This window comes from Marivirga lumbricoides (genome assembly GCF_014636295.1).
Lineage (GTDB): Bacteria > Bacteroidota > Bacteroidia > Cytophagales > Cyclobacteriaceae > Marivirga > Marivirga lumbricoides.
Map to the genome: position 1 here is coordinate 57,672 of NZ_BMEC01000002.1, position 57,671 is coordinate 115,342.

Sequence of the window (57,671 nt, forward strand, 5' to 3'; positions counted from 1 at the left end):
ATTTCTACAGAAAGTACTTTTCACCATGATACAATGGATGTAAAACAAATGAAGATTATTTTAACAGCCATGGTGGAAAAGCTGGCTTACAAACTCCGAAGTCAGAACCGGCTGACTTGTAATATTTCTATTAAAATACGATACAGTAATTTCGACACAGAAAATAAACAGAAAAAAATCCCTTATACAGCCAATGATGAAACACTCATTCGCTACGCAAAAGAACTCTTTCAGCAGTTGTACACCCGCAGAATGATGATTCGGATGATAGGTGTACGCCTTAGCGGACTGGTTCATGGCAATTACCAGATCAACCTGTTTGACGATACACAGGAGCATATTCAGCTTTTCCAGGCAATGGATACCATCCGTAACAAGCATGGCATTGAAAGTATTGTACGTGCCAACACTTTAGGCCTGGATAAACGATTAAGAGAAAACAGAAACTTCTTTACTGGTGATTTGGGGTGAGGTAATCCCCTTATATCATACCTTTTCCTTTATATTCCTCCTCACAAAGGGTACAAAACCGGTATCAACACAGAAGCTATAATCCAAAACAGTAAGTTGAGCGGGCCACCCACTTTAAAGAAATCTTTAAATGAATAATTACCCGCGCTATATACCATGGTATTGGTCTGGTAGCCAATGGGCGTTAAAAAGCTGGCACTTCCTGCCATCATCACAGCAATTAAAAGCGGCAAAGCATTGATTTCCATTGCCTTAGACAGAGCAATCGCAATAGGTGTAATTAAAGCCACTGCAGCATTATTGGACATTACTTCAGTGAGTAAAGTGGTGATTAAATAAATAACAGCAATAATGAGTACTGGCCCCATCGAGGTATCTAAAATATCTCTAATGAGATCAGCTATTATATTAGACAACCCACTCTCTTCCATCGCTTTTCCAAAACTTAAAGAACCTACCAGTAAAAAAATTACTTTCCAGTCTATAGCTGTGTAAATATCCGGCATGGATATAATCCTGATGATTGCCAAAAACACAACAGCCGCCCACGCTGAAGCCACAATGGGAATAACATTAAAAGTAGCGAGTAAAATAGCTGCTAAAAGTGCACCTCCTACAATAAGCAAATCTCTCTTTTGAGGCACTTTGAGTGCACTTTGGCTCACCGACATGAATGGAGCACTCGCCCGGTTTTCTTCCTCCTGAATGAGCTGAAGCCCTCTTTCATTGGTTTGAAGCAACAACAAATCACCTACATTAAGCTTTATGCTATCCAGGTGGGTAAATTTTCTTTTACCTCTCTGCCTAATAGCCAAAACATTGGCCCGGTATTTCCATAAAAAGTTAACATTTTCAAGCTTTTTACCTACCAGGCGGGTGCCCGGCATAATAATGACCTCCACTAACTTAGTCTCCTCTTCCGGGAAATTCTTGTCTTTTATAGATCCTACGATGTCTAAATGACTATCAGCTATTACTTGTTTCACTTTATCAATAGCTCCTAATACTACCAAAATATCGCCTGTTTGTAAAGGGATGTCCGGCTGAGGTTTATTAATCGTCTCTTTACCTCGCTTTAGCTGGTACACATCTACTTCAATATCTTTATCTTCAAAAAGCTGCTTTAGTGTAAGCCCATTATCCTCTTCCGGTAATGTGGTAATTTCTATTTCTGTCAGATAAGATTTAATTTCCCCTTCATCCTGTAATGGCTTACCTATTTCATCCGGAAGAAACCTTCGGCCGATAAAAATCAGGTATAGCATGCCTATCACCATAAAAATCAGACCTAAAGGAGTCATCACAAACATACTGATGCCCTTCTCTCCATAATTGCTGGCAATTCCTGCCACTAGTAAGTTAGTTGAAGTACCTATTAATGTACAGGCTCCACCAAAAATAGCTGCATAGGAAAGCGGAATAAGAAATTTAGTGGGCGCCATTTTTACTTTTTTGGCAGCATCGTTTACTATAGGAATAAAAGTAGCCACCACCGGAGTATTGTTAATAAAAGCTGAGACCAGCCCTGTTCCAATCCCCATCCCGAAAATAGCAGCCGCATAAGATTTATTAAAAAGTTTTACCACCAATGGAGCTATCAATTGCACAATCCCGGTTCGTATCAGTGTATCGCTCAGGATAAACATAGCTGCTACTGTTAGGGTAGCACTATTGGCAAATCCCTGAAAACTCTCTTCAGGCTCCAGAACGCCTAATATTACCCATGCCACCATGGCTAAAATAGCTACTAAATCTATTCTTAATGCTTCAGTTACAAAAAGTATCATTGCCCCTACAATCACACAGATTGTAACAATTAATTGATAATCCATAAAAAATAGTTATTAAAACTTCGCTCTAATGTAAAGCTTACTTTTGAATAAAAAATAAGGATGATATTTTATTATTTTTGCCAATATTTTTAGTTTTTATTCTTAAATTTACTAAAAATATTAGTTAAATGTTTCTTAATTGTCATACCCATTTTAGCTTTAAATACGGAACGATTTCTCCCGCAGAACTGGTATTGGATGCACATAAAAAAAAGGTTACTGCCCTGGCTTTAACTGATATTCACAGTACAGCTGCCTATATTGAAATTTTCCGACTACTGGAAAAAGAGTATCCTGAAATTCCCCTTAAAATTATTCCCGGTATCGAGTTCCGAACTAATGAGCAATTAGCCTTTATTGGGTTGGCACGGAATAACGATGGATTTGAAGAACTTAATGCGTTTCTTTCTTACCATAACCGTAACGAACTACCTCTGCAAACAAAGCCCCGGTTTACCGACAATGTAGTGGTTATTTACCCACTACACACCCCTGTCTCTACTTTAAAAAGCAATGAATTTATTGGTGTGCGTCCGGAAGAAGTGAATCGGCTCCGTTTCTCAAAGCTTTCAGTAGCTGAAAACAAATTAGTGGCCTTAATGCCGGTTACCTTTATTGATAAAACAGGCTACAATATGCACCGACTTCTTCGGGCCATACAGCAAAATCAATTATTAAGCAGGTTGCCTGCTGAATTACAAGCTCAACCTAATGAATATTTAAGAACACCTCAGGAAGCAAAAGCTCTTTATCAGGGAGCAGAAAGCTTGGTGAAAAATGCTGAAAAGCTATTGGATGAATGTCATTTTGAAATCAGATTGGGGGTTTCCAAAAATAAAAAAACGCTATTAGGATCTGTTATTGAAGATTGGCACTTTTTTGAATCCGAAGCAAAAAAAGGCTTTAGAAATAGGTATGGAAAGAAAAACCCTGTGCTTACTGAACGCTTTGAAAGAGAGATGGAGATCATTCGGCAAAAAGATTTCACCTCTTATTATCTGATCACTCATGATATGATTCAGTTTGCCAGAAGCAAAGGCTTTCCGCATGTAGGGCGTGGTAGCGGGGCCAATAGCATGATTGCCTATTGCATGGGTATTACTAATGTAGACCCTATTGCCCTGGACTTATATTTCGAACGATTTCTGAATCCTTCCCGAAGCTCTCCTCCGGATTTTGACATTGATTTTTCCTGGCAAAATCGTGATGAGGTTATTCAGTATATGTTTGACAAGCATGGCACCCGGCATACAAGCCTGCTAGGCACTCATACTACTATGAAAGCAAGGATGATGATCCGCGAGTTGGGCAAAGTGTTCGGATTGCCTAAAGAAGAGATTGATAAACTGGCAGAAAACTCTGCTTATTACGGTCAAAAAGATCCTTATTTGCAAAAGGTACTTCACTATACCCGACATATGGTGGCAAAAGAATTCCCTGCCAACATTTCTATTCATGCAGGAGGCATACTGATCACAGAACGGCCTATTTATGCTTATACAGCAACAGAAATACCACCTAAAGGCTTTCCTGTGTCTCATTTTGAAATGCATAATGCAGAAGACATTGGCATTTATAAATTTGATGTATTGAGTCAGCGCGGTTTAGGGCATATAAAAGATAGCATTGCGCTGGTAGAGAAAAATCAGGGTAAAAAAGTAAATCCCGGAAATATCCATACCAATGTGCTTGAGAAAGACCCGAAAATCAAAGCCCTGATCAGCACCGGCAATACCATGGGATGCTTTTACGTAGAATCCCCAGCCATGAGAATGCTCTTAGGAAAGCTTCACTGCGAAGATTATCTTACTTTGGTAGCTGCCAGTTCCATCATAAGACCGGGGGTGGCTCAATCCGGAATGATGCGGGCTTACATTGAACGCCACCACAGCAATGGTAATTATGAAGCCATTCACCCGGTGATGGATGAATTGATGAAAGAAACGTATGGTGTGATGGTATATCAGGAAGATGTAATTCGGGTAGCGCATCATTTTGGCGGGCTTACTTTAACTGAATCAGATATTCTGCGCAGGGGAATGTCAGGTAAATACCGCTCCCGATCAGAATTTCAGCGAGTGGAGGATCAGTTTTTTAAAAACTGTAGAGAGAAAGGATATGATGAAAAAGTAATTCAAAGAGTATGGTATGAAATCTCAAGTTTCTCAGGTTTCTCATTTGCTAAAGGCCATTCAGCCAGTTTCGCAGTAGAAAGCTACGAAAGCTTGTACTTAAAGGCACATTTCCCGCTTGAGTTTATGGTAGGTGTGATCAATAATTTCGGAGGCTTTTACAAAACTGAATTTTACTTTCATGAAGCCCGAATGAATGGAGCACACATTTTGCCCCCCTGTGTAAATACCAGCCATTATCTTACTGATATTACTGGTAATGAAATTCATATTGGTTTTATTCATATTAAAGAACTGGAGACTAAAATAGCTCAATTAATCCCACAGGAGCGCCAAAAATGGGGTACTTTTAAAGGCCTAACTGATTTTGTAGAGAGAATCCCCATTAAGCAAGAGCAATTGCTCATTCTGATTCGGGTGGGTGCTTTTAGATGGATCGATAAACCTAAAAAACAACTATTGTGGGAAGCACATGCACATTTTAACAGGCATACTAAACGAACTTATAGTGGGCAGTTATTTGAAGAAGTAAGAGATTATCAATTTCCCGCTTTGGAAAGTGAGCCACTGGAACAGGCATTTGATGAACTGGATATATTGGGATTTCCACTTTGCAACCCTTTTTTATTAATGGATAGTGATGTAAAACCTCAGGTATATGCAAAGGAGCTGCCTCAGTTTTTAGGTAAAAAAGTAAAAGTAATTGGCTATGTAGTTACTACAAAAAACACCTCTACTGCTAATAAGCAATTAATGCACTTCGGAACATTTTATGATGAAAAAGGAGAAGTATTTGATACTGTGCACTTCCCGTTGGAAGCTAAGAAGTATCCTTTTAAAGGTAAGGGTTTTTATTTGATTGAAGGCAAAGTAGTAGAAGACCATGGTTATCCTATGCTTGAAGTAAATTACATGCAAAAATTGGGATGGAAAGTACCCGAAGCAATGAAAGCACATTGATAATGGTAAATAAATTATAAGGTTTTAAGCTTATAAAATAACATTATAAGGTTTTAAGCTTATATATTGTAATTATAAGGAAATAACCTTATAATTGTAGCGAATGGAAGCAGTTATTACAGGTGATATCATTAATTCCTCCTCTGTAGAAAACAGAGATGCACTTCTTAAGAGGCTAAAACAGGAGTTCTCACAATTTGAGAGAAACTCCTCCAACAGCTTTTCCTTGTATAGAGGTGACGCATTTCAGGGAATATGCAATGCACTGGAGGCATTTAATATCTACTTAAAAATAAAATCATTACTGATTTTTGAAAAATCAGATGTGAGAATTGCCATTGGAATAGGTCCGATAGAATACATGAAAAAAAACCTTGCTGAATCTGATGGTACGGCATTCAGGCTTTCGGGCAGAACATTAGACTCTTTGAAACCTGCCAACAAAAAATTTATGATTAAAACGGTATCGGATGAAACCAACAAAGAACTGGAGCTATCCTGTAGTATGTTGGATGTCATTTTAAGCAACTGGACTGTAAAATCCACTGAAGTAATTTACTATATTTTGGAAGGCAAAACACAGTCGGAAATTGCAGAATTACTCAATATCTCCCAGTCGGCTGTACACCAAAGACTCCAAACTGCCAACTGGCCAGTTATTGAACTTTTTATGAAAAGATATGAAGAAATAGTAAATCAATTTTAAAATGGAAATATTAACCAAACTCCTTCTAAGTCATTTAATTACAGATTTTATCCTTCAGCCCAAAAAGTGGGTGAACCATAAATTCAAACATAAGGGTAAATCAGTATTTCTGTACTTGCATGGCCTGATTACAGGCTTATTTGTACTGCTCATTTTTTGGGACATTCAAATTTGGCCGATAGCTGCTTTTGTTGCACTCACCCACACATTAATTGATTGGACAAAGATGCAATTTACTGACTCCCCAAAAGCATTCTTTATTGACCAGGCAGCTCATTTGCTAATTCTGGTTATGTGTACACTTTATTTACTTGATTTTTCCTTTATCCCTGAAAAGCTGGAAATCAGTACAGAAGCTTTAAAAATAACTACTGCCTATATCTTCATTACAGCACCAGCAGGAATCATCATTGGAAAACTAACGGAAAGGTGGAAAAACCACACTGTACCTAGTTTGAAAAATGCCGGGCAATGGATTGGTATTACCGAGCGCTTATTGGTTCTCACCCTGGTTTTATTGCAGCAATATACAGCAATAGGTTTCATTATAGCCGCCAAATCTATACTTAGAACGGCAACTTCAAGAGAAGAAAAGCAATTTGCTCAATCTGAATATATTCTGATCGGTACGCTTCTAAGTTTTGCATTTGCTATTTTCACAGGTCTTTTAATCAGATAGCAGTGCTGTCTCTTTTTTTTAACCCTTTAAAAATCAGTGAGAAAATAAAAACAATCTCTACCCTCCAATATTTTTAATCCCCTCGGTACGAAACTATGGTAGCAATCAAGGTGAAGAGGTTAAAATCCCTTAGGGGTGACATTTTATAAAGAAGTTGCTTAATGAATATTATAGGTATATAATGTCGTCCCTACAGGACTTTAAAGTATGGTAAGTTCATTATTACCATAACACCACCTCTACGAGGTTTTGAATCTCCCTCCCTCCTTCCCTCTCAGCCATGAGGTTTATCTCAAAAGTAAGACAGCCTTTTCCATTATAAGGTAATATTTGGGCAAAAAAGAAGAGACTACCCTTTTGAGACAGTCTCTTCTTTATGATTTTTTATAACATTAATTAACTTCTTACTCTTTGATACACTAAATTTTTACGATAAATTTTATCGTTTAAACGGTTTGCCAGCGAAGGCGAAAAAATAGCTAACACTATTAAAGAATAATTGAGAAGGGTTTCTTTATTTATTTTTTTCATATCTATCGTTTTATACTTCTTTTTTAAAACGCTAAAAGATGATGAAGGTTTCTAGCCTATTTTAGCTCCTCTTATTAAACATATTTTCTACCTACCAACCATACTTCTTTCAGCATTTGCAAAAAGCCTTCCATTTCAGCCAAAGGGATCATATTAGGCCCATCACTTTTAGCTACTGAAGGATCAGGGTGCGTTTCAATGAAAAAGCCATCTATGCCGGCAGCCGCTGCAGCTCTCGCTAAAAATGGAGCAAATTCACGCTGGCCTCCTGAAGTACCTCCGGCAGCACCTGGTTGTTGCACGCTATGAGTAGTGTCGAAAATGACAGGTGCAAACTGGCGCATAATAGGCAAAGCTCGCATATCAACCACTAAATTATGGTAACCAAAAGAAGCTCCTCTTTCTGTTAAACACACATTATTATTACCGCTTTCCTGTACCTTAGTTACTGCGTATTGCATATCTTCAGGAGCCATATACTGGCCTCTTTTTACTTTTATGCACTTTCCTGTTTCAGCAGCAGCCACCAGTAAATCCGTTTGGCGACATAAGAACGCAGGAATTTGAAGTACATCCACTACCTCCGCCACTCTCTCTATCTGGGCTGTTTCATGAATATCGGTAACCAAGGGCAGGTTATATTTTGATTTTATTTCAGCTAACATTTCCATTCCTTTCTCAAGCCCTGGTCCTCTGTAAGATTTTAAAGAAGTACGGTTAGCTTTATCAAAAGAGGATTTGAATACCAAATCAATTTCCAGCTTAGAACAAATATTTTTCAACTCAGAGGCCGTCTCAGATAATATAGAAGTACTTTCAGCTGCACAAGGGCCTGCAAAAACCACTAATTTATCTCCGCCTAATTGAATATTATCAGTTACCTGAATAGGTTGTTTAAATTTTTCCATTATTATTTTTAAATGCGTTTTATCTTAAATATTGATGTAGTACTTTTTCCAGCTTACCCTGAGCAGCCAAAACCAGATCCCCCGCTTCACGCAATACACCCCTTCCTCCCTCTTTTTCGCTTATAAAGTCGGCATATTCTTTTACATAACTGAGTGCATCTTTGGGACAAATACCTAATCCCGCGGCCTTTAAGCAAGGCATATCCGTTAAATCATCACCCAGATAGCATATTTCTTCGGGCTGTAGTTCAAAAACCTTAAGAATTTCCTCAAAATAATTGATCTTATCTAATTTCCCATGTACGTGAAAGTCAAACCTGAGCTCCTCCAGCCTTCTTTTCACTACCTGGGAATTTCTACCTGTAATAGCGGCTATTATTATTCCATTTTCTCTTAATGGTCTTATAATTTGTCCATCCTTTACATTAAATTTCTTCCACTCTTCATTTCCTCCATCATAAATGATTCCACCATCTGTTAAAACGCCATCTACATCTGTTACAATTGCTTTAATCTTTTGTGCTTTTTGTACAATTTCTTCAGGAAATTTTTTAATTACTTGTTGCATATTCTTACAAAGATACAGATTCGTTAATATTTATTGGGCTTCGTTATCATACAAAACCTTTTTTTTATACATTAGGCAATCATTTCATAAAATACAATTTTTGAAATGTCTTTGCTGTTACCTATTTTCAACCAACATGAAATAGTCCAAAAAGAGATTTTCAAAAAAAATTGAAATGAATAAGTCATCCTGCCTAATATTAAAAGCAGGTATTGATCACTAAAATATTTAAGTATACTAGAAATGTCTACAGACTCATTACATCATCTGAAAAAAATATTGGAAGAGGTTCTCAGATGGAAGAACGAGTATGTTATAGACATTTTGTGCGACCATTAAAAAACCAATATACACACATGAAATTTATAAAATTCCTTTTTTCATTTATCATTGCGGTAGCGTTAGTTGTTGGTTTAAATGAAAAGTGGGGACAAATTCCTCCGTTAGGAAAATTTTTAGACCCTTACCATGGTTTTTGGGCCAATTCTCATAATAAAGACATCGCTTTTAATGAAAATGTAACTATCAGAGGCTTAAAAGATGCGGTCTCAGTGTATTATGACTCTTTATTAATCCCTCACGTTTTTGCCAAAAATGATGCTGACCTCTACAGGGCTCAGGGTTATGTTACGGCAACAAACAGGCTATGGCAAATGGAATTTCAGACCCATGCTGCGGCCGGAAGAGTTTCAGAAATTATAGGACCCGATGCTTTAAGCTTTGATCGTTATCAAAGAAGGAATGGCCTGCTCTATGGGGCAGAAAATGGATTAAAAGTAATGGAAGAGGACTCTATTATTGGCCCTATGCTTTTTGCTTATACTGAAGGAATCAATAGCTACATTGAATCTTTAACTTACGAAAACCTGCCTTTGGAATATAAACTATTAGACTATAAACCTGAACCCTGGACTAACATGAAGTCCGCTTTGTTACTTAAATACATGGCAAACGATTTAGCCGGCAGTGATTATGACATTGAAAACACTGAATTACTTAAAGTTTTAGGAAAAGATAGATTTGACTTTCTATTTCCAGACCGATACTCGAAAATGGATCCTGTAATTCCTTCCTCAAAAAAATGGGAGTTTGAACCTCTTCCTGTTTCCCGACCTGATTCTATTACTTTTCCGTTAGTATTTCCTGAAGGAGAAGGCCAACAACCAAACCCGGCTAATGGAAGCAATAACTGGGTAGTTGCGGGAAGCAAAACAAGCACAGGACAACCCATTTTAGCAAATGACCCACACTTAGGTTTGAACTTACCCTCTATATGGTATGTAATGCATCTCAATGCTCCAGGCGTTAATACTTATGGTGGCACTTTGCCAGGCGCAATGGGTATTATAATAGGATTTAATGACAGCATAGCCTGGGGCGAAACCAACGCCACAAGAGATGTGCGAGACTGGTATCATATTCAGTTTAAAGATGATGACAGAACAGAATATCTGTATAATAATAAATGGTTAAAAACTCAGAAAGTTGTTCAAACCTTTAAAATAAGAGGCGCTGAAGAATTTACTGACACTATCTATTACACTCATCATGGCCCTATTGTTTATGACAAGAACTTTAAAGCAGAAGATTCAAAAGCCAATTTTGCCTTAAGATGGACAGCTCATGATCCTTCTAATGAACAATTAACTTTTCATTTACTCAATAGGGCAAAAAACTATGAAGATTATAAAAAAGCTTTATCTTACTACGATTGTCCTGCTCAGAATTTTGCTTTCGCAAGTGTACAGGGTGACATTGCCTTATGGGTAAATGGCAAATTTCCATTAAGATGGGAGGAACAGGGGAAATTTATTATGGATGGTTCCAGAGCAGATATGGACTGGAAGGACTTTATCCCCCATCAACATAATGCATTTATGAAAAATCCTCAACAGGGATTTTTAAGTTCTGCCAACCAAATTCCTGTTGACAGCACCTACCCTTACTATCATTACGACAAAGGTTATGAACATTATAGGAACAGGAGGATTAATTCCCAGCTTTCTACTTTGGAAAACATTACTGTTGAAGACATGAAGCGCTTGCAAACTGACAACTACAGCCTCTTTGCATTTGAGATTTTACCCACTATGCTTGACAGCCTGGACAGAAACAGCTTGACTGACGTACAGAAACAAGCTTTTGATGTTTTATCAAATTGGAATTTCATTAGTGATAAAGACGCTGTAGCACCTGCTTACTTCGAAATCTGGTGGGATGAAGTGTATAAAAACCTCTGGGATGAGTTTTTGAACACAGAAGAAAAATTAAGAAAACCGGAACTTCCAAGAACCATAGAAATATTAAAAGGCTTTCCAAATGATCCGTACATTGACAATCAAAATACAAATAAAAAAGAATCAATCACTGATTTATATACGGCCGGTTTCATAGAAGCTGTAGATTCTGTAGAGAATTGGAAAAGCATAACAGGAATGGAGCTTAAATGGAGTAATTTTAAGAACACTACTGTTCAACATTTAGCGCGACTACCTGCCTTTAGTACAGAACGGGTTCCAATAGGTGGAAACAAACATATCATCAATGCTACTTCCGGCAGACATGGTGCATCGTGGAGAATGATTGTTTCATTAGAGAATCCGGTAAGAGCTTATGGCGTGTATCCTGGTGGGCAATCCGGCAACCCTGGCAGCTTCTATTACAACAATATGATTGATACCTGGGCCAAAGGTGAATACTATGAGCTGGATCATAACAGTAATCAGCAGGCACTTAAAAATATTATCTTCACTCAAACATTAACACCAAACGAAGAAGAAGAATGAAATTTCTATTCAGAACAATAATTATTGCAGTTGTAGCCCATTTTGCCCTTCTATATTTCCCATGGTGGTCTATTGCTGTATGTGGCTTTTTTGCCGGAGCACTATTTAGTGGATCTAATACAAGCTCCTTTTTCAGTGGCTTTTTAGGAATTGGGTTTCTTTGGCTTATTCAGGCTTTTATTATACATCAATCGTCAGAAGGGCTTTTATCAGATAAAATAGCAGCGCTTTTTACTTTGTCCAATGGCGTTTACATGATTATTATAACAGCTCTGATAGGTGCTTTAGTAGGAGGATTTAGCACATTAAGCGGTTTAAGATTCCGAAAATTGTTTAAAAAAGAAAGAAACAGAGGACTATACAGATAGTCCTCTGTTTTATTTAGTCAACTAATTTAACACCTGTAGCTACAAAATTATAGCTTTGTTCAGGTTCAGTAATGGCTAACACTTCCTCTTCCGTTTGCCCTTCGTCTTTAGCGTAATGCCTCAATGTTTCAACATCAGTTTCTGTATATTTTACCTGGCCAGTAAATATCACTTCTTTACCGGCAATATCTTTAGGAACAAAAAAACCATAATCTTTAAAAGTTACCCTCATTGATTCTTCATTTCCTAAATCAATAGTCATCCAACACCCTTTCGCCTTACACACTTCTTTTACAGTTCCTCTGATAGTTGCGTTGAGGGAATCCTGCGGCTGAAGATTCGCTAAAACCATTTCAGGTTGTTTCGCCTGTCCGATATCGAAAGATTCTCCGAACACTGTACTATCTTTCTCCTCAATGGCAGAAGTTTCCATTTCAGGTTCAGCAGTAGTCTCTTCTTGTTTTTTCTCAGGAGAATTGCATGCTACCCCTGCCCCAAACAGGAATAATGCTGCTATTAATTTTGCTTTCATGTGCCTTTTATTTGTTTTGAAATTTTTTAAGGTTTTGTAATACGAAGATATCTAAATTATCGTTTAAAATAAAATGAAGAAATGATGCAACCTTTTCACATTTGGCACAATCATTGTTGTGTAACTAAATAGATAAAAAAGAAATGAAAAAGAATTTATCGAAAAGGAATAAGAGAGGTTTAATACTTCTGATCGGAATACTGGTAGGGATATTCCTCTTTTTTGGCGGATTCAGTTTCAATAAAAATATTACACATAAAATTAAAAAGAAAGTAGAAACAGAATCCAAATCTGAATCTACTCCTATTTTATACCACTTTTTTAGTTAGTTTATAGTTTAGTGATTAGTTGGTTAATGAAAGAAGGGTGTCGAAAGACACCTTTTTTTTATGAAAAGATTGTAAATTTTACCCTATCCATTCACAAAAGCCTTATTTTTGCTGGTTCTAGTAAAAATAAATTTTAATAAAAGTTATTACCTGATAATACTTAGTAAGAATGGCAGAATATCAATTTCGAGCAACAGAAAAAAAGTGGCAAGCCTTTTGGGAAAAAAATCAAACGTTTAATGCTAAGGATGATTTTCAGAAACCTAAATATTATGCATTAGATATGTTCCCCTACCCTTCAGGAGCAGGTTTGCACGTTGGGCACCCGCTAGGTTATATTGCTTCTGATATAGTTGCACGCTTTAAAAAGCAACAGGGATTTAATGTTTTACACCCAATGGGCTTTGATTCTTTCGGACTTCCTGCCGAACAGTATGCCATTCAGACCGGACAGCATCCTGCCATTACTACAGAGCAAAATATAAAAAGATATATAGAGCAGCTTAAAAATATTGGTTTCGCTTATGACTGGAAACGGGAAGTGAGAACCAGCGAGCCTTCTTTCTATAAATGGACCCAGTGGATCTTTATGCAGCTTTTCAACAGCTGGTATGACTTTACCGATAATAAAGCCCGCCCTATCAGTGTATTGATTGAGCATTTTGAAAAAGCCGGTAATCAATTAATTAAAGCTGCGTGCGATGAAGACACCGAAAGTTTTAAAGCCAATGACTGGCTACATTTCTCTGATGAAGAAAAGCAAAAAATACTTTTAAAATATAGAATTGCTTATCTCTCTGAAGCAATAGTGAACTGGTGTCCGGCATTAGGTACAGTACTTTCTAATGATGAAGTGAAAGATGGATACAGTGAAAGAGGTGGCCATCCGGTAGAACGAAAGAAAATGATGCAATGGAGCATGCGAATTAGTGCTTTTGCAGAAAGACTCCTTGAAGGTCTTAATCGCTTAGATTGGCCAGAACCCGTTAAAGAAATGCAGCGTAACTGGATAGGTAAATCAGTAGGTGCAGAACTAAGTTTTGAGGTAGCAGACTATCAGAATCAAGAAATCAAAGTATTCACCACACGTGTAGACACTATTTATGGTGTAACTTTCATGGTGCTGGCTCCTGAACATGAATTAGTAGCTCAAATAACCACTGCTGAACAAAAAGAAGCAGTGGAAGAGTATGTAAAGGTGGCTAAGAACCGCTCAGAGCGAGAAAGAATGACTGAAGTAAAACGTGTTTCAGGTGTTTTTACGGGTGCCTATGCTATACATCCTTTTACAGGCGAAAAAATTCAGGTATGGATTGGGGATTATGTATTAGCAGGTTATGGAACAGGAGCTGTTATGGCAGTACCTTCAGATGATGAACGCGATTTAGCCTTTGCTCAGCATTTCAACTTGCCGGTGAGAGAGGTAGTTGAAAATGATAAAATTGTTAATTCCGACTTCCTTACAGGATTACCCATTAAAGAAGCAATTGCAAAAGCGGTGAGCTACATCGAAGAAAAAGGAATTGGTAAAGGGAAAGTTAACTATAGAATGCGTGATGCCATTTTCAGCAGGCAGCGCTATTGGGGAGAACCTGTTCCTGTGTATTTTAAAAATGATATTCCATATTTACTGGAAGAAGACCAACTTCCATTGGAGCTTCCTGAAGTGGATAAATACTTACCCACTGAAGATGGAGAACCACCTTTGGCCAGGGCTAAAAACTGGAAAACTGAGGAAGGTTATGAACTGGAAAAAAGTACAATGCCTGGCTGGGCAGGTTCCAGCTGGTATATGTTCCGCTATATGGATCCCCATAATTCAGGAGCGTTTGTTGACCAAAATAAGCAAGAATACTGGAAAAATGTAGACTTATACATCGGAGGCTCTGAACATGCTACAGGCCATTTATTGTATTCCCGCTTCTGGACAAAATTTTTGTTTGATTTAGGCTACATCACTGTAGATGAACCTTTTCAGAAAATGATCAACCAGGGAATGATTCAGGGAAGAAGTAATTTCGTTTACAGAGTGGAAGGCAAAAACACTTATGTGTCGAAAAATCTTAAGGATGACTATACTACCCAAATGCTTCATGTAGATGTAAATATCGTTTTTAATGATGAATTAGATATTGAAAAATTCAGAAGATGGAGACCTGAAAATGCTGATGCAGAATTTATCCTGGAAGATGGAAAATACATCTGTGGTACTGAAATAGAAAAGATGTCTAAATCCAAACATAATGTTGTGAATCCAGACGATGTAATTGAGCAATACGGAGCAGACACCTTACGCTTGTACGAGATGTTTTTAGGTCCTTTAGAGCAATTTAAGCCATGGAATACCAATGGAATTGACGGTACTTCCAAGTTCTTAAAAAAGCTATGGCGTTTATTCCATAATGAAAAAGGAGAATTTGAGGTTGCAGAAGGTGAAGTAGATAAAAAGGCGTTGAAGGCGCTTCACCTGGCTATTCAGAAAGTAGAGTACGATATTGAACATTTTTCATTCAATACCTCTGTTTCCACTTTCATGATATGCGTGAACACCTTAACTGACCTGAAATGTAATAATAAAGCTATTCTTTCCGACTTAGTAAGGATTATAGCTCCTTACGCTCCGCATATTTGTGAAGAATTATGGGAGCTTTTAGGTAATAAGGGAAGCATCTCTGAAGCTGGCTGGCCGGCTTTCAACCCGGAATTTATCAAGGAAAATGACTTCACTTATCCTGTTTCCGTTAATGGTAAGCATCGGGACAACATGACTTTTGCTGTTAATTCCCCTAAAGAGGAAATAGAAAAGGCTGTATTGGCTAATCCTGTTATTCAGAAATGGATAGAAGGTAAGCCAATCAAAAAAATGATTATTGTGCCTAATAAAATCGTAAACATTGTAGTTTAAGTTTAAATAGAGCTTATTAGGCAATTACGCGAGTAATCAATCATATGTATCTGAAATTCAGTAACAAATGATTACGCATTGTGTAACCTAATTTTAATAAATCAAGCAATATGAAAAGTAGTTTAATAGTACATGAATACTACAAACGCCAATTTGATGATTATATGGTACTTGTACAGGTAAACCCTATTGACTACAGTGGACTGGAGTTAATCATTCATCCGGACGGGGCAATAGAAAAAACTAAAATGAAGTTTGATGAAGACATTCAGCAAGATTTAGAAGTTGATGAATTTAAGAAATCCAATGCTCTGGAATTCAACTTATACCTGAAAGGACTACATAAATAAAAGCAAAAGCTATATTGAAAGGCCTGTTAAAATCAGGCCTTTCTTGTTTAAGCATCCCGCTGTTTATAGGATGATAATTAAACAAAATACTGGTGTAAGAGTTGATATATATTAAATTAACTTATAAATCAGATTTTTTTATTATGACTATTTTTGAAGCCTTAAAGGCAGATCATGAAACACAAAGAACTTTAGCTACACAGTTAACAAATACTTCAGGGGATACAGCCAGGCGAAAAGCCGTTTTTGACCAGCTCAAAAAGGAGTTAGCCGTACACGCAGATGCAGAAGAACGCTTTTTTTACAAACCATTAATCAGCAATGATATGAGCCAGGATTTATCCAGGCATGGAATAGCCGAACATCATGAAATGGATGAATTGGTAGAGGATTTAGAAGAAACAGATATGAGTTCTGCAGGCTGGTTAGTTACTGCCAAAAAATTAGAAGAAAAAATCTTTCACCATTTAGAGGATGAAGAGCAACAATTTTTTCAGATTGCAGGCAAGGTTTTCAATAATAACCAAAAGGAAGACTTATCTACAAAATACCTCGCTTACGTAAAAGAAAACAGGTAAATAAACCTACCTATTCCCTAAATAGTAGGGTTATTAACCTGAGTTGATCAATAAAAATACCTGCCCCGTTAAGGCGGGGCAGGCTATGCTGCAAAATTAAGATTTACTTTTTCAAAAAGTCTTCATTTAAGCTACCTGTGTCAACCAATCGGTATATCTCCTGTTATAATACAATGATTGTCCTGCTTAATTTGGAATGTTGTAACGAAATTTAAAAGCAAGTTGATAATCGAACCCGGTTATTAATTACCTATCAATTCAACTATTGAGATGGTATTATTTTGATGGATTGAATAAAGTAGTAAATCAAAAACAAACAGGAAAATCCCTTGAAGGATGACAGACTTACCATAACCTTTTAACCTAAGAGGTTTCTTGGATATATTTTTAGCCTTTTCCAGGAGATAAATTCCACCCATTATATAAGCTATATCCAAACCGCAATTGAAGAGTAAAATCTTTTGAAATTCAATTTGACCTGAAAGCTGTTCTGCTCCAGTGGCAGGAACAGCTCCAGTGATTGTAAAATAGTAACCTGCTCCGGCTATAACAAGGTTTATGATGTTCCAAAAAACGTTCATTTCATGGAAATAAGCCTTTTCGCCTTCTAGCCTATTTCTAACCATGCTGCCGATTACAATATTGCCAAGTGCCCATACCCCTAAAATAGCCATGCCCACTTTACGAATCTCAATGTCAATATGGTAAACCTCCAATAGATCAAAAGAACGGGCAAAAGCAGTACTGCTTAAAAAGTAAAAGCAAAGAAAGGCAGTCGGTAAAAGAATATACTTCTTCATATAACAATTACCAGAATTTAATGATAATGTTCAAATGCGAAATAGAATAACCTGAGAGAGAAAAGTATAAGTGCTACTCCCACAATTTTATTCATCCAATTAAGGCGGTAATCGGTGATCCATGACCTAAGCTTATGTGCTAAAAAAACCTTTGTAGTATCAGTAATCAGTAATGTTGTGATCAATGAAACGAAAAATGCAACAATTTCAGAACCTTCATATTTATAGTTAACTGTAACCATTGTCATTACACCTAACCAATATAGAAGAACAAATGGATTGATTCCGTTGAGCGCAAAACCTTTTAGAAATTGGCGAATAAACCCCTTCTTCACAGTTTTAACCTGTTCTTCAGTAGTGTGAGCCTTTTTTAAAAGACTCATAATACCTGTTACCAGGATAATGGCACCTCCAACTATACCTAAAATGACAGAGATAGTATCATTGTTTTTGAAAAGCCTTACACTGAAGTACATTAAAAAAATATAGGAGATATCAGCTATCGTTATGCCTAAAGCCATATAAAAGCCTGCTCTTAGGCCTTTTACAATACTATTTTGAATAAGTGCGAAAAAGACCGGCCCTAACATTACTGCCAAAAGCAGTCCGAACAAGATTCCGTTAATTATTACTGAACCCATTTACCTATATTAACCCTCTATTTCTTAAGTAATTAAGCCAGCTTTCCAGTTTTTCTCCTTTCATTACCCTTGGGAATTTATTTTGTCCACCTACTTTACCATTTTCTTCCATATATTCAATAAAAACATTAGTAGGCAAGACCTTAACTTTTACATCTTTTAAAGCAGCAATCCTCTCTACTTTGTAATCATCATTGAGTAATTTTAAATGATGATCCAGCTTGTCTCTCAACGCTATTTCATCTACAGGTTCATCTATTCCAATATACCAATGGTGAGCAAATAAGGAATCATGAGATACCCCAGCCACTGTGAACTCTTTGATACTGAAGCCCATCGCATCTGAAACTTCAATTAATGCCTTGTTCATATTATCTACTGATAGATGCTCTCCGCAGAGGCTTAGGAAGTGTTTGGTACGTCCGGTTATAACAATTTCACTATCTGCTTTAGAGACAAACCTTATTGTATCTCCTATCAAATACCTCCATGCACCGGAAAATGTGGTAATCAGAAGTGCGTAATCCACATCTTCCTCTACCTCATCAATCATTATCGCTTTTGCACTTTCAAGGAGATTACCATCTTCATCAAAGTTTTGCTCATTAAATGGAATAAATTCATAAAAAATACCATTGTTTAGCACCAACCTCATGGAATTAACTCCTTGGTTGGCCTGAAAAGCAATAAAACCTTCAGAGGCAAGATATGTGTTGATATAGTTTATTTTTCTACCCAACAGCTTCTCGAAACTCTTATGGTAAGGCTCAAAAGCCACACCACCATGAACATAAATCTCGAAATTAGGCCAGATATCATGAATATTATTCAAATTGTAATGCTTAATAATCTTCTCCATTAAAATCTGAATCCAGGCAGGCACCCCAGCAATGATGGTAATATTCCAGTCTTTAGCCTTCAGTGTCATTTGCTCCAGTTTTTCTTCCCAATCCTTTTTTCTGGAAATTGCTTTTCCCGGTTTATAAAACCGCTGAAACCAGTAAGGAATCCGTGAGGTAGTAATACCGCTTAAATCACCTTCAGCATAATTACCATTATCATTTAAATCGGTGCTACCTCCTACCATAAGTGTGCCCCCTTCAAAAACTTCTGCGGGAAGTCCTTTATAGCGGGAAAGGGATAAGATCTGGCGAACACTGGTTTTTTGAATAGCTTTAACCATTTGTAACGACACCGGAATATGCTTGGAAGAAGCACCGGAAGTGCCTGAACTGAGTGCAAAATATTTTATTTTACCCGGCCAGGTTACATCCTTTTGGCCTTCTAAAAGCTTATGCCACCAATCGTTGTACATTTTATCATAATTATGAATAGGGATATTCTGACTGAAATCCTGATAAAAAGCTTTACTATCACTACTCTTAAGCTTAGGTAGAATGTCTTCAAAGTTATAATGCTTGCCAAATTGCGTGTTACGCGCAGCAATAAGCATTTTTCTTAATTCAGATTTTTGTAAATCGAATGGAGGCGTAAAATCCTGATCCAAACCCTCTCTAATTCGTATTCCTCTTTTAATAAGGTTACCTAAAAGTGCCATTTGTACAATTGAAATAAATAAAAATCAAATTATTTAATTATAGTCGGTTTTTAAACCTTTACTTTAGAATTTAATTACCTAATAATAGCGAAAATTAACAAAATATATTCAATGAGTATCATATCAAATATAAATGAGGTCAAAAAAAAATTAGATGGATGCCAACTAATTGCTGTTAGCAAGACTAAACCCAAAGAAGATATTTTAGCTGCTTACGAGGGAGGGCAAAGGGCTTTTGGTGAAAATAAAGTGCAGGAAATGGCAGACAAAGCAGATGCTTTACCTAAAGATATCCAATGGCACATGATAGGCCATTTGCAAAGAAATAAAGTAAAATATATTGTTCCGTTTGTTCATTTGATACATTCTGTGGATAGCGTAAGACTTTTAAAAGAAATTAATAAGCAGGGTGAAAAAATAGAAAGAGTGGTTCCGGTTTTACTACAAATGCACATTGCAGAGGAAGATACTAAATTTGGACTGGACGAAAATGAGCTTCATGAACTACTCACTTCTGAAGAATTTAAAAACATGAATTTTATAGAAGTGCAAGGATTAATGGGTATGGCCACTTTTACAGAAGATAAAGAAAAAATAAGAAGAGAGTTCAAGTTTTTGAAGAAGATTTTTGATAAAGTTAACAGTCAATTCAATGACGAAAAACTCAATCTTAAAGAACTCTCAATGGGCATGAGTGGTGATTACCCTATTGCTATTGAAGAAGGTAGTACCATGGTTAGGGTAGGAAGTGCTATCTTTGGGGAGAGAAACAGCCATTAATCAGATGATTAGATAGTATGCATAAATTATTTATCATTATTGGAGCTATATCAGGTGCCATTTCAGTAATTCTGGGTGCTTTTGGCGCACATGCATTACAGGAAGCTTTAACTGCTACAGGACGGCTAGATACTTACGAAACCGCTGTTAAATACCAAATGTACCATAGTCTGGCATTAATCCTTCTCGGGATATTATTTGCTCAATTCGACCATAAACTTCTTACTTACTCAGGTTATTCTTTTCTAGCCGGCATAGTGATCTTCTCGGGAAGTTTGTACCTTTTATGTGCTACAGGAGTAACAAAGCTGGGGGCTATTACTCCGATTGGCGGTTTGTTTTTAATAGCTGCCTGGGTGCTGATGGCAATAGGTATTGGAAAGAGTATATAATTTTCTAAAACTGAAAAACTTTATCAGCATTGAATTAGTTGTACTAAAAAATATTTAGAATATGGCCAGAGCAAATTTTAAATTAATAAAAGCAATTAAAGTAGCTGCTGAGAAAATTAAATCAGGTACAGACTATCAATGGGGACATATGGGAGGCTGTAACTGTGGACACCTGGCTCAAGAGCTTACAAACTATTCCAAACGTGAAATCCATGAGTATGCCATGAGAAAATCAGGTGACTGGACAGATCAGGTACAGGATTATTGTAGTACAAGCCAAATGCCAATGGATGAAATCATTTCATCTATGATGGAATCAGGGCTGGAAAGAAAGGATATGATAGAACTTGAGAGGCTTGGCAACCATGATGTAAGAGTTTACATGGGCGAGCATGGCAAATCTCTTTCCCACAACAAAAAGGAGGATGTAGTAGCATATATGCTTTCCTGGGCTGAAATGCTGGAAAATGAACTTGTAGAATCAATTAAGCTACCAGCGAATTTATTGAAGGAGACAAAGAAGCATAGCTCCGCTGCTCCAACTTCTAAGGAATTAATAAATTAAAACAAAAAACATTCGGAAACCAGAAAATAAAAAGGGGCTGTCATAAAAGTAAAATTTTATGACAGCCCCTTTTTTTAATCCTTTAAAATTAGCGGGGAAATAAATATAATCTCTACCCTCCAATATTTCCAGTCCCATCGGGCCGAAACCATGGTAGCAACCAAGCTGAATGGTTTACAAAATCCCGTAGGGATGATATTTCATAATAACGTAGCTTAATGAATATTACAGGTGTATAATGTCGTCCTTACAGGACTGTATAGCATGGTAAGTTTATATTTACCATAATACCACCTCTACGAGGTTTTAGAAGGCATTTCACGTTAGCCATGTCGTGTCTCACGAAACATTATTTAAGCCATCTCAGCCATTTTTCTTGTCTCACGATGCATTTCAGCTGCTCTTAGCTTGCTTACATATGAGGTCAAAGAATTTAACCATAGTGTATCAGAGCGACCAGTCCCAGCGGGACGAAACTATGGTAGCAATTAATGTGATAGAATTTCTAAATCCCAGCACGATGACAGTTGAAGTTGGAAGGAGAAAAGTGTAAGTATAATATCGTCCTTACAGGACTTTAAATTATTGTAAGTTTATATTACCATCATGCCACCTCTACGAGGTTTTGGACCATAGGCATTTCACGTTAGCCATGTTTCGTGTCACACGAAACATTATTTAAGCCATCTCAGCCATGCTTCGTGTCTCACGAAGCATTTCAGCTGCTCTTAGCTTGCTTACATATGAGGTCACAGAATTTAACCATGGTGTATCAGAGCTATCAGTCCCAGCGGGACGAAACTATGGTAGCAACCAAGTTGAATAAGGTTAAATCCCGTAGGGATGACATTTCATAAGAACGTAGCTTAATAAATATTGAGGAGATATAATGTCCTCCCTACAGGACTGTAAAGCATGGTAAGTTCATATTACCATAATACCACCTCTACGAGGTTTTAGACCATGGGCATTTCACGTTAGCCATGTTTCGTGTCTCACGAAACATTATTTAAGCCATCTCAGCCATTTTTCTTGTCTCACGATACATTTCAGATGCTCTTAGCTTGCTTACATATGAGGTCAAAGAATTTAACCATAGTGTATCAGAGCGACCAGTCCCAGCGGGACGAAACTATGGTAGCAGCTAAGTTGAATAAGGTTAAATCCCGTAGGGATGACATTTCATAAGAACGTAGCTTAATAAATATTGAGGAGATATAATGTCGTCCTTACAGGACTGTATAATATAACATGGTAAGTCTATATTACCACAATACCACCTCTACGAGGTTGTGAGCATCCTACATTGAAAATAGCCGGCTCCTAAGCCGAAAAAGTGTTAAGACCTCTAATTAGCATCTTATATTTGATGATTTTACGTATTCTGTGATGAGATATAAAATAATATTTAGGCAAAAAAAAGAGGCGATCCATTTAAGACAGCCTCTTCTTTGATAAAGCACACTTAACTATTCGATCACCGCACTACATTCACACCACCTTTTTGCTCATACACACGAGTATCATTTTGCTCTGTACTTCTAAAGTTTATCACATAAGCATAAAGTCCCATAGGCACTTGCTTACCGGAAAAATCTGTAGCATCCCATTGGAAATTTTTATCCTTGGACTCGTAAACGATAGTTCCCCATCTATTGAAAATGATGATCTGAAATTCACCTACATATTCATTAGGGAAAACGCTGAAAGTCCTGTTGGCTGCAATGCTTCCATTGGGACGAATAGCATTAGGAGCAAAAACCTTTGGTTTACAATCTTCCAGAACTCTGGTGCTGATATTAAACTCACAGCCAGCTGCAGTTAATCTTACACTGTACACACCAGGCTGGTTAGCAATTACTGTTCTGCTGGTAGATGTTGTACCGTTGGGTAATGTCCATTGATAAGAGCCAAAAGAACCCGGATCCAGGATAACTGATCTTTCAGTTTCCCTCCCTGTAGTACAAATAAAGTAAGTATCTTCAATGGTTGGAGCAAAAACCTCCTGCACAGTTAGCGCACGGGTAATTACCACAGGGTCACAACCTCCGGGTCCCTGATCAGTTACTGTTAAAGTATAAGTACCAGATTCTACAATGTTCCACTCTAAAGTAGTTTGAGAAGGATCTATTGTAGGAATGATAGTTCCCTGACTATTAGTTAAATTAATAAGGTAATTTCCACTGGCACCACTAACTGAGCCTATTAAAAGAATAGAACCATCCTCACAATTAGTTTCAGAATTTAAAGTGGCAGTAAGAGGTTCATAAATAGTATTGACAGCTACAGATAAAGTGTCTGCACAACTAACATTCCCTCTAGGATAAGCAGCTACTCTATAAGTTCCAGGCTGGTTAACAGCAATGGTTTGACCTTGTGCACCATTGCTCCAGGAAAAGGTAAAATCTGCAGGATTACCTGAACTTAAAATGGCTGTTAACTCATTTCCACCTTCACAGTTAATTTCGTTTTCAATATCAATTAATTCTGCTGATTGAGTGAGTTCCACTGTAATATCCGCAATAACAGGGCATAATGTTCCATCAGTTGCTTCCACTGTATAAGTTCCGGCAGAAACAGCATTGGGATTTGCAGGGTTTGGTGTAATGGCGTAAGTAAGGCTTGAATTAACAGACTCTAAATAGCCTTGTAAATCGTACGTAGTTCCACAATCGAACACATTATCATCCGGATTGAAGTCCACAGAATCCGGTAATACAATGGTAAAATCAGTTACTCCTAAACAACCCGCACCATTGTTATCAATTACTTCAATGCTGTAGGTTCCTTCAACCAGATCAGGAACAGTAAACGTTTGAGATGTTGAGGTTCCATTATCCACAATACCGCCAGACTGATCAATGATTTCCCAAACAAAATTAGCAGTAGGAGTACCCGTTCCTGCTATAATATCTACGTCTATCTCATTTAAGTCACAGTCTGCAGGAGATTGCTGGTCAACACTTACACTAAAATCTGTATTAGAAAGTGCAACAGTTTCTGTACTTGTACATAAAGTAAGGTTGTCTGTAATGGTAATATTGTAAGTACCCGCAGCCAGACCCTGAGCAGTTCGGGTATCATCCGGAATGCTGGTTGGGCCATTCCAGCTTATAGAATAATCACCAGAGCCTCCTAAACCATTAATTTCTATAGTTCCATCGGCACCGGAACAAGTAGGACTCACAGTATTTATAACACTTATTTCAGGTGTTTCATTTACAGTAATTTCAACTTCATCCTCTGCAAAACAATTAGGGTCAAGAGGATCCGGAATCTCTACCCTAATAATGAAAATACCTGGGGGTAGCAGTGTTTACATTAAAATTCTGACCTGTAGCAGACTGTAAAACGTCATCTACATACCATCTATAATTGTTAGCATTAACACCTGCGTTTAGTCTTAGTGTCTCATCCTGACACACACTTTGGTCTTCTCCTATATTTACTTCATATGGAGGCCCCACTGCAATATCAACGCTTGAGGTACAACCAGCTGCACTGGTTACTACTACAGAATATAGTCCATCTTCAGTTATTGAAATAGTTCTGGTAGTATCTCCGGTACTCCATAAATAGGTGTGACCCGGTTCGTCAACAATTTCTTCTCCTAAAACCAATGTGTCGCCACAGAATACTCTCGGGCTCACCACCTGGCTTACATCAGGGCTTGCAAAAATTTCTATATTTTCAACCAGCAACTCATCATAACCGCATTGGTTTGTTATTCGTAATGCTACTTCATACCTGCCAGGTGCTAATTCAACATCCACCGTATCATTCTGCTGATTAGAGGTGTAAACACTTGCCGTGCTACCTACCGGAGTAATGGTCCAATTGAATACATCAAAATTGGTTTTTCCGCTACCTTCTAAAATTACAGGTTCAGAAGAACAGTTTGCAATTACATTTATGGAAGGTTCTTGTGTAGGTGTAGATATATTCTGTACAAAATTAGGTAAACCTAGGCGACTGATTCTGCCAGCCAAATTAAATGGTTGAAGTGTAGCCGCTAAATTATCTCCATTTTCCGGCAAAAAGCGCAGGTCTGGTGATCCAATCGTATAAACATCAGGGCTATTATTAGCTGCAATGTATAACTGACCATCAGGACCGGTTTGAATAGCGCCAGCTTCAAAATCTAAATCAGCCACTGTAATACTATCAGGATTCTGAATATCTTCTATTGTGTAATCATCATCAACAGGAATTTGAACCAATTTAGAATTAACACCATCTCTTAATGTAGCATATAAAAAATTAGTACTTGGAGAGAACTCAAGTCCATAGACTTCTCCTCCAAAATTTATATCAATAAGAGCTGTCTCCCAATTTTCATCCAGGCTGTCCAACCTTAAAAAATCCACAAACGCTCCTCCAGAATTATAAGCCTGTGCTACTTTTTCTCCCCCTGCAGCATATTTTAAATACCCTGTAGCTGACTGATCTGAAATATAAGTACTTCCTTCCGAAATATATTCCGCAGCATTAATACCACGGTCATTAACAGTGTAGCGTCTGTAAGAATTACTTCCCAGTTCGTGCGTCAAAACATCGGTATTTTGAGTACCCTGAGCTGCTATTTTTTCTGTGGATTTAGAGTAAATTTTCCTGTTTTTCAATACTACATCTCCCAGGCCATTGTTTAATTTCATATCTACCAAGGCATAGGAAAAAGCACTGGTGTCATTAGAAACATCGTCAGCCACAAAAATGTAATATAACGAAGGGTCTGCTCCATGCGCCACTGCCAAAACACCCTGAGAAGCTAAAGGATCACCTCCCAAACCAGTTCCATTTGCCATTACATTATGCTCTGAATCCCATATAACATCTCCATTAGTATAAAAAAGCAATTCTCCGTTATCATCAGATACTGTAGCACATCCTTCTTCAGCTTCTATCACCCCGTCTGTGACAGCCTCAGGCCCATTTTCTCCGTTAAAATCAATACCTGCCCCATCTCCAAAATACCAAAAATTGGCTCCTTGTTTTTCTTCTTCAAAGAGTGTTAACACAAATGAAGCTGTAACGGTACAATTACCGACAGTAACCGCAGCTGAGTAAGTACCTGATTCCAAAAAAGTGGCCGTCCCATCAGCGTTAATAGTAAATTTAGTAGGATCAGGGTTAATCCAGGTGATATTGTCCGGCTCCGACTGATCACTTAATGTGGGCCCGTAGTTTTCCAGCGGAAGCTCACAAACTGTTGTATCCTGTAATTGTACCTCGGCAGTAAAGGCATCAATCTGCACTAAAGAGGAATCTATAAATATATTCCCTCCTGAATTTACTGTAAGCACAACATTAAAAGAGCCTGCTTCCTCAAAAACTACATTAGGACTAATGGCATCAGAAGTTGTTCCATTTCCAAAATCCCAGCTGATCTCTGTTATGTCATCCAGAGCAGAATAGTCAGCAAAAAAAGACACTGGATTATTTTGGCAGATAGGGTTATTGAGTCTTGTATCGTACCAATCAAAGCTAACAGTTCCATCAATAACGGCAGGAGGTGCAATATTGGGAAGATTATTAGCCTGTCCGAAAACTGTGTTATTGAAAAGATCCCATTCTACTCTTACAGAATCCGCAATAGAATCTGCCTGGGTAATTCGGCTGAGTCTGCTTGAAGAACCATCACCATATAAAAAGTAAAGCAATCCGTCAGGTCCGTTCTTTAAGGCTTTAGCCTCAGCTATTGAGCGATTGAGAATAGAGGTATTAGTTGTGCTATCAGGATTGAATTGAAAAATCCTTCCTGTATTTGTGGTGGGGTTATTTCTGCTATAATATAAATTTCTACCTCCTGCAGACCACTCCACATCAGTAATCAATTGATTTACAGCACCGGAATTAGCAATGATCTCCTCATTCTGAAATATTAAATTGAGAGGATCAGTAGTATCAAGTGTTAAAAGAATAATGTTTTTAGGACTTCCCGCTACGTTTTCTGAAGACAAAGCTAATTCTAAAATATCGCTTTGAGGATCCCTTACAGATATGTTGTTTACTGCAAAAGGAACTGAGAAATTATGGCTGCTGACAATTGTAATGGTACCGTCATTTTCAACCTGAGCCAGCTGAAGTTCATTTAAGCTAGTGTTTTCAAATAATAAAAAATAATTATCCCCGGCTTTAAAACTTTTTACCATCTGGGAAAGGTTATTGAAACCTGTTCCTATGGCTGCTGAGTTCACTTCACCAAACTGCCCAGCAGCAAGATCTACTGCAACATAAGACAATGCTCTTCCCGCAGTAATAAAATAAACATAATATGTATTGTCATCAGCAATGGGAGAAGGAACTATTGCCACAGGGTGCCTCAGGCTATTATCACCACCAATACCTGTACCTCCCGGAATAGCCGTATGATTTTTTCCATATATGATTTCCCCATCCGAATAAAATAACAATTGACCATCAACAGCATTGGCGGCAACTGCTGAGCCATTATTGCCAAACGGCACGGTTTGATTATCGATGGAAAGCGCGTTCCTGCCAGCGTTTCTTTCAAACTGGATCGCTTGAGGTGTATTACCAAAATACCAGAACGACTCTGAAAATTCTTGAGCTGAAAGATTTATAGTAGCACACAGAAAGAAAAATAGAATTCCGGCCTTCTTTGTAAAATGATTCATATACTGAATTATTGAATATTGTTAATGATAAACGCTAGCTGTCAGGGTTTAATTTTTTAATCCGACAAAAATATATTATTCTGATATTATTATCGTTTATTCGCAGTATCGAAATTACTAAATAAAACCGTAAAGATTTAAGAAACTTACTTTGTTTTCAGAGATGTAAGTTTTTTCATGTGTTTTATTTATTTTAACATTACGCTTTCTGAGTTATTTTATATCTTTCGAGAATTTTGATGAATATTTATATTGTGCGTAAAATATTAAAAACGGAGTTTCTTATTGTAAAGGCAAGTATTATTTGCCTGTGCTGTTTGTTCCAAACGGAGCTAAAAGCTCAAGACCCACAATTTTCTCAGTTTTATGCTGCCCCTCTTTACCTAAACCCGGCATTTGCAGGTAACACGCAGATGAGCAGATTTGGGATCAACTACAGAAACCAATGGCCCAGCATTGATGCAAACTTCACTACCTATTCCGCTTATTTCGATCATTATTTTGACAGAATAAGAAGCGGTGTAGGATTAATTGTAACCCGAGATCAGGAAGGGATTGTAGGGCTAAGGTCTACTTCAGTAGGAGCACAATATGCTTACCAGTTACGTTTAACTGACAAATTAACTTTCCGGCCAGGAACCCAGGTAGCTTATTATAACAGGAACCTTAACTTTGACAGGCTTACCTTCGGAGACCAGTGGAATCCTGAAACGCAAAGCTTTGAAAACCCAACGGGTGAAGCTGCTACAGGACAAAGCAAAAACTTTATTGACCTCTCTTTTGGAGGAGTTTTATATTCCGATAGATTTTGGTTCGGCTACTCTGTCTTCCATTTAAATCAGCCTAATCAATCTATATTGGGAGAAGAAAGCAAGTTACCAATGAAGCATTCATTTCATTTGGGTTACAAAATCCCTTTAAATGTTGGCTATGGAAGAATTGGCTACACCAAAGATGGGGATGAAAGAAGTATTACCCCTACTGCACAATATAAAATGCAAGGTGGATTTGAGCAGTTAGATTTAGGTGTGTATGGTACTCTGGAACCTATGGTTGTAGGTTTATGGTACCGCGGAATACCATTTAATGCTCCCAATGGGTTCAATGGTTCTGAATCTATTGTAATGTTAGTAGGTTACGCCTACAACAGGCTATCTGTTGGTTACAGCTTTGATTATACTTTATCTGATCTTGGCATCAGAAGTGGTGGAGCTCATGAGATTTCTATCTCCTACGTATTATCCTTAACTGATCCACGCAGACCACCTGCGGATAAACTTAGAATTCCCTGCCCTAAATTCTAGCATTTATGCATTTTACGTCAGAACAGTTTCTTACAATTATATTAGTAATTGTAAGTTCGGAATATATATTAACCACTTTAGTAGATTGGCTAAACTTAAGAAAGAAAAGTGCAGGCTTACCTGCTGAGTTGAAAGACATATATAGTGAGAAGCAATATACTAAAGCTTTAGCCTACCAGCGGGCAAATACAAATTTTGGGTTAGTAAGTGGACTCTTTAGCTTTGCCTTAATTATATTGGTAATAGTATTTGGCGTCTTTGGTATATTAGATGAGTTTGTTAGATCAAATTTTGAAACGCTAACCACACAAACCCTGGCCTTCTTCGGAATTATATTTATTGTAAATGACCTTTTAAACATTCCTTTCCAGTGGTATGCTACTTTTAGCATTGAAGAGAAATATGGTTTTAACAAATTGACACCTGCAATTTTCTGGAAAGATAAACTAAAAGGCTATGTATTGACTGCAGTGATTGGTGGCATTTTACTCAGCCTATTAATATTCCTTATCAGCTATTTAGGACAATCTTACTGGTGGATCTTTTGGATAGTGATTTCATTATTTATGATAGCTGCTAACTTTTTCTATACTAGCCTGATACTTCCTCTGTTTAATAAGCTGACTCCTTTGAAGGATGGTGAGCTGAGGCAAGAGATAATGAATTATGGAAAACAGGTTAATTTCCCTATCGATAACATTTATGTAATTGACGGCTCAAAAAGATCAACAAAAGCTAATGCATTTTTTTCAGGTTTTGGGAAGAGAAAGAAAATTGTGTTGTATGACACGTTGCTTGAAAAGCATACTAATAGTGAATTGGTAGCTATTTTAGCGCATGAGGTAGGACATTATAAAAAGAAGCATACGATTTCCGGAATGTTTAGCGGAATCCTACAAATGGGGCTTATGTTGTTCTTAATGTCATTTATGATTTTTAGTCCGGAACTAAGTAAAGCTTTGGGGGCTAATCACCTAAGTTTTGCTGTCAACTTCATTGCGTTTGGTATTATTTATACACCGGTGAGTTTACTAATTGGCATTTTCTCTAATTATATGAGTAGAAAACATGAATTTCAGGCAGATGAATTTGCCTCAAATACTTACAAGGGGGAAGCATTGCAATCTGCCCTTAAAAAGCTTTCTGTTGATAATTTAAGCAATTTAAAACCCCATAAATTGTACGTATTCATACATTACTCACATCCTCCACTGCTTCAAAGACTTAAGGCTATTAAAAGTAGTAAATCATAATTCCTTTTATTTTAAAGAAATGCTATATATTTATGGCTAATTTGTAATTATTGTGTGTGAATTAATATAAATTAATCTATATTGATAGCACGTGTTTGTCCCAAAATGATTAAAATTCAAAAATTTAATCTTTGTTAAATTATATAATATTATGAGAAGTACTTTTCTTATTGTAACATTTTTAATGTTCTCTATCCAATTATTTAGTCAGAAAGCAAAAGTTGATGACCTGATTTACAGAGGAGAGAATTTATTTAAGATTAAGAACTACAAAGAAGCTGCCAAGTCATTAAATGAGGCTGTGGAATTGGGTGCTGCAGCATTGGAAGTACATTATATGCTTGGAGTAAGCTATATGGAACACCCTAATGCTTCAGATCAATTAAAGTCATTAAAAAGCTGGAATATCATAGAACAGGCAGGCTTTCCTGACAAGCTTCCGAAAGACTCCTATTATTACGCAGCGCAGGCATTTCACAAAAACCTTGAATTGCAAAAGGCCAGTAAATACTATAATAAATACCTTACATTGATAGGTTCATCTGATCCGAAACTATTGGCTGAAGTAAGTCTGAAAAAGCAGAAAAGCGAAAATGCTATGCGTTTAATGGGTGATAAAAAAGATATCAATGTGGTACAAATGGCACCTCCTATCAATACTGAATTTACAGAATACAACTCTGTAGTTTCAGCAGATCAGTCTGTTATGGCTTTTACTTCTTTAAGACCTGATGCAAGAACGGGAAGAGCTGTTGAGGAAATATATATTACCTACCGATCAGGAGGCAACTGGGGAGAGCCTACAAAAATACCATTAAACACTAATGATAATGTGGGTACTGCCGGGATTTCAGCTGATGGACAGCAAATGTTGGTTTTTATCGGCTCAGGTAATAAAGGCAGCATTTATATAATGAGCAAAAATGGAAATACATGGAGCCAACCGGCACCAGTAAGAGGCCTAAATTCAAATAATTTAGAAAGTACCGCTTCAATAACGCCAGATGGAAAAAAGATTTACTTTGCCAGTAACAGACCCGGTGGATTTGGAGGAATGGATATTTATGTTGCTGAAAAATTAGCTTCCGGTGACTGGGGAAATATCAAAAACCTTGGCCCTGAAATAAACACTAAGTATGATGAGGATGCACCATTCATCCATCCAGATATGAAAACCCTTTACTTCACTTCTAATGGTGAGCACTCAATGGGAGGAAGGGACATTTTCAAAACACTAAGGATAGGAAAAGAATGGAAAACCCCTGAAAACATGGGTTACCCGATCAATACGCCTTTGGACGACAATTATTTCACACTTACTGCTGATGGAAGCACAGGTTTCTTTTCATCAGACAGACAAGGTGGTTATGGAGGACAGGATATCTATTCATTTAAAATGCCTGAGCAGTATGCCAATATTCCTTTAACCATGTTGAAAGGTAAAATAACTGCGGGCCCGGATAAACAGCCTGTACCTACAAAAATCAAATTAATTGATAACGAAAATAATACTAAGGTGGATTACGTGTATGATCCTGATCCCAACACAGGAAATTACCTTATCATTTTACCTCCGGGAAAAAATTATGATCTAATTATAGAATCTGATGGTTATTTACCTTATACATTAAATATTAATGTTCCTAATCAGACATATTTCTATGAATTGTATCAAAAAATTAACCTTAACTTAATCAGACAGTTTGATGTAGTGGTAGGTCAGGAAGTAACAGTGAATAATGCCTTTTTTGATACACAACAGGAAGGTGAATATACACCAAGGCAAGCTAATGAAGCTATGCTTATTCAAAATGACAGCTTAGATGTGTACGGAATGATGGATGCAATTATTGCCACAGAAGATACTGCTGCATTTAATTACCTTATGGATTTAATGTATTCTGTGAATCCTATTGACGATGTGGATTTTTCAAGTAATCCTGACGACATGGAAATTGCCAGCCGTACTTACTATTATGACGAAAGCGATACCACAACACTGAAAAGCCGAGTGGTAGAAGGCGAGACGATTTTTTCCCTACCTACCATGTATGTAACTGAAGAAGCGAAGCAACAAAAAGAAAATAAAAACAAGGTAGTAACAGCCAATTACGATAAATCTCTATTAGAGCCTGTTTATAAAATATATTTTGATGTAGGGAAGGCAGAATACAATACTAAATACAATGAAACTCTGCAAAAGATATATGATCATCTCTCTAAAAATAAGCAGTTAGGTATACAAATTTCGGGTTACGCCTCTGCGGAAGGAGATCCGGAAGCCAACCGAAAGCTCTCTAATGAAAGGGCAATTGAACTCGTTAATTTCTTTAATTATAAAGGGATAGTGAGGAGAAGAATTATTGCAAAAGGATACGGAGCCACTCAATCTGACTCAAAAAATCCTGAGGAAAACAGAAGAGTTGAGATACAAATTGTTGATTTAAATACAGTAGATAATTAAATCTATCTAAGTTTTTGCTTGAAGCCGATGTTCATTTTATGTATATCGGCTTTTTTATGGTAAAAGCTAAAGATCATAAATAGAGACTATTCGGCAGTTACACGAGAATCACTGATATATGTCTCAGAAAGTCAGCAACAAATGATTACCCGTTGTGTAATTTAATTTTAGATTCCGTATAAACTTTTCCGCTCACTATTAAGCTTTTGACCTGGCAAACAAAAAAAGCGTAAGAATTTTGGTTAGGAATTCTTACGCTTATATAATTTAATGGAGTAAAGTTTAATCGTCAATAGTAACATGACTCCAGTTTTGTCCTTTTCTTATTCTATTCAATTGAGTATGTGTAATACCAAACTGACGGGCGATTTGACTGTAACGTGTTTTCTCGTTTTTCAGCATTTTCTTAATCACCTTTACATCTGACTCAGTTAATTTGTAGCCTGTAACTCTCTTTTTTATAACCCTTGGGTTCTTATTATTATGATCAGCCAGTTCTCTTTCAGAAACCCATTTCAAGTTGCTTACGTGATTGTTGGATTTGTCATAATCAAGATGCGTTACATAGTGCTGGTCTTCATGCTCCTTCGGAATATATGATTCCGCTACTAACCTGTGAACATAATAACTTTGTGTAATGCGTTTATCAAATCTCACCATGATGGCCTGGTAACCATTTACATTTGAACCTTTGATAATTTTTCCTGTTTCGCGCGTAGAATAACTTTTAACTCTGCCATAATTCGAGATTTCGTATTTGGCGTGCGGTAAGTCAACATTAAATTCTATTTGCTTCCACTTTTCCAGTTTCGGATCCATGTTATTTCTTTAGTTTAGTTAATGATTGTAGTTAAAGGTAAGCAAATATAATAAAAAAAATACCATGATTCTTAGATTATTCATAGTGATATTTTTTAGACCATAAATTTTGCAGTCTCTTTTTGAACTCAAGCTCTCTGGGGTTTTCCTGTGGATCGTATAATTTTTGTCCTGAAATCTTTTCCGGTAAAAATTCCTGCCGAACAAAATTTCCAGGATAATCATGAGCATATTTATATCCTTTTGCATAGCCGGCATCCTTCATTAATTTAGTGGGTGCATTTCTTAAATGCAATGGAACAGGTAAATCACCCGTTTCCCTCACCAACTGATTGGCTGATTTGATGGCTTTATAGGAGGCGTTGCTTTTAGGAGAACAAGCGAGGTATACTGCACATTGAGAAAGTACAATCTCAGCTTCCGGATAACCAATCATCTGTACTGCCTGGAAAGTATTAGTGGCAATCACCAAAGCGGTAGGGTTAGCATTTCCGATATCCTCTGAGGCTGAAATTAATAGTCTTCGGGCAATAAACTTAACATCCTCGCCCCCTGCTATCATTCGCGATAGCCAATAAACAGCAGCATTGGGATCACTACCCCTGATAGACTTAATAAAGGCAGAGATAATATCATAATGTTGCTCTCCTCCTTTATCATACATGGCCATTCGCTGCTGCGCAATGGCCCATACCTGGTCATTTGTTATCAGAATCTTCTCTCCTGCTTCATGAGCGTCTATCACTAATTCAAATAAGTTAAGCAACTTTCTGGCATCTCCTCCTGAAAGGTTAAGCAAGGCTTCATATTCCTTTATTTCAATTGATAGCTTCTTAAGTTTATCATCCTTCTTCAAAGCAGTTTGAATCAAGCCTTTTAGTTCATCTATCTCAAGTGCTTTCAAAGTGTACACCTGACAACGGGATAGCAATGCAGAATTAACTTCAAAAGAAGGATTTTCTGTAGTGGCACCAATCAAAGTAATTACACCTTTTTCAACAGCCCCTAATAAAGCATCCTGCTGGGATTTATTAAAGCGGTGAATCTCATCTATAAATAGAATAATTCTGCCAGTTCTGGCTGCTCGTTGAATTACTTCACGCACATCTTTAACACCCGCACTTATTGCACTTAATGTCTGAAAAGGAGCTTTTACCTGGTTAGCTATTATATTTGCTATAGTAGTTTTACCTACTCCGGGTGGGCCCCAAAATATCATTGAAGGCACCTTACCTTGTGCAATACTTAAGCGCAAAACACCTCTCTCTCCTATTAAATGCTGCTGACCTACCAGGTCCGACAATGAACTGGGTCGCATTCTTTCTGCTAATGGTTGATCTTCTCCGAACATATAAAAGTTAACGTATCAAATTCAAATGCAATATGAGGATAATCTCTTACTTTTGCCAGATGACAAAAAACTGGCAAATTCATGGTACTCTTGCATTAGTAAGTCTTATATACGGGGCAAACTATATTATTGCCAAGGGAGTAATGCCAAATTATATGACGCCTAATGGTTTCATATTATTAAGAGCTTCAGCAGCCACCTTACTTTTCTGGATATTCCACTTCTTTACTTCTAAAGAAAGGGTACATGATAAGAAAGATTACATCAGTTTTATAAAATGTGCGGTATTTGGAGTAGCTGCCAATCAATTAATCTTTTTCAATGGATTAAACCTGGGGAGTCCGGTAAATGCCAGCATCATCATGACAGTGAACCCTGTAATTGTATTAGTAATATCAGCATGGTTAATTAATGAAAGAATTACGCCCAGAAAAATTGGCGGTATACTATTAGGAGCCACAGGGGTAATCCTATTGATTTTAAATAAGGAAGTAAGTGTTGAAAATGACTCTTTATTAGGCGATTTATTCATTTTCCTGAATGCTACCTTTTATGGTATCTATCTTGTAATGGTAAAGCCGCTTATGTTAAAATATCAGCCAATCACAGTGATAAAATGGATATTCCTTTTCGGCTCCATTATGATTATTCCTTTTGGTTTCTTCCCTCTTTTAAAAACAGATTTTAGCACCTTTTCCACGGGAATATGGTGGAGTATTGGGTATGTAGTAATAGGAACCACATTTTTAGCTTACTTATTAAATGCTATGGCTCTGAGACATGTCAGCTCTACCATTGTAGGTTATTACATTTATCTACAGCCTCTTTTTGCCACTGCTATTGCTTTAAGTTTAGGATTGGAACATTTCCAGTGGAACAAAGCTCTTTTTGCTTTAATGATTTTCTATGGAGTGTACCTGGTGAGTAAAAAGCCAGCAAAATCTTAAAATGTCCTTTACACAAAACTAAAATCAGGTATTCTCTACTTTACTCAGCTGGTAAAACTTAGGAGAAATTACATTTAAAAAAATAAAAGAACTGAAAGCTAATAGCGCTCCCGTAAAAAAAGTAAGTTTGAAGTTATCAGCATTGTTGCTATACACCCATCCTGAAATAAAAGCTCCCATACCAATTCCAATTTCAAGGAATATATAAAGGGTGGCTAATGCTTTGCCCCTCTTTCTGTCATCGGTTAAATCAATTGCCCACGCAAAAACCGTAGGTGAGTTCATACCTACTGCCAAACCAAAAATGATACCTGCTCCTATCAACGTATAAAGTGAATTAGAATAGGCAATAAGTATCATAGCGCAACCCAATAGAAAAGAAGAAACTTTTAACACCTTAATACGGCCTATTTTATCTGAGATTTTACCCGCTAAAATTCTGACAAGCAGTGAAGCTAGTACAAAAACTGCAAAAAATAAGCCTTTGTTGCTAATGCCTAAATGCCTGGAATAATCCGGCATTATTGTAAGTACCAGGCCAAAAGAAAACACGCTTAATGACATAAAAACTGCAGGTACCATCACGCGCTTTTCAATAATTTCATCTCTTTTTAGCTTCAGCATGCTAAACTGGAATTGTACCTTATCTGCTAATGTTTCTTTCATCCCTGCCACAATTATAATACTCAACACTGCTGTTAAAGCAGAGGCATAAAAAACATAGTCTACCGGGTACATGCTTCCCAAATAACCGCCTAATGCATTTCCTGTTGCAGTCCCCACAGATATTGCCACACCTATAATCCCCATAGCTTCTCCCCTTCTGTTGAAAGGAACAATGTCTGCTACATAAGCAGAGTTGCCTGTAGGGGTAAAACCTGTGGAAAATCCGTGAAGCAAACGAAGCACAAAAAAAGCAATGACGGATGTTACAAAAGGATAGCTTAACCCTGCTACAAAGCAAACTATTGCACCGAAAATCATCACCGGCAGCCTGCCTACTTTATCCGCCAGCTTTCCACTAAAGGGTCTGGATAACCCAGCTGTGATGGTAAATAGTCCAATAATCAAGCCTTTATATTCTGCACCACCCAGGCTGGTGAGGTAATCCGGTAGCTCAGGAATGATCATATTAAAACTCGCAAAAAATAAAAAAGCACTTATACTAAGTGCTACAAATGATCTGTTAATAAGGTTTTGTTGTTTCACTACCAACGAATAAAATATCAAATAAAATCACCTTCCTTCATCAACTTATCTATCTTAAGCAAAGCAGCAACGCTTAACGAATCGGTAATTTCTCCCTTCATCACCATTTCTACTGCTTCCTTTAGAGGAATTTTCTTGATAGAAAGGTCTTCAGTATCTTCAAATTCTGTTGCTCCTGCCTTTAAATTAGTGGCAACAAAAACATGTCCTACCTCATCGGAAACGGAATTGCTTAAATGCATTGTCAGTAAATGCTCCCATTTTTCAGCTGTAAAGCCTGTTTCTTCTTTGAGCTCTCGTTTTGCGGTGGCTAAAACTTCTTCACCATATGGACTGCCACCCTCCGGAATTTCCCAGGAATATTGGTTAAGAGGATAGCGAAACTGACCTACCAACCACGTATTTCCCTGTTCGTCAATTGGTACAACGCCAACTGCAATATTTTTGAAATGTACCTTTCCATAAATACCATTTCCTCCTGCTGGGTTAATCACCTGATCTTCTTCTACTTTGATCCAGGGATTTTCATATTTAACTTCTGAGCTGGTGGTTTTCCAGGGGTTGGTATTCATTGAATTTTTATCAGACATTTTATTTAAGCTAAAAAGAGAAATGCAATCCTGGCTTAAAAGTCAGAAATTTACGCTAACATTCAAAAGAGTAACTAAATAATATTCAATCCTTATCTGTTTAATAAACCCCGCTACCAATCATTACTAAGGTACATGCGAATTCGGTTTCAATACCTTTTTCAGCCGCTTTTTCAGCAAATTCAGGGTTTTCTGTGCCAGGGTTAAAAATAATCCGCTTAGGCTTCAATCCTATTAAATAATCATAATACTCTGGTTGATGCTGAGGCCCAATATATAGCGTTATGGTATCAATGTCTTTCAAAACGGGAAAAGTCTTTATATCCTGAATCTGTTGTCCTAAAACTGATCCTTTCTTGATTCCTGCCAGTTCAATTTCGTGCCCTGCTCCGGTTAATCTTTCTGCTGCCAGATAAGCATATCTTGAGGGGTTATTTGTGGCTCCTACAATTAATGTTTTCTTGCTCATTTTATTCCTGGTATAATGCTACAATCTGTTCCGCACACCTTTCTCCATCCATTGCCGCAGAAACTATTCCACCTGCATACCCGGCTCCTTCTCCACAAGGGAAAAGTCTTTTGGTGCTTATATGTTCCAACGATATTTTGTCTCTCGGGATACGAACCGGTGAAGAAGTTCTGCTTTCAACCCCAACAATTTGTGCATCATTAGTGAGATAGCCCTTCATTTTTTTACCAAAAGAAATAAATGCATCTTTTAACCTGTTGTGAATAAAATCAGGTAATACTTCCTTCATATCAACGGAAAGCAAACCAGGCTGATATGAAGTTTCTGCCAAATCTGTACTCCGTTTATCTTTCGTGAAATCTATTAACCTCTGCGCAGGTGCTGTTTGTGTTTTCCCTCCCATTTCCCAGGCTTTCTTTTCTATAGCTTTTTGTAATTTCAAGCCCTTTAAAGGTCCGTATTGTTCGTATGCTTCCATATCCTCCAGTTCAATAGCAACTACTATTCCTGAATTGGCATACCTTGAGTCTCTTCTGGAAGGGCTCATTCCGTTTACCACTACTTCACCTTCTGCCGTGGCTGAGGGAACTATAAAACCACCCGGGCACATACAAAAAGAAAATACACCTCTTTGCTTCCCTTTATAATGAGTTTGGTGGACTAATGCATAAGATGAAGCAGGCAGGTAATTGCCTCTGTCATCACATTTATATTGAATTTTATCAATAGTTTGCTGAGGATGCTCCACCCGTACCCCAAGTGCAAAAGGTTTGGCCTCTATAGTAATATTTGCCTGATGCAGTTTTTCGAAAATATCTCTGGCTGAATGCCCTGTAGCAAGAATAAAAGATTCGCCCTCAAAGAGTTCTCCACTTTCTGCCTTTACAGCTTTTAGCTCATTACCGGATACTATAAACTCCGTGACTTTTGTATTAAAATGAACTTCTCCGCCTTTATCGATAATGGTTTCACGGATATTCTGTATAATTTTTGGAAGTTTATTGGTTCCAATGTGTGGATGCGCATCAATCATAATATCTTCTGAAGCCCCATGTGCCACCAAAATTTCAAGTATCCGATAGATATCTCCCCTCTTTTTTGATCTGGTATATAATTTACCGTCTGAATATGTCCCGGCACCACCTTCTCCAAAACAGTAATTACTCTCTCCATTTACAATGTGCTTTTTGTTAATATCAGCTAAATCCCTCCTTCTGGCTCTCACATCCTTGCCTCTCTCTAACAGTACAGGTTTCCAGCCCAGTTCAATTAGCCGCAAAGCTGCGAACAAACCTGCAGGGCCCGCTCCTATTACCACAGCTCTTCTTGCACCATTGACATCAGGTAGCTTTTCAACAGCATATTTAACCCTGGGAGGAACAGGCTCATTGCCAAACACTTCAACTTGCATACGTACCTTCACCTGCTTAGAGCGTGCATCAATAGATCGCTTATGGATTCTCACGGCTGCATCACTCTTCAGGTTTAAAACATTTCTTATATGATCTAAAGCATGAACTTCATCAAAAGCCTGTTCAGGAGATAAAATGATTTCCTTTATGTACATAAAATGTATTCTTAATTAGGGATTGAGCGTGTTAACTTTTTTCAACCTGAAAACATAACCAAAGGAGAGTCCTACAATTGGCTGGAGCTTAAACCTTTCCTCCTTTAAATTCTGAAATATTTCCGGTTGCCCTATTGTATTTTCTTCATTATTATAAAAGTAATAACTGAAATTAATGCCTGCATTAATATCAAATGTGAAGCCACTATCATTAAGATTTTGTAAAATTCTGCTACCCACCAATAAGCCATACCGAATACCATGGGCATCTAATTTTGCTTTCATCTCTGCTCCATTGGTATTTGCTTCATACGCTTTAAAATGGCTGATATTAGTATAAGAAACCGAATGCCCAAAATAAGGCACTCCTAATTTGGAATCTTTATGGTAGAAGCGCTGCCTTAAACTAAAACCAAATCCTTCAAAAAAGTCCTCCCCTATTTTTAAGTTAAGTGACCGGGAGAAAAATGGATTTCTGAATGTATGAAACAATAATTCGTAACCAATTCTTTGCTGTATGTTATACTCAATGGAAGTTTGCAAATCACCAAAAAGCATATTAAAGGGGTTTACCTGCAAAATAATAGTAGGAAAATCTGAATTCTTCGGTTGAAAGTAGGAGGCTCCTTTTGATCGGAATTTATAGTCCGGCTTATTATACTTTGTACTCTGGTTTTTACCTGAATTATTTTTTGCTTGCCTTAAGATTGGTTCATACTCCTCATAAACAGGTTTGTAATAACCTGCAAGTTTTCCTTCTTCATCAAAAAGCTCCCAGGTTCCCACCTTTTTTCCGTCTTCTATAGTGCCGGCCATCTTAACAGTTCCATTCTTGTAATAACCAGTATATTCTCCCAGATCATCTTTAAAACTGGCAGTCCCTTCTATTTCACCTGTTTCGTAATAGTAAACCCACTGCCCCTGGTTTTTACCGGAAACTATTTGCCCTTTTAGCTTAAGTTTACCGTTCTCATAAAACTCTTTGTAGTTACCTGTTCCCGCCTCATATATTCCTTCACCCTTCAATACGCCATCATCGTAATAAAGCTTCCAGAATCCTTCTTTCTTACCTCCCCGCTCTGCCCCTTCAGCTTTTACAGAACCATTTTCATAATAATACACCCACTTGCCATGGCTTAAATTATCTACATAATCTCCTTCACCAGACACACCACCGTCTTTATAATAATAAGTCCATTTACCTTCTTTTTCTCCTTCCAGATAAAACCCTTTGGACTTTAATTCCCCTGTTTCATAATAACTTTTCCACAGACTATCGCTCTTTTCATTTTTGATAAAACCTTCCAGCTTTAGAGCTCCATCAGGGTAGAACTCCTTGTAGAATCCATCTCCTTTATCATAAATAGCCTGCCCCTTTAATGTACCGCCTTCATAATAATATGACCAAAGCCCATTCTTTACATCATTTATATAAGCACCCTGGTTTTTGACTACTCCTGTCTCATAATAATATACCCAATCTCCCTCACGGAGCCCATTATAAATGTGGCCCTCCATACTTAATTTTCCATTTTCGTAGTAATAGGACCATAGTCCGTGATTGGAATTATTCTTGAGTTGCCCCTTCATTTTAAGCCCCCCATTTTCATAATAGTAAGCCCACTGACCATAGGATTCATCATCAATATACTGCCCTTTACTCTTCAATTGACCGGACATGTAGTAGGACTCATAGTCACCATATAAAACACTGGGATCCATATCTTTAACGAAATACTTTTCCTGCAGCATTTCTCTTTCATCATCATAGTAAACCCTTACCTCTTTACTTTGAGCTAAGAGCTGAACTGATAAAAAACAAAAGATAACTACTAAATTAATTCTCATATCTACATGAGTGATTTCATCCTACTATTTGCTCCATTACCCAACCCTTTCCCCACTCTTCTTTCTCCTCTTCTGACCATAAATCAGGAAAAAATATTCTCTTTTGAAATCTGGGAGGAAGGTATTTCTGCCAGTTGGTACCTCCTGTAGCCTCTATATCTGATTCTTTAGAATGCAAATAACGTACTGCGGACTTATAATGCACTAATGGCCAGAAAACGTTCACTTGCAAATCAAAATTTCTTAATACTTCAATTAACTTTTCATTTTCCTGATCTGCTTTCTGTAGCTCCTGATACTTTCTCCAGAGATTACAATTTTCAAATCGTTTGATCCGGGAAATAAATTCCGGTTGGTATTTCCTTTCAAACTGTTCTAAAGTAAGTGTTTTCTTGCCTGTTTCCAGCTCTGTAGCACCTTGTTTCCAATAAACCTTTTCATATTGTTCTTCTAATGAGGCATTTTGTAAAGCTTCTCTTTTATCTTTTTGCACCAGATTAGTAATAGGAGTAGATGAAAACTCAATTAACCTATATTGTGCCGATTGAAATCCACTTGCAGGTAAAAGGGCCATTCTAAACCGCTGGAACTGTTCTTTTTCCATTCCCTGTACCATGATTTCAAAAGATTTAGTCAGTGCTTCAAAGTACCTCACCATACGTTCCATTCGTGCAATGAAGTAATCAGGATTGAGTTCTTCATTCCAGCCTCTATCTTCTCCGCTATTAGTAACGATTTTTCCATTACCTGCCACCTGTTCTATTTCATGAAGACAAAGTTTAAAGTATAATTCTGTAATCTGATGGTACATTACGAAAATTAACTCATCCGGGAAGTCAGTCTTTGTTTTTTGTAAAGTGAGGAGTGTATCTACATTAATATAATCCCAGTAATTAGTATAGTTGGAGAGGAGCAAACCATCCAGGTAAGAAGAGGCATCCTGTCCCATAGATTGATATTTCTCGTTTAATTTTTCCAGGTTTTCGCAGAGTTGGTCTTTGTTCACTTTTTCAAAACTTTTGGGTTGCTTGTTCTATTATATATAGTAATGGATTACAAAAAAATCCTCTTAAATTTGTGATGTTCGAAACAGAATACAAAATTACAAAAATATAAACCAATTCTATATGACTACACCTTCAAATGACCGCTTTGAATCTCCTGACTTTTATGTATTGGATGAACTGTTGACGGAAGAGCATCTTCTGATCCGCCAGTCTGTTCGTGATTTCGTGAAGAAAGAAATTAGTCCGAACATAGAAGAGTGGGCACAAAAAGCACATTTCCCTTATGAAATTGTGAAAAAATTTGGTGATGTAGGTGCATTTGGTCCTACTATACCACAGGAATATGGTGGTGGTGGTTTAGATTATATCTCCTATGGCTTAATAATGCAGGAAATAGAAAGAGGTGATTCAGGCATGCGTTCTACAGCCTCTGTGCAAGGGTCGCTGGTGATGTATCCTATATATAAGTTTGGTAATGAGGCTCAAAGAAAAAAATATTTACCTAAGCTGGCTTCCGGTGAGTGGCTGGGCTCCTTTGGTTTAACTGAGCCGGACCATGGTTCTAACCCTGGTGGCATGACCACCAATTTTAAAGACAAAGGAGATCACTACTTGCTGAACGGATCCAAAATGTGGATTTCTAATTCTCCAAAATGTAACGTGGCTGTAGTTTGGGCTAAGAATGAAGAAGGTAGGATTCACGGATTAATTGTGGAAAGAGGCATGGAAGGTTTCACTACACCTGAAACACACGGAAAGTGGTCATTAAGAGCAAGTACCACAGGGGAGTTAGTTTTTGATAACGTAAAAGTACCAAAAGAAAATCTTTTAGAGGGTAAATCAGGCCTAGGAGCTCCAATGCAATGCCTTGATTCTGCCAGGTTTGGAATAGCCTGGGGAGCTATCGGTGCTGCCATGGATTGCTATGATTCGGCTAAAAATTATTCCCTGGAGCGTATTCAGTTCGGAAAACCCATAGGGTCATTTCAACTGATTCAGAAAAAGCTGGCTGAGATGCTCACCGAAATTACTAAATCACAATTATTAAATTATCGCTTAGCGCAACTATTTAATCAGGGAAAAGCTACTACTGCACAAATTTCCTTAGCTAAAAGAAATGCCGTAGAAGTTGCACTCAACATTGCCAGGGAGGCAAGACAAATACATGGTGGAATGGGCATTACAGGAGACTACCCTATGATGCGACATATGGCTAATTTGGAATCTGTTGTTACTTACGAAGGCACTCATGATATTCACCTGCTTATTTTAGGAAAAGAAATTACGGGTATAGCTGCATTCGAATAATTATTTGTATTTTAATGACATGAAATCAATATGAATTTTTGAGGCTTTTAACCAATTGCTAAAAGACTGAAAGAGAGGACTTAAATACCGAAAAAGGCATAGATTTGATGTAACAATTAATGACCAAATAAACACATGAGAGCAAAGAAACAAATGCAGGTAATGCTTGCTTTATTTTTAATAGTAGTAGCAAGCCACCACAAACTATTTTCTCAGGATATTATAGTTTTAAATAATGGTGAAAAAATTTCTTCAAAGGTAATTGTTATAGGTATCTCTGATATTACCTATAAAAAATTTGAAAACTTAGAAGGGCCTGATTATGTAATTGCAAAAGATGATGTGCTTAAAATCACCTATGAAGATGGAAGAGATGAGTTTTTCCTGCAAAAAAGTCCTTCAGCATCCAATAAAAGACCCGCTTCCTCTGTGGAGCCAGGCTTGAACCTCGCTTATAAAGGCACCCTAGATGCAGATTTTAATTATAACAAAAAATGGCCATTCTGGACTACTTTTGGTGGAACGATCATCTTTTTGCCGGTAGGATTAGCCGCAGGGCTAATTTCAGGAATTGTTACGCCCAATATTGCTGTGCTCATTCCTGAAAAAGAACTACTGGAAAACCCTGTATACTACGATGCTTACATGAAAAAAGCCAAGTTGAAAAAGTGGGGAAGAGTAGGTAGAGGATTGGTTTTTGGAGTAGCATTTAACGTAGCTGTTTTTATCATTTTAAGTAGCAGCTATAACTGATAAATAGTTCCAGACTTAAATTAAAAGCAACTAATTCACATTTTTTACGATAAATAACCTATTAAAAAAGTATCTCAATTCTTTCTACTTTACTGAAATCATTTTTAAAAGTATGAAATGAAAAAGATATTATCCTAAAAACATATAAGAATGGAAAAACACGAAATAACTAAAAAGCAAAGTAAGCAGAAAATAGATGAAGTATTAAGTGAATATGAAATCCTAAAAGCAGAAGCACGAAATGCTCAGGCAGAAAGAAAAAAGGAAATAGAGGACAACATTAAAGAATTAGACGAAAGAGAAAAAGAGCTGCGAGCTAAATATGATGAGATGGAACATTTTGGCGATACAACTTTAGAAGAACTAAGCAAAGCTTTTTTTACCTCTGCTAATGCATTTTCCGATCATGTTAATAAAGTTAAGAAGAAAATTTAAATTCAGAATTACAAACCGGCACCCCCAATGCCGGTTTTTTTATACCCCAACCAGAATTTGATTCTTTAAACAAAAGTGGCTTTTGAATACCCCTCTTTAAGCATCATACTCTTGTATGTGCTATTTTTTTGCCTTATTTTTAACTAACCATTCATTTTTAAACCAACTATCAATGAAACTGCCCCTTTTTTTATTCCTACTCTTTTTTTCACTTACATCATTTTCTCAGCAATTCAACCGACAAAAGATGGATAGCCTATTTAATGCTATTGAACGGGAAGATCAGGGAATGGGCAGTGTAGCTATACTAAAAAACAGTGAGTTAATTTACAATAAATCATACGGGTATAGTGATTTCGAAAAGCAAAAAAAGGCAGAAGCCAAGACAATCTATAGAATAGGGTCAATCTCTAAGACTTTTACTGCTACCTTAGTGATGCTTGCAGTAGAGGATGGTAGTGTGAAGCTTGATGACCCATTGGCAAACTTTTACCCTCAATTCCCTAATAGTAAAAAAATTACCATTGAGCATTTACTCCGGCACCAAAGCGGTTTGTATAATTTTACTAATTCTCCGGAATATGCGTCCTATATGAATGAGCCTCTGAGTAAGGAAGAGGTACTTAGAAAATTAATGACAGGAGGATTTAATTTCGCACCGGGTGAAAAATTAGAATACTCCAACACAGGTTATGTGTTGCTCTCCTACATCCTGGAAGACATTTACAAAAAGCCTTATGAGCAAATTTTAACAGATAAAATCACCAGGCCGCTCAAACTGGATAAAATCAAATTCGGACATAGCATTAATGCTAAAGCTGGTGAAGCGTATTCCTACCAAAAACAGAAACAATGGGAAAAGCTTCCGGAAACCTACACAGGCATACCTATGGGGGCAGGGGCTGTTGTTTCCAATGCAGAACAACTCAGTAAGTTTTTTAATGCTCTATTTTCAGGTAAAATAGTTTCAGATAGCTCCTTACAAAAAATGAAGCAACTTGAAAACAATGTAGGAATCGGCTTATTTCCTATTCCATTCGGAAATAAAATGGCTTTAGGTCATAATGGAGGCATAGATGGATTTCAGTCGGTAAGCGTCTACTTTCCTGAAGAAAACATAAGTTTTACAATTTTACATAATGCTGTAGCTTACCCTATCAACAGTATACTCATTGGGATGCTTTCAATTTATTTTAACATTCCATACAAAATACCTTCATTTAAAGCAGTAGAAGTCAGTGCAGAAGAATTAGAAGCACTTACTGGAATCTATTCTTCCGAAAGCTTCCCTCTTAAAATTACCATTTCAGCTGAAGGAAATCAGCTAATGGCTCAGGCTACCGGCCAGCCTTCATTTCCTTTAACTGCTGAAACAAAAAAAGTATTCAAATTTGATGCTGCCGGCCTTAAAATAACTTTTAATCCGGAGGAAGAGGAACTTCAACTGGAACAAATGAATAAAGTCTTCATTTTAACTAAAGAAAAATAGAAAATCTGTTGTAGAATGTTTTCTTCCAGCAGTTAAATCAGCAATAGCTACAAAGTGCCAACACTAAAGAATTATGATATCATTTATAGAAAACTGGAACAAATCGGCTGTTCTTCAATTTATTTTTTTAGTACTTATTTCATTTGGAATAGGCTTGCTGATACGTTATCTATTTTTTAAACTCCTTCTAAAGACCAATGATAAAAGTGACAAAGCACTTGTAAAAAAACTGGCAAATAGGTTTAAAGGAAGCATATTCCTATTTATTCCCGCTTTTATCATTCTAACATATCTGCCAACAATTGGCTTTTCAGAACTTTGGTTAAACATAATTAGCAAAGGATTGGAAATCACCATTATGGTTTCATTTACCATTATCACGATAAGGTTAATTTATTTCATTCAGGACGTATTGTTTCAAAAATATAATGTTGAAGAAGAAAATAATATTAAAGCACGTGAGGTGGTTACTCAAATTACTTTTATCAGAAAAATTGTAATTGTAATAATGATTGTTGTTGCCATCAGTCTAATCCTTTTACAGTTTGATGGAGTAAGAAAATATGGCGCTACCATACTTACTTCTGCAGGAGTGGCAGGGATTATCATCGGCTTTGCCGCTCAAAAAACAATAGGAAATTTATTGGCAGGTTTCCAGATAGCTTTTACGCAGCCAATAAAAATTGATGATGCAGTAATAGTTGAAAATGAATGGGGCTGGATAGAAGAGATAAACCTGACTTATGTAGTGATAAAAATATGGGACTTAAGGAGATTGGTTGTGCCTATCACTTATTTTACGGATACTCCTTTCCAGAACTGGACAAGAAATTCTGCTGACATTTTAGGCTCAGTATTTCTTTATACAGACTATAGCGTACCTATTGATGCATTAAGAAGTGCTTTTGAAAGCTTTTTAGAAGAAACACCGCTGTGGGATAGAAAGGCTCAGGTACTTCAGGTAGTAGATTGCACTGAGAAAGCGATGCAAATACGATTATTGATGACTGCCAAAAACTCTCCTACAGCGTGGGACTTAAGATGCTTTATCAGAGAAAAGATGTTAGTATTTATTCAGGAAAACTACCCTGAATCTTTACCCAAAACAAGAGTTAACTTAAATGCTGAAAGCAAGCTTTCACCAAAAGGTAAAGAACCACTCACCTAAACTGAAAGCACCTGAAATCTATTTTATGTGGATTCTAAAATTAGATTCCACAATGGGTGATCATTTGTTGGTGACTTTCGGAGATATATCATTGATTCTTGTGTAATTGCTTAATAACCTGAGGTCGATTATTAAAGATTTGAATGCTTATCATGTTTTCATACATAGAAACTAATTCAGGACTATCTTCTGTACTTAAAAAGCAAGCTCCATTGTAGGCTCTTTGATAATCTTGATAAGTGGAATATCTAATCAACCCCATTACAATACGCTAATTACCCATAATGTTTAGAATATGGGTCTTTGGGATGGAAATGCTTCAAACTTTCAATTTACCACTATACATATTCATTGGTACTTCCTTAATATTTAGCCCTATTTGCCAAATGCACTATTTTTATTGTTGTGGGTATGTGCTATCTTTATTGTCTTTCATTTTACGTTTCCCATATTTTCTATAAAAGTATTCCACAATAAAGGCTGCAATAAAGGTGAAGATACTACCGTAAAAAGCACTTCTTTGTGTGTCCCATTGATATTTCATGAGTGCAATGAAAATAATTGAGAGAATGATCAAGTTAATGACAAGAAGTATTCTTTTCCCTCCGTATTCTTTTTGTAATTTTAAATGCGAAATCAAGACAAATACATAAATAACCGTAAATACTGTGCTTGTAATGGAGGCGATCGCTCCTAAATCAAAAAACAGAGCAAAGAGAAGTCCTAAACCAGCGGTAATGTACAAGCCTTCTTTTGATTTAAACCAAATCTTCCTTTCAAAAAATTCGGGTAATTCACCATCCTTTGCTAAGGAATAGGCAATATTGGCACCACCAAAAATGGTCGCATTTAATGCAGATGAAATAGAGAATAAAGCTCCAATTGTAATTAGAATAAAACCAAAATTCCCCAAGAAGGGTTTTGCTGCAATTGCTAATGCATTTTCTTGTGCTTTGACAATATCTGCTAAGGGTAAATTTCCAATGGTCACAAGTGAAATTAAGATATAGAAAACCATTACGAATAGGATGCTTATGAATATGGCTCGCGGAACATTCTTTTTGGGATTTTTAATGTTTTCTGATGCATTGGTAATGAGTCCGAACCCCATATAAGAAAGGAAAAAGATAATAGAAGCATTCAACAAGCCGCTCGTATGCTCTGCATTGAAACCTGGCTTTGCCATTCCCCAATTGATCGTCATAAAACCACCCAGTATAAACACTAACAAAATTGATAGTTTAACCAGTACAATATAAAATTCCGCCTTCCCCACTGCCTTACTCCCAAAAAAATTAAGTGCTGTAAAGAATGCGATCACGATTACTTCAACAATTCCAATGGTTAAAGGTGTTGATTCTATATGAATAAATGGTAACAGGTAGCCTGCAAAACCTTTCACGAAAAGTGAGATTGAGATCACATAAGTTAACCACATCAGAATACTTAAGGCACCTGTTACAAGGCTATCTCCTAGTCCTTTCAGAATGAAGGCAATTGGACCTGCGTTAGAAATAATTTTACTACCTAAAATGGCATAGGAATAGGCAACTACCAGCGCATAAATACCGGAAAGAATAAATGCTTCAGGTAAGTCATTACCAGCAATTTTAGCTCCTAAACCAAAGATTGAAAAAATACTTGCACCTATCATTGTGCCAACTGCCATGGCTACAACCTCAATTAAGCTTAAATTTTTATTTTTTTTCATGAGTTCTCTTTTGACAACATTTTAAATCAACATTTCCAGCAATTACCCAGAAGGTACCGCGTATGGTGTCCTGGCATCCCCCAGGGCGCTATGATTTCATAGCAGCCATTGTGCCTGTTGCACAACTCAAAAATAATGAAAGTTTGATTGCGTCTTTCTTTAGTTTTCAGTATTTTTAAAAAGTCTTGATTTATGCTGCCTGTGCCGACTCATCGGCATATCTTCTTTTAAAATACAATGAGATTGCAGTTACCGATGGGTCGGCACAAGTTAATTTTTCCTTTTTTTCAAATATAATTCCGCTTAAGAGGGAACGTTCTAATGAGATATAAAGCAAGTTTAAAGTTGAACTCAGGTTAATAGGCTTTATTTAATTCCTGATTTAGCACCCTGATTACCTCCTGGTTTTCTTCTGCCCAAATCGCATTTCTGATGTTAAATTTTTCTCTTCCCGTAAGCCGCCAGTTAAGTGAAGCACGTTCTTCAATATGCTGTAAACCGGATTCTTTGCCATTATTTATTTCCATCCCGGCATCATAGGCAATTACATAATTAGCTAACTCTCCAGGAAACCATTGTTTGGCATATTCTATCAGCAGATCATTCCTAACATCCTGAATATTAGACCAGTTGTTGTAAATGTTGGTAATAGGTGTAAATACTTTTCCTGTAATGGACAGGTTCTCCTTTTCGGCTATAATGGCAGATTTTTTGGAGTCTCTGATAGATAGAATAATAACACCCGATGTATTTTGCTGTATCCAATCCTGAAAAGTATGGAGAAAAAGAACAGCATCACTGATTCCAAAATTATCTGCTAATCCTGCATCCATAATTTCCATTTTGGGTTCACTGGGCAAATTCACATTAGGGGTAATATATGGGAAAGAAGCACTCATTCGTAAAGCTGTAAGAAAGCTAAGGTTTTGCGCATCCTGTTCTTCAAATGTTCTCAAAAAATCTATGCTCCTGCTTTGCAACATCGAATTGGAAGAATCAGAATCGGAGGAGTTTTCAGCCATATAGCTCACTGAATGGGGAGTGATATACAGCTTTCTACCATCGTTCACACTAGTAGGGGCTAAAAACAGCATGGGAATTTCTGCATTCAACTCTTTATCACGGTAATCAATTATGCGTTTATCTAGAATACCTTCCGTGTTTTTATTGAGTTTCTGCTCAAACGCATAGCCCCTGTCTTTAGGGTAAGAATATTTTCCATAACTAAAATTTTGATATCGGATAAAAATATCATTCGTGAGTAAACTGAAAATGATAGGGTTCAAAGCTTCCTTTCCAATATTATCAAGGTATTTTTTCTCATAAGGGCTTATGCTGGAGTCAGTCTGCTGAAGGTATTTTAATTCACGATAATAAGCCGCGCCTATTAATCCCCCTGAGGCACCTGAAATACTAACAGAATGTTTAAAAACTTCTCCCCCACTCATGCTATCTAAATGTTGCAGTGCATTCATCGTCCAATAGGCAGCCCTTTGCCCGCCTCCACTGGCAGTAAGTAGAATGAGCTTAGGCGGATGATCAAACTTACTCCTCCATTTCTCTAAAATTCCTATAGTAGTTTTCTTATCCTTTTCAATATTCTCTTTACTGTTGAGGGATCGTATATTTTCCAAAGTATAGGCAAAAGGTTTCGTTGAGTAATTCAGCCCATAGGCATAATGTTCTTTACTAAGGAAATCCTGGGTAACTAATATATTAATAATAAAAAAGAATAAAATGGTTACTGAGATAGCCCAACCCCTGAACCAGTAGGTAATGGCTCCAATAAACATAATAATGATGGTAAGGAAAAGGACAGCACTGGCCGCTGCAGGTATCTGAAAAACAGCATACTCTCTGAAAACTCCCAAAAAAAGTATTAACCCGAAAATAAAAAGCTCTGCAACTACTGTATTTAAATGATTTTGATTGAAAATCCGGGTGACTATAATACTATACCTGTCGCTATTGTCCAGATTGATATTCCGCCACCTAAACTTGTAATCTATATAACCAGAAACTGAAAGCTTTTTGGTTTTTAAATCTTTGTGTCGCTTAACAGCAGCAATTCTGGCAACTTTTAGCTTTTTAATTCTTCGCTCCACCCTCTCTGCCAGAATATCCCTCAGATCTTTGTTGGTAAACCAAAAATACAGCTGTAAAATCATTATTGAAAGAATAACACCTATTGGCAAAGCCACAGATAAAAGCGTGGCTTCCGTGAAACTCATAAACTCATAAACCATCTGATAATGAATAATATTGACCAGATAATTGATCAAAAAAGCCACCGGAATAATAGAGTTATTAAGCGAAAAGCTTGTAAAGGGTTTAGAAATAGTACCCAAAAATGGAAATTTGGCACCATCTAAAATATAGGATGCAATATTAAAAGCTACCATTAAGCCACCTAAAGTTAGGCCAACCAATAAAAAACTGAAAAAGCTTACTTCATTTAAATACTCAGGTGAAAGAAAGAGGTAGGGTATACCTAACCCCTTAGCAAAAGCCCCATTTATTATCAAAAATAGCAGAAGCCAACACAGAAGCAGTAATTGATTTTTCTTGAGATGAACAACTACCAGCTGAATAGGAAAAGAGTTGAAAAATTTCAAAAACTTATTTTTCATTTAAAAACAGGAGAAATTCTATTTATAAAAGAGCTGATAGTATCGATAGTAAATATAAAAATGATAGTCACAAATTTCATAAATCTTCAAAAATGAAGTTATTAATGGCATACTTTACAAGGCCTGCTAAAGTTTTAGAATTCGTCTTTTCCAACAAATTGCGCTTATGAGCCTCTACTGTCCGAATACTTATAAATAATTTATCTGCTATCTCCTGATTGCTTAACTCATCAATAATCAGTCTTAGCACCTCTTTTTCCCGGGTCGAGATAGATACTAATTCATGATTTTGTTTCTTTTTACTCATAAAATCCATTATAGCCTGAGTGGCCTCCTGTGCATAGTAGGTTCCTCCGCTTATAATAGTTTTTATTGCTTCTTTGATTTCCTTTTCACGGGCATTTTTCAGCAAATATCCTGAAGCCCCTGCCTGTAACATCTGTTTTACATATTGGCTATCTTTAATCATGGTAAGCGCCAGCACTTTTACCTGAGGATAATGCTTTTGAATTGCAATAGTAAAATCCACACCATTCATTTCCGGCATACTAATATCCGTAAGTACCAAATCTACCTCTCCCGGGTTCTTCTCCAGAAAAATAAGTCCCTCTTTGCCATTAGACGCCTCACCGGCAATAGCAATATTATCCTCTGATTCCAGGTAGAATCTGATACCGTCTCTTATTAAACGATGATCATCAACAAGTAACCTTTATCATTCCGAAATATAATAATAACTTTATAATATAAAAGTAATTAATTATGCTAAACGCAGCAGGACAAAAGCCAAAAGTATTTTATCTGGATGATGATGAAATTAATATCATTTTAGTGACGGCCCATCTGGAAGACAAATACGAGGTAATTGGTGAGGATAATCCAATAAAGGCTATAGATTATTTAAAGAAGAATGAGGTTGATGTGATTTTAACCGACCAGATTATGCCTACGATGGACGGTATTGAGTTTTTGAGCAAAATTAAAACCATTCAACCCGAAGTAGGGAGAATATTGCTTACAGGAGTGGTTAACCAGGATGTAATGCTTCAGGCAATCAATCAGGTCGACATTTACCGGTTTCACGAAAAGACGCACAACTTTGAAGCCCTCAAACTGGATATAGACAATGCCTACCTAATGGCAAAGGCTGTGCGCCAGAAAAATTATTACCATAAACAGCTTCAACAGACTTTAGAAAAATATAAATTAATTTCTGAGAATGTTCCTGCTCAAATCATTCAAACGGACACACAAGGTGTTATAAAGGAAATTAATAAAAGCTATGGAGGAATCAAAGTAACGGATGTAGGCAAGAACATCACTAATTTTATACCGGAAGATGAACTCAAATCCTTTGTAACAGCAATGAGTAAAGTTCAGAAACATAAAAAAAACGTCAATATTATTACACGGGGATTTGACTTTTATCAAAAATATAATTGGTACTCCACTTTGATAGGCCCTCTCACGAGTAAAGATGAGGTGTACGGGTTTATGATGGTAAGTCAGGATATAACTGAAAGAGTTTTGGGTGAAGAACGAATAATGTCCGCAGTATTAGAAGCAGAGGACCGTCAGAAAAGTAGAATAGCACGAGATATCCATGACGGGCTACAGCAAACGCTTACCATTGCACTAATGAATTTTGAGTCGGTGGGCAATGTATTTAAAATCATGGAGGAATCTAAGGCGGAAAAATATATGCGGGGTTTTCAATTTCTTGAAAAAGGCCTGCATGAAACAAGGAATATTGCGTACAGCCTTATTCCTAAAGCAGTAGAAGATTTTGGTTATATTGAAACGGTTAAAAATCTATTGGATGAGTTAAACAACACTACCTCTGCCAAATTTAGATTTTATACCAACCTTAAAGAGCGAGTGGAAAATCAGAATATTGAATACAACCTTTTCAGAATAACACAGGAGTCGCTCAATAATATTTTGAAATATGCCGAAGCTGAAGAGGTTTTTGTTCAACTGGTTTTACAAGATAATATATTACAATTAATGATTGAAGATGATGGCAAGGGTTTTAATACTGAAGAAACCCTTAATGAGGGGACAAGTAGTTTGGGCTTATTTAATATGAGAAAAAGGACAGAAAGCTTGTCAGGAAAAATGGTAATTGACTCAATCCCGGGCAAAGGAACATTAATTTATGTAGAGATTCCGTTAAAGCCTCAAACGAGAACTCTCAAATAAAAAAAAGGAAAAGCATTTAAGCTCTTCCTTTTTTGGGTTGTCTTATTTTGTTTTCAGTTTAATCTACCACCTTCACTTTTAACATATTTGTCCTGTGCTTTTCTTTAATAGGCATACTGGCTGTTAATATGATAGTATCACCTTTTTGCACATGATTATTCTTTTTAAGAATGGCTTCTATGTCAGCAAATGTTTTATCAGTAGTTTCGTATTTGTCATAGGAAAATCCGCTTACTCCCCAAACCAGATTCAAAGTTTCCAGTAATTTATTATTGCCGGTGAAGATAAAGATACCTGCCTTTGGCCTGTGGCTTGCTAATCTGTAGGCTGTATATCCTGATTTTGTCATACCTACAATCGCTTTGGCATTGGTTTCTTCAGCTAACTTACAAGCGGTTTGCACTAAGTTATCGCTCATAAAAGTTTCTGACTTAGTAGAAACATGTCCATATTTAAAGTAAATGCTATGATGTTTTTCAATGCTTGAAATTGTTTGAGACATGCTTTGCACTGACTCTACCGGATATTTACCTGCTGCAGATTCAGCAGAAAGCATTACCGCATCAGCTCCATCTAATATCGCATTAGCTACATCATTAGTTTCCGCTCTGGTAGGTCTAGGGTTTTCAATCATACTTTCCATCATCTGGGTAGCTATGATAACCGGCTTACATGCTTTATTACATTTTTGCACCATCATTTTTTGGGCAAGAGGCACATCTTCCATCGGGATTTCAACTCCCAGGTCTCCTCTGGCTACCATTAAAGCATCTGTAGCATCAATAATCTGATCTATTTCTACTAAGGCTTCAGGTTTTTCAATTTTGGCAACAACTTTACAGCTCTTACCTGCATAACGAATCCTATTTTTAAGATCCAGTACATCAGCCGCAGTTCTTACAAAAGAGAGTGCTATCCACTCCACCTCATTTTTTAATCCAAATTTTAAATCTTCCAGGTCTTTATCTGTAAGGCTGGGTGCTGATACTTTGGTGGAAGGAAGGTTAATTCCCTTTTTAGACTTTAGCGGTCCGCCATACACCACCATAGTAATTACTTCGTCTCCCTCTACTCCCTTAACAATCAATTCAATTTTACCGTCATCAATCAGAATTTTATCATTGATTTTAACATCATTAGGCAAACCCTGATAAGTGGTGCTACCCTTTTTATTATCTCCTACCATTTCTTTGGTAGTAATAATGTACTCTTCTCCAGCTTTTATTTCAACTTCTCCGCCTTTTATCTCACCCAATCTTATTTTAGGGCCTTGTAAATCCTGTAGCACACTTACATTAGTTCCCCACTCTTCATTTATTTCTTTAATGTAATCAAATGTTTGCTGGTGCATTTTATGATCACCATGAGAAAAGTTAAGTCTAAAAACATCAGCACCTGCCAGTACAAGCTTCTTAAGCATCTCTTTAGTATTAGATGCCGGCCCTACAGTAGCAACAATTTTAGACTTATTAAATTGAATTGATTGATTTTTCATAAAAATTCACTCTTTTATTTATGTATTTTTCAGTTCGCTCTTTTGGTAAAATTCTAGTGTTAATTAATCTGAAAATCATTCAGTTAAGAATTAAATTATCGATAGATTTTAACCTTTGAATATCCATTTCCTGAACCAAAATTACATTTTTTATTTTACTTAGTGTATTTTTTACATTAAGTATTTCCAAATCTCCTGTATCATCCTGTATCAAAAGAAAATAATCAATATTTTTTGCTTCAGGAATTACAAAAGCAAAACTTTCACTTACCTCCACCTTATTTTTGATTAACTTGATAGTAACATGTTCCGTGGAATATTGAAGCATAGAGGTTTGCAAGAATTGATTATTTTGAAACTCAATCCGATGGTCATCCACCTTTTTTAAATGAATGTTCAACTGCTGATTAATATTCCAGGCCAACTGGAAATCGGGCAGACCTGATGAGATGCCTAGTAAAGTGAAATCGAAATGGATGTCAGTCTTTAAAATTTTCTTCTGCATGGAGTAGAATATAATTAAAAATTTGAGGATTCATATTCAGCCTTGATTTTATCATCAAATTATTTAAAATACTTTAAGAATGAAAAAATAGTTTGACATTAATGAGGGAAATACATTTCTTTGCGGAGTATTTATAACTAAAATTCTAAAATAATGTCTGAAATAGCACAGAAAGTAAAGGCAATTATCATTGATAAGCTAGGTGTAGAAGAATCAGAGGTAACAGCTGAGGCAAGTTTCACCAACGATTTAGGAGCAGATTCACTTGACACAGTTGAGTTAATCATGGAATTTGAAAAAGAATTCAATATTTCCATTCCTGATGATCAAGCTGAAAATATCGGGACGGTTGGTCAGGCCATCTCTTACTTAGAAGAAAACGTAAAATAATTTCATATCACCAAAATTCATTTATGAATTTAAAAAGGGTAGTTGTAACGGGACTGGGTGCGCTCACACCTATAGGAAACACAGTTGAAGAATACTGGGAAAACTTATCTGCGGGTAAAAGCGGAGCCGGTCCCATTACAAGATTCGATGCGTCAAATTTCAAAACACAGTTCGCCTGTGAAGTAAAAAACTTCAACGCTGAAGATTATTTCGATAGAAAGGAAGCCCGTAAAATGGATCCTTTCACTCAATTCGGAATGATCGTTGCTGAGCAGGCAATAAAAGACTCAAAACTAGATTTAGAAAAAATAAATCTCGACAGAGCAGGTGTAATCTGGGGCTCTGGTATTGGCGGGCTAAAAACTTTCCAGGAGGAAGTGGATAACTTTGTTACCAACGACAGAAACCCACGATTCAATCCATTCTTTATTCCAAAAATGATTACAGACATCTGTGCCGGTTTAATCTCTATTAAATATGGCTTCAGAGGTCCAAATTTTGTAACAGTTTCAGCATGTGCTTCGGCTACCAATGCTTTAATTGATGCATTTAATTATATAAGATTAGGTAAAGCCGATATATTCATTTCCGGTGGATCCGAAGCTTCTGTAACAGAATCCGGCATAGGCGGTTTTAACGCAATGAAAGCCCTTTCTGAAAGAAATGATGATTACAGCACTGCTTCCCGACCTTTTGACAAAGACAGAGATGGCTTTGTATTGGGAGAAGGCGCAGGAGCGCTTATTCT

The 57,671-nt window shown here is 36.9% G+C and carries 46 protein-coding genes and 1 pseudogene (2 of these 47 cut by a window edge); 24 read left to right on the plus strand and 23 right to left on the minus strand.

From position 1 onward, the window contains the following. On the plus strand, nt 1-471 hold the final stretch of the coding sequence (dinB, locus tag IEV85_RS02945) for a DNA polymerase IV (protein ID WP_345259226.1). It extends 729 nt beyond the left edge of the window; the window shows 471 of its 1,200 coding nt (coding positions 730-1,200); its start codon lies beyond the left edge, outside the window; the stop codon is at nt 469-471. A 41-nt stretch (nt 472-512) separates the two neighbouring features. Here dinB and IEV85_RS02950 read toward each other — a convergent pair whose 3' ends face one another. Further along, complete coding sequence (locus IEV85_RS02950; protein WP_188460312.1) at nt 513-2,303, minus strand: SLC13 family permease; 1,791 nt, start codon at nt 2,301-2,303, stop codon at nt 513-515. A 128-nt stretch (nt 2,304-2,431) separates the two neighbouring features. Here IEV85_RS02950 and IEV85_RS02955 point away from each other — a divergent pair, with 128 nt between their 5' ends. From IEV85_RS02955 to IEV85_RS02965, 3 genes are all read left to right on the plus strand, one after another. Then, nucleotides 2,432-5,395, plus strand: coding sequence for a DNA polymerase III subunit alpha (locus IEV85_RS02955; protein WP_188460313.1), 2,964 nt, complete (start codon nt 2,432-2,434; stop codon nt 5,393-5,395). A 103-nt stretch (nt 5,396-5,498) separates the two neighbouring features. Then, nucleotides 5,499-6,101, plus strand: a complete 603-nt coding sequence (locus tag IEV85_RS02960; RefSeq protein ID WP_188460314.1) for a SatD family protein — start codon at nt 5,499-5,501, stop codon at nt 6,099-6,101. A 1-nt stretch (nt 6,102) separates the two neighbouring features. After that, nucleotides 6,103-6,780 (plus strand): DUF3307 domain-containing protein, encoded by a 678-nt coding sequence (locus IEV85_RS02965; protein WP_188460315.1) that lies wholly within the window; start codon nt 6,103-6,105, stop codon nt 6,778-6,780. Nucleotides 6,781-7,385: 605 nt separating this feature from the next. On the opposite strand, the gene kdsA is transcribed toward IEV85_RS02965, so the two are convergent. Next, on the minus strand, nt 7,386-8,219 hold the full coding sequence (gene kdsA / locus IEV85_RS02970; RefSeq protein ID WP_188460316.1) for a 3-deoxy-8-phosphooctulonate synthase: 834 nt from the start codon (nt 8,217-8,219) through the stop codon (nt 7,386-7,388). Nucleotides 8,220-8,238: 19 nt separating this feature from the next. Continuing rightward, nucleotides 8,239-8,787, minus strand: coding sequence for a KdsC family phosphatase (locus IEV85_RS02975; protein WP_188460317.1), 549 nt, complete (start codon nt 8,785-8,787; stop codon nt 8,239-8,241). Nucleotides 8,788-9,143: 356 nt separating this feature from the next. On the opposite strand from IEV85_RS02975, the gene IEV85_RS02980 reads away from it, so the two are divergent. Together IEV85_RS02980 and IEV85_RS02985 are read left to right on the plus strand one after the other, a co-directional pair. Further along, complete coding sequence (locus IEV85_RS02980) at nt 9,144-11,573, plus strand: penicillin acylase family protein (RefSeq protein WP_188460318.1); 2,430 nt, start codon at nt 9,144-9,146, stop codon at nt 11,571-11,573. After that, a complete protein-coding gene (locus tag IEV85_RS02985; RefSeq protein ID WP_188460319.1) occupies nt 11,570-11,941 on the plus strand; it encodes a hypothetical protein in 372 nt (123 codons plus the stop codon). Before IEV85_RS02980 ends, IEV85_RS02985 begins: the two co-directional genes overlap by 4 nt. 13 nt (nt 11,942-11,954) lie before the next feature. Here the strand turns inward: IEV85_RS02985 and IEV85_RS02990 are convergent, their stop codons facing one another. Then, complete coding sequence (locus tag IEV85_RS02990) at nt 11,955-12,473, minus strand: DUF4920 domain-containing protein (protein ID WP_188460320.1); 519 nt, start codon at nt 12,471-12,473, stop codon at nt 11,955-11,957. A gap of 498 nt (nt 12,474-12,971) precedes the next feature. On the opposite strand from IEV85_RS02990, the gene leuS reads away from it, so the two are divergent. The 3 genes from leuS to IEV85_RS03005 all read left to right on the plus strand — a co-directional run bounded on the left by leuS (nt 12,972) and on the right by IEV85_RS03005 (nt 16,635). Continuing rightward, on the plus strand, nt 12,972-15,707 hold the full coding sequence (gene leuS, locus IEV85_RS02995; protein WP_188460321.1) for a leucine--tRNA ligase: 2,736 nt from the start codon (nt 12,972-12,974) through the stop codon (nt 15,705-15,707). Nucleotides 15,708-15,817: 110 nt separating this feature from the next. Continuing rightward, nucleotides 15,818-16,057, plus strand: a complete 240-nt coding sequence (locus IEV85_RS03000; protein WP_188460322.1) for a hypothetical protein — start codon at nt 15,818-15,820, stop codon at nt 16,055-16,057. Nucleotides 16,058-16,200: 143 nt separating this feature from the next. Then, nucleotides 16,201-16,635 (plus strand): hemerythrin domain-containing protein, encoded by a 435-nt coding sequence (locus IEV85_RS03005; protein ID WP_188460323.1) that lies wholly within the window; start codon nt 16,201-16,203, stop codon nt 16,633-16,635. A 242-nt stretch (nt 16,636-16,877) separates the two neighbouring features. Here IEV85_RS03005 and IEV85_RS03010 read toward each other — a convergent pair whose 3' ends face one another. From IEV85_RS03010 to IEV85_RS03020, 3 genes are read right to left on the minus strand one after another with little or no spacing between them, the layout of a single operon-like run. After that, a complete protein-coding gene (locus IEV85_RS03010; RefSeq protein WP_188460324.1) occupies nt 16,878-17,435 on the minus strand; it encodes a DUF6992 family protein in 558 nt (185 codons plus the stop codon). Nucleotides 17,436-17,452: 17 nt separating this feature from the next. Next, complete coding sequence (locus IEV85_RS03015) at nt 17,453-18,076, minus strand: LysE family translocator (protein WP_188460325.1); 624 nt, start codon at nt 18,074-18,076, stop codon at nt 17,453-17,455. 4 nt (nt 18,077-18,080) lie between these two features. Next, a complete protein-coding gene (locus IEV85_RS03020) occupies nt 18,081-19,634 on the minus strand; it encodes a GH3 family acyl-acid amido synthetase (protein WP_188460326.1) in 1,554 nt (517 codons plus the stop codon). Between the two features lie 111 nt (nt 19,635-19,745). Between IEV85_RS03020 and IEV85_RS03025 the strand changes: the two genes are divergently transcribed. From IEV85_RS03025 to IEV85_RS03035, 3 genes are all read left to right on the plus strand, one after another. Beyond that, the gene (locus tag IEV85_RS03025; protein WP_188460327.1) at nt 19,746-20,414 is read left to right on the plus strand and encodes a YggS family pyridoxal phosphate-dependent enzyme; all 669 of its coding nucleotides are present in this window, start codon (nt 19,746-19,748) and stop codon (nt 20,412-20,414) included. Nucleotides 20,415-20,431: 17 nt separating this feature from the next. Continuing rightward, nucleotides 20,432-20,806 carry a DUF423 domain-containing protein gene (locus IEV85_RS03030; protein WP_188460328.1) on the plus strand — a complete coding sequence of 125 codons (375 nt, stop codon included), beginning with the start codon at nt 20,432-20,434 and terminating at the stop codon, nt 20,804-20,806. 61 nt (nt 20,807-20,867) lie between these two features. Next, the gene (locus IEV85_RS03035; protein ID WP_188460329.1) at nt 20,868-21,371 is read left to right on the plus strand and encodes a hypothetical protein; all 504 of its coding nucleotides are present in this window, start codon (nt 20,868-20,870) and stop codon (nt 21,369-21,371) included. 1,477 nt (nt 21,372-22,848) lie between these two features. On the opposite strand, the gene IEV85_RS03040 is transcribed toward IEV85_RS03035, so the two are convergent. Then, complete coding sequence (locus IEV85_RS03040; RefSeq protein ID WP_188460330.1) at nt 22,849-24,558, minus strand: T9SS type B sorting domain-containing protein; 1,710 nt, start codon at nt 24,556-24,558, stop codon at nt 22,849-22,851. 97 nt (nt 24,559-24,655) lie between these two features. Further along, complete coding sequence (locus tag IEV85_RS03045) at nt 24,656-28,009, minus strand: PKD domain-containing protein (RefSeq protein ID WP_188460331.1); 3,354 nt, start codon at nt 28,007-28,009, stop codon at nt 24,656-24,658. A 254-nt stretch (nt 28,010-28,263) separates the two neighbouring features. On the opposite strand from IEV85_RS03045, the gene IEV85_RS03050 reads away from it, so the two are divergent. The 3 genes from IEV85_RS03050 to IEV85_RS03060 all read left to right on the plus strand — a co-directional run bounded on the left by IEV85_RS03050 (nt 28,264) and on the right by IEV85_RS03060 (nt 33,030). After that, the gene (locus IEV85_RS03050; RefSeq protein WP_188460332.1) at nt 28,264-29,313 is read left to right on the plus strand and encodes a PorP/SprF family type IX secretion system membrane protein; all 1,050 of its coding nucleotides are present in this window, start codon (nt 28,264-28,266) and stop codon (nt 29,311-29,313) included. Between the two features lie 5 nt (nt 29,314-29,318). Further along, nucleotides 29,319-30,566, plus strand: a complete 1,248-nt coding sequence (locus IEV85_RS03055) for a M48 family metallopeptidase (RefSeq protein WP_188460333.1) — start codon at nt 29,319-29,321, stop codon at nt 30,564-30,566. Nucleotides 30,567-30,717: 151 nt separating this feature from the next. After that, nucleotides 30,718-33,030: an OmpA family protein gene (locus tag IEV85_RS03060; protein WP_188460334.1), complete on the plus strand. Its 2,313-nt coding sequence runs from the start codon at nt 30,718-30,720 to the stop codon at nt 33,028-33,030. A 282-nt stretch (nt 33,031-33,312) separates the two neighbouring features. Here the strand turns inward: IEV85_RS03060 and IEV85_RS03065 are convergent, their stop codons facing one another. After that, complete coding sequence (locus tag IEV85_RS03065) at nt 33,313-33,849, minus strand: NUMOD4 domain-containing protein (RefSeq protein ID WP_188460335.1); 537 nt, start codon at nt 33,847-33,849, stop codon at nt 33,313-33,315. Nucleotides 33,850-33,925: 76 nt separating this feature from the next. Further along, nucleotides 33,926-35,200, minus strand: a complete 1,275-nt coding sequence (locus tag IEV85_RS03070; RefSeq protein ID WP_188460336.1) for a replication-associated recombination protein A — start codon at nt 35,198-35,200, stop codon at nt 33,926-33,928. 32 nt (nt 35,201-35,232) lie between these two features. Here IEV85_RS03070 and IEV85_RS03075 point away from each other — a divergent pair, with 32 nt between their 5' ends. Continuing rightward, nucleotides 35,233-36,147, plus strand: coding sequence for a DMT family transporter (locus tag IEV85_RS03075; protein ID WP_229712482.1), 915 nt, complete (start codon nt 35,233-35,235; stop codon nt 36,145-36,147). A gap of 24 nt (nt 36,148-36,171) precedes the next feature. On the opposite strand, the gene IEV85_RS03080 is transcribed toward IEV85_RS03075, so the two are convergent. The 6 genes from IEV85_RS03080 to IEV85_RS03105 form a co-directional block, all read right to left on the minus strand. Beyond that, a complete protein-coding gene (locus IEV85_RS03080) occupies nt 36,172-37,356 on the minus strand; it encodes an MFS transporter (protein WP_188460338.1) in 1,185 nt (394 codons plus the stop codon). A gap of 17 nt (nt 37,357-37,373) precedes the next feature. Further along, nucleotides 37,374-37,946, minus strand: a complete 573-nt coding sequence (locus IEV85_RS03085; RefSeq protein WP_229712483.1) for an NUDIX domain-containing protein — start codon at nt 37,944-37,946, stop codon at nt 37,374-37,376. Nucleotides 37,947-38,046: 100 nt separating this feature from the next. Next, a complete protein-coding gene (locus IEV85_RS03090) occupies nt 38,047-38,415 on the minus strand; it encodes a CoA-binding protein (RefSeq protein WP_188460339.1) in 369 nt (122 codons plus the stop codon). 1 nt (nt 38,416) lies between these two features. Further along, entirely contained in the window at nt 38,417-39,982 is a 1,566-nt protein-coding gene (locus IEV85_RS03095; protein WP_188460340.1) for an NAD(P)/FAD-dependent oxidoreductase, read from the minus strand. Nucleotides 39,983-39,997: 15 nt separating this feature from the next. Beyond that, nucleotides 39,998-41,830 carry a toxin-antitoxin system YwqK family antitoxin gene (locus tag IEV85_RS03100; RefSeq protein ID WP_188460341.1) on the minus strand — a complete coding sequence of 611 codons (1,833 nt, stop codon included), beginning with the start codon at nt 41,828-41,830 and terminating at the stop codon, nt 39,998-40,000. 16 nt (nt 41,831-41,846) lie between these two features. Beyond that, nucleotides 41,847-42,836: a tryptophan 2,3-dioxygenase family protein gene (locus IEV85_RS03105; protein WP_229712484.1), complete on the minus strand. Its 990-nt coding sequence runs from the start codon at nt 42,834-42,836 to the stop codon at nt 41,847-41,849. A gap of 121 nt (nt 42,837-42,957) precedes the next feature. Here IEV85_RS03105 and IEV85_RS03110 point away from each other — a divergent pair, with 121 nt between their 5' ends. The 5 genes from IEV85_RS03110 to IEV85_RS03130 all read left to right on the plus strand — a co-directional run bounded on the left by IEV85_RS03110 (nt 42,958) and on the right by IEV85_RS03130 (nt 47,990). Further along, nucleotides 42,958-44,145: an acyl-CoA dehydrogenase family protein gene (locus tag IEV85_RS03110; protein ID WP_188460342.1), complete on the plus strand. Its 1,188-nt coding sequence runs from the start codon at nt 42,958-42,960 to the stop codon at nt 44,143-44,145. A gap of 135 nt (nt 44,146-44,280) precedes the next feature. Next, nucleotides 44,281-44,898 carry a hypothetical protein gene (locus IEV85_RS03115; protein ID WP_188460343.1) on the plus strand — a complete coding sequence of 206 codons (618 nt, stop codon included), beginning with the start codon at nt 44,281-44,283 and terminating at the stop codon, nt 44,896-44,898. A gap of 150 nt (nt 44,899-45,048) precedes the next feature. Further along, the gene (locus IEV85_RS03120; protein WP_188460344.1) at nt 45,049-45,333 is read left to right on the plus strand and encodes a sll1863 family stress response protein; all 285 of its coding nucleotides are present in this window, start codon (nt 45,049-45,051) and stop codon (nt 45,331-45,333) included. 172 nt (nt 45,334-45,505) lie between these two features. Further along, a complete protein-coding gene (locus IEV85_RS03125) occupies nt 45,506-46,822 on the plus strand; it encodes a serine hydrolase (RefSeq protein ID WP_188460345.1) in 1,317 nt (438 codons plus the stop codon). Nucleotides 46,823-46,895: 73 nt separating this feature from the next. After that, nucleotides 46,896-47,990, plus strand: a complete 1,095-nt coding sequence (locus tag IEV85_RS03130; protein WP_188460346.1) for a mechanosensitive ion channel family protein — start codon at nt 46,896-46,898, stop codon at nt 47,988-47,990. Nucleotides 47,991-48,387: 397 nt separating this feature from the next. Here the strand turns inward: IEV85_RS03130 and IEV85_RS03135 are convergent, their stop codons facing one another. The 4 genes and pseudogenes from IEV85_RS03135 to IEV85_RS25035 all read right to left on the minus strand — a co-directional run. Next, entirely contained in the window at nt 48,388-49,701 is a 1,314-nt protein-coding gene (locus IEV85_RS03135; protein WP_188460347.1) for an APC family permease, read from the minus strand. 356 nt (nt 49,702-50,057) lie between these two features. Next, nucleotides 50,058-52,316 (minus strand): patatin-like phospholipase family protein, encoded by a 2,259-nt coding sequence (locus IEV85_RS03140; RefSeq protein WP_188460348.1) that lies wholly within the window; start codon nt 52,314-52,316, stop codon nt 50,058-50,060. A 91-nt stretch (nt 52,317-52,407) separates the two neighbouring features. Then, a complete protein-coding gene (locus IEV85_RS25030) occupies nt 52,408-52,647 on the minus strand; it encodes a response regulator transcription factor (RefSeq protein WP_345259315.1) in 240 nt (79 codons plus the stop codon). Nucleotides 52,648-52,710: 63 nt separating this feature from the next. Next, nucleotides 52,711-53,028 (minus strand): annotated as a pseudogene (locus IEV85_RS25035) (response regulator); the annotation flags it as partial. A gap of 65 nt (nt 53,029-53,093) precedes the next feature. On the opposite strand from IEV85_RS25035, the gene IEV85_RS03150 reads away from it, so the two are divergent. Then, nucleotides 53,094-54,533: a response regulator gene (locus IEV85_RS03150; RefSeq protein WP_188460349.1), complete on the plus strand. Its 1,440-nt coding sequence runs from the start codon at nt 53,094-53,096 to the stop codon at nt 54,531-54,533. Nucleotides 54,534-54,591: 58 nt separating this feature from the next. Here the strand turns inward: IEV85_RS03150 and pyk are convergent, their stop codons facing one another. After that, nucleotides 54,592-56,028: a pyruvate kinase gene (pyk, locus tag IEV85_RS03155; protein ID WP_188460350.1), complete on the minus strand. Its 1,437-nt coding sequence runs from the start codon at nt 56,026-56,028 to the stop codon at nt 54,592-54,594. A 79-nt stretch (nt 56,029-56,107) separates the two neighbouring features. Continuing rightward, nucleotides 56,108-56,533, minus strand: coding sequence for an IPExxxVDY family protein (locus tag IEV85_RS03160; RefSeq protein ID WP_188460351.1), 426 nt, complete (start codon nt 56,531-56,533; stop codon nt 56,108-56,110). Between the two features lie 153 nt (nt 56,534-56,686). Here IEV85_RS03160 and IEV85_RS03165 point away from each other — a divergent pair, with 153 nt between their 5' ends. Both IEV85_RS03165 and fabF read left to right on the plus strand, forming a co-directional pair. Further along, nucleotides 56,687-56,923: an acyl carrier protein gene (locus tag IEV85_RS03165; RefSeq protein WP_013453317.1), complete on the plus strand. Its 237-nt coding sequence runs from the start codon at nt 56,687-56,689 to the stop codon at nt 56,921-56,923. Between the two features lie 23 nt (nt 56,924-56,946). Further along, nucleotides 56,947-57,671, plus strand: the 5' portion of a protein-coding gene (fabF, locus tag IEV85_RS03170) for a beta-ketoacyl-ACP synthase II (RefSeq protein ID WP_188460352.1). Its footprint extends 529 nt past the window's final position; the window shows 725 of its 1,254 coding nt (coding positions 1-725); it begins with the start codon at nt 56,947-56,949; its stop codon lies beyond the right edge, outside the window.

What these genes read in the sequence shown, in the direction of transcription:
- IEV85_RS02950 (WP_188460312.1), bottom strand. Translation starts at nt 2,303, where the DNA reads ATGGATTATCAATTAATTGTTACAATCTGTGTGATTGTAGGGGCAATG.
- IEV85_RS02955 (WP_188460313.1), top strand. Translation starts at nt 2,432, where the DNA reads ATGTTTCTTAATTGTCATACCCATTTTAGCTTTAAATACGGAACGATT.
- IEV85_RS02960 (WP_188460314.1), top strand. Translation starts at nt 5,499, where the DNA reads ATGGAAGCAGTTATTACAGGTGATATCATTAATTCCTCCTCTGTAGAA.
- IEV85_RS02965 (WP_188460315.1), top strand. Translation starts at nt 6,103, where the DNA reads ATGGAAATATTAACCAAACTCCTTCTAAGTCATTTAATTACAGATTTT.
- kdsA (WP_188460316.1), bottom strand. Translation starts at nt 8,219, where the DNA reads ATGGAAAAATTTAAACAACCTATTCAGGTAACTGATAATATTCAATTA.
- IEV85_RS02975 (WP_188460317.1), bottom strand. Translation starts at nt 8,787, where the DNA reads ATGCAACAAGTAATTAAAAAATTTCCTGAAGAAATTGTACAAAAAGCA.
- IEV85_RS02980 (WP_188460318.1), top strand. Translation starts at nt 9,144, where the DNA reads ATGAAATTTATAAAATTCCTTTTTTCATTTATCATTGCGGTAGCGTTA.
- IEV85_RS02985 (WP_188460319.1), top strand. Translation starts at nt 11,570, where the DNA reads ATGAAATTTCTATTCAGAACAATAATTATTGCAGTTGTAGCCCATTTT.
- IEV85_RS02990 (WP_188460320.1), bottom strand. Translation starts at nt 12,473, where the DNA reads ATGAAAGCAAAATTAATAGCAGCATTATTCCTGTTTGGGGCAGGGGTA.
- leuS (WP_188460321.1), top strand. Translation starts at nt 12,972, where the DNA reads ATGGCAGAATATCAATTTCGAGCAACAGAAAAAAAGTGGCAAGCCTTT.
- IEV85_RS03000 (WP_188460322.1), top strand. Translation starts at nt 15,818, where the DNA reads ATGAAAAGTAGTTTAATAGTACATGAATACTACAAACGCCAATTTGAT.
- IEV85_RS03005 (WP_188460323.1), top strand. Translation starts at nt 16,201, where the DNA reads ATGACTATTTTTGAAGCCTTAAAGGCAGATCATGAAACACAAAGAACT.
- IEV85_RS03010 (WP_188460324.1), bottom strand. Translation starts at nt 17,435, where the DNA reads ATGAAGAAGTATATTCTTTTACCGACTGCCTTTCTTTGCTTTTACTTT.
- IEV85_RS03015 (WP_188460325.1), bottom strand. Translation starts at nt 18,076, where the DNA reads ATGGGTTCAGTAATAATTAACGGAATCTTGTTCGGACTGCTTTTGGCA.
- IEV85_RS03020 (WP_188460326.1), bottom strand. Translation starts at nt 19,634, where the DNA reads ATGGCACTTTTAGGTAACCTTATTAAAAGAGGAATACGAATTAGAGAG.
- IEV85_RS03025 (WP_188460327.1), top strand. Translation starts at nt 19,746, where the DNA reads ATGAGTATCATATCAAATATAAATGAGGTCAAAAAAAAATTAGATGGA.
- IEV85_RS03030 (WP_188460328.1), top strand. Translation starts at nt 20,432, where the DNA reads ATGCATAAATTATTTATCATTATTGGAGCTATATCAGGTGCCATTTCA.
- IEV85_RS03035 (WP_188460329.1), top strand. Translation starts at nt 20,868, where the DNA reads ATGGCCAGAGCAAATTTTAAATTAATAAAAGCAATTAAAGTAGCTGCT.
- IEV85_RS03045 (WP_188460331.1), bottom strand. Translation starts at nt 28,009, where the DNA reads ATGAATCATTTTACAAAGAAGGCCGGAATTCTATTTTTCTTTCTGTGT.
- IEV85_RS03055 (WP_188460333.1), top strand. Translation starts at nt 29,319, where the DNA reads ATGCATTTTACGTCAGAACAGTTTCTTACAATTATATTAGTAATTGTA.
- IEV85_RS03060 (WP_188460334.1), top strand. Translation starts at nt 30,718, where the DNA reads ATGAGAAGTACTTTTCTTATTGTAACATTTTTAATGTTCTCTATCCAA.
- IEV85_RS03065 (WP_188460335.1), bottom strand. Translation starts at nt 33,849, where the DNA reads ATGGATCCGAAACTGGAAAAGTGGAAGCAAATAGAATTTAATGTTGAC.
- IEV85_RS03070 (WP_188460336.1), bottom strand. Translation starts at nt 35,200, where the DNA reads ATGTTCGGAGAAGATCAACCATTAGCAGAAAGAATGCGACCCAGTTCA.
- IEV85_RS03075 (WP_229712482.1), top strand. Translation starts at nt 35,233, where the DNA reads ATGAGGATAATCTCTTACTTTTGCCAGATGACAAAAAACTGGCAAATT.
- IEV85_RS03085 (WP_229712483.1), bottom strand. Translation starts at nt 37,946, where the DNA reads ATGTCTGATAAAAATTCAATGAATACCAACCCCTGGAAAACCACCAGC.
- IEV85_RS03090 (WP_188460339.1), bottom strand. Translation starts at nt 38,415, where the DNA reads ATGAGCAAGAAAACATTAATTGTAGGAGCCACAAATAACCCCTCAAGA.
- IEV85_RS03095 (WP_188460340.1), bottom strand. Translation starts at nt 39,982, where the DNA reads ATGTACATAAAGGAAATCATTTTATCTCCTGAACAGGCTTTTGATGAA.
- IEV85_RS03100 (WP_188460341.1), bottom strand. Translation starts at nt 41,830, where the DNA reads ATGAGAATTAATTTAGTAGTTATCTTTTGTTTTTTATCAGTTCAGCTC.
- IEV85_RS03110 (WP_188460342.1), top strand. Translation starts at nt 42,958, where the DNA reads ATGACTACACCTTCAAATGACCGCTTTGAATCTCCTGACTTTTATGTA.
- IEV85_RS03115 (WP_188460343.1), top strand. Translation starts at nt 44,281, where the DNA reads ATGAGAGCAAAGAAACAAATGCAGGTAATGCTTGCTTTATTTTTAATA.
- IEV85_RS03120 (WP_188460344.1), top strand. Translation starts at nt 45,049, where the DNA reads ATGGAAAAACACGAAATAACTAAAAAGCAAAGTAAGCAGAAAATAGAT.
- IEV85_RS03125 (WP_188460345.1), top strand. Translation starts at nt 45,506, where the DNA reads ATGAAACTGCCCCTTTTTTTATTCCTACTCTTTTTTTCACTTACATCA.
- IEV85_RS03130 (WP_188460346.1), top strand. Translation starts at nt 46,896, where the DNA reads ATGATATCATTTATAGAAAACTGGAACAAATCGGCTGTTCTTCAATTT.
- IEV85_RS03135 (WP_188460347.1), bottom strand. Translation starts at nt 49,701, where the DNA reads ATGAAAAAAAATAAAAATTTAAGCTTAATTGAGGTTGTAGCCATGGCA.
- IEV85_RS25030 (WP_345259315.1), bottom strand. Translation starts at nt 52,647, where the DNA reads ATGGATTTTATGAGTAAAAAGAAACAAAATCATGAATTAGTATCTATC.
- IEV85_RS03150 (WP_188460349.1), top strand. Translation starts at nt 53,094, where the DNA reads ATGCTAAACGCAGCAGGACAAAAGCCAAAAGTATTTTATCTGGATGAT.
- pyk (WP_188460350.1), bottom strand. Translation starts at nt 56,028, where the DNA reads ATGAAAAATCAATCAATTCAATTTAATAAGTCTAAAATTGTTGCTACT.
- IEV85_RS03160 (WP_188460351.1), bottom strand. Translation starts at nt 56,533, where the DNA reads ATGCAGAAGAAAATTTTAAAGACTGACATCCATTTCGATTTCACTTTA.
- IEV85_RS03165 (WP_013453317.1), top strand. Translation starts at nt 56,687, where the DNA reads ATGTCTGAAATAGCACAGAAAGTAAAGGCAATTATCATTGATAAGCTA.